Origin of the sequence: Rhodococcus sp. SORGH_AS_0301 (assembly GCF_030818285.1) — a bacterium.
GTDB lineage: Bacteria > Actinomycetota > Actinomycetes > Mycobacteriales > Mycobacteriaceae > Rhodococcoides.
This window is the reverse complement of the sequence record NZ_JAUTAC010000002.1, coordinates 2291227-2347103: the sequence shown is the minus strand read 5'-3', so window position 1 is coordinate 2347103 and position 55877 is coordinate 2291227. Positions and strand designations below refer to the sequence as shown.

Annotated in this window: 54 protein-coding genes (2 of these 54 only partly in view); 20 read left to right on the top strand and 34 right to left on the bottom strand. The window is 68.4% G+C overall.

Annotated features, from left to right (window positions below; translation table 11 throughout):
• The 9 genes from QE397_RS11585 to QE397_RS11545 form a co-directional block, all read right to left on the bottom strand.
• Nucleotides 1–558 carry the 5' portion of an L-ribulose-5-phosphate 4-epimerase gene (locus tag QE397_RS11585; RefSeq protein ID WP_222627238.1) on the bottom strand. It extends 120 nt beyond the left edge of the window, so 558 of the gene's 678 nt are visible here — the first part of the coding sequence; the start codon lies at nucleotides 556–558; its stop codon lies beyond the left edge, outside the window.
• A complete protein-coding gene (gene araB, locus QE397_RS11580) occupies nucleotides 555–2237 on the bottom strand; it encodes a ribulokinase (RefSeq protein ID WP_307093448.1) in 1683 nt (560 codons plus the stop codon). Before araB ends, QE397_RS11585 begins: the two co-directional genes overlap by 4 nt.
• Nucleotides 2234–2500 carry a substrate-binding domain-containing protein gene (locus QE397_RS11575; protein ID WP_307093447.1) on the bottom strand — a complete coding sequence of 89 codons (267 nt, stop codon included), beginning with the start codon at nucleotides 2498–2500 and terminating at the stop codon, nucleotides 2234–2236. Before QE397_RS11575 ends, araB begins: the two co-directional genes overlap by 4 nt.
• Nucleotides 2440–3264, bottom strand: coding sequence for a LacI family DNA-binding transcriptional regulator (locus tag QE397_RS11570; RefSeq protein WP_307093446.1), 825 nt, complete (start codon nucleotides 3262–3264; stop codon nucleotides 2440–2442). The genes QE397_RS11575 and QE397_RS11570 overlap by 61 nt, the downstream gene beginning before the upstream one ends.
• Complete coding sequence (gene yjfF / locus QE397_RS11565) at nucleotides 3261–4304, bottom strand: galactofuranose ABC transporter, permease protein YjfF (RefSeq protein WP_307093445.1); 1044 nt, start codon at nucleotides 4302–4304, stop codon at nucleotides 3261–3263. The genes QE397_RS11570 and yjfF overlap by 4 nt, the downstream gene beginning before the upstream one ends.
• On the bottom strand, nucleotides 4301–5407 hold the full coding sequence (locus QE397_RS11560; protein WP_307093444.1) for an ABC transporter permease: 1107 nt from the start codon (nucleotides 5405–5407) through the stop codon (nucleotides 4301–4303). The genes yjfF and QE397_RS11560 overlap by 4 nt, the downstream gene beginning before the upstream one ends.
• Nucleotides 5404–7029 (bottom strand): sugar ABC transporter ATP-binding protein, encoded by a 1626-nt coding sequence (locus tag QE397_RS11555; protein ID WP_307093443.1) that lies wholly within the window; start codon nucleotides 7027–7029, stop codon nucleotides 5404–5406. Before QE397_RS11555 ends, QE397_RS11560 begins: the two co-directional genes overlap by 4 nt.
• Nucleotide 7030: 1 nt before the next feature.
• Nucleotides 7031–8020: an ABC transporter substrate-binding protein gene (locus QE397_RS11550; RefSeq protein ID WP_056447659.1), complete on the bottom strand. Its 990-nt coding sequence runs from the start codon at nucleotides 8018–8020 to the stop codon at nucleotides 7031–7033.
• Between the two features lie 192 nt (nucleotides 8021–8212).
• Complete coding sequence (locus QE397_RS11545) at nucleotides 8213–9229, bottom strand: aldose epimerase family protein (protein ID WP_307093442.1); 1017 nt, start codon at nucleotides 9227–9229, stop codon at nucleotides 8213–8215.
• 87 nt (nucleotides 9230–9316) lie between these two features.
• Between QE397_RS11545 and trpS the strand changes: the two genes are divergently transcribed.
• Nucleotides 9317–10360 carry a tryptophan--tRNA ligase gene (gene trpS / locus QE397_RS11540; RefSeq protein ID WP_307093441.1) on the top strand — a complete coding sequence of 348 codons (1044 nt, stop codon included), beginning with the start codon at nucleotides 9317–9319 and terminating at the stop codon, nucleotides 10358–10360.
• Between the two features lie 5 nt (nucleotides 10361–10365).
• Nucleotides 10366–11388 carry an inner membrane protein YhjD gene (gene yhjD, locus QE397_RS11535; RefSeq protein WP_307093440.1) on the top strand — a complete coding sequence of 341 codons (1023 nt, stop codon included), beginning with the start codon at nucleotides 10366–10368 and terminating at the stop codon, nucleotides 11386–11388.
• Between the two features lie 18 nt (nucleotides 11389–11406).
• Here yhjD and QE397_RS11530 read toward each other — a convergent pair whose 3' ends face one another.
• From QE397_RS11530 to iolC, 5 genes are all read right to left on the bottom strand, one after another.
• Nucleotides 11407–12789 (bottom strand): D-alanyl-D-alanine carboxypeptidase family protein, encoded by a 1383-nt coding sequence (locus QE397_RS11530; RefSeq protein ID WP_307093439.1) that lies wholly within the window; start codon nucleotides 12787–12789, stop codon nucleotides 11407–11409.
• A gap of 69 nt (nucleotides 12790–12858) precedes the next feature.
• Nucleotides 12859–14811, bottom strand: a complete 1953-nt coding sequence (iolD, locus tag QE397_RS11525) for a 3D-(3,5/4)-trihydroxycyclohexane-1,2-dione acylhydrolase (decyclizing) (protein ID WP_222638737.1) — start codon at nucleotides 14809–14811, stop codon at nucleotides 12859–12861.
• A 2-nt stretch (nucleotides 14812–14813) separates the two neighbouring features.
• Nucleotides 14814–15707, bottom strand: coding sequence for a 5-deoxy-glucuronate isomerase (iolB, locus tag QE397_RS11520; RefSeq protein WP_307093438.1), 894 nt, complete (start codon nucleotides 15705–15707; stop codon nucleotides 14814–14816).
• Nucleotides 15704–16612 carry a hypothetical protein gene (locus QE397_RS11515; protein WP_027503740.1) on the bottom strand — a complete coding sequence of 303 codons (909 nt, stop codon included), beginning with the start codon at nucleotides 16610–16612 and terminating at the stop codon, nucleotides 15704–15706. The genes iolB and QE397_RS11515 overlap by 4 nt, the downstream gene beginning before the upstream one ends.
• A complete protein-coding gene (gene iolC, locus QE397_RS11510; protein ID WP_373425228.1) occupies nucleotides 16605–17639 on the bottom strand; it encodes a 5-dehydro-2-deoxygluconokinase in 1035 nt (344 codons plus the stop codon). Before iolC ends, QE397_RS11515 begins: the two co-directional genes overlap by 8 nt.
• 173 nt (nucleotides 17640–17812) lie before the next feature.
• Between iolC and QE397_RS11505 the strand changes: the two genes are divergently transcribed.
• Entirely contained in the window at nucleotides 17813–18550 is a 738-nt protein-coding gene (locus tag QE397_RS11505; RefSeq protein WP_027503738.1) for a GntR family transcriptional regulator, read from the top strand.
• Between the two features lie 10 nt (nucleotides 18551–18560).
• Here the strand turns inward: QE397_RS11505 and QE397_RS11500 are convergent, their stop codons facing one another.
• Both QE397_RS11500 and QE397_RS11495 read right to left on the bottom strand, forming a co-directional pair.
• A complete protein-coding gene (locus tag QE397_RS11500; protein WP_307093436.1) occupies nucleotides 18561–19559 on the bottom strand; it encodes an ABC transporter substrate-binding protein in 999 nt (332 codons plus the stop codon).
• 82 nt (nucleotides 19560–19641) lie between these two features.
• Nucleotides 19642–20661, bottom strand: coding sequence for a LacI family DNA-binding transcriptional regulator (locus tag QE397_RS11495; protein ID WP_307093435.1), 1020 nt, complete (start codon nucleotides 20659–20661; stop codon nucleotides 19642–19644).
• A 172-nt stretch (nucleotides 20662–20833) separates the two neighbouring features.
• Here QE397_RS11495 and QE397_RS11490 point away from each other — a divergent pair, with 172 nt between their 5' ends.
• The 3 genes from QE397_RS11490 (at nucleotide 20834) to QE397_RS11480 (ending at nucleotide 24064) form a co-directional block, all read left to right on the top strand.
• Entirely contained in the window at nucleotides 20834–22015 is a 1182-nt protein-coding gene (locus QE397_RS11490) for a Gfo/Idh/MocA family protein (protein ID WP_307093434.1), read from the top strand.
• A gap of 169 nt (nucleotides 22016–22184) precedes the next feature.
• A complete protein-coding gene (locus QE397_RS11485; protein ID WP_027503734.1) occupies nucleotides 22185–23243 on the top strand; it encodes an ABC transporter permease in 1059 nt (352 codons plus the stop codon).
• Nucleotides 23244–23251: 8 nt separating this feature from the next.
• The gene (locus tag QE397_RS11480) at nucleotides 23252–24064 is read left to right on the top strand and encodes an ATP-binding cassette domain-containing protein (protein ID WP_027503733.1); all 813 of its coding nucleotides are present in this window, start codon (nucleotides 23252–23254) and stop codon (nucleotides 24062–24064) included.
• Nucleotides 24065–24225: 161 nt separating this feature from the next.
• On the opposite strand, the gene QE397_RS11475 is transcribed toward QE397_RS11480, so the two are convergent.
• The 4 genes from QE397_RS11475 to QE397_RS11460 are packed head-to-tail and all read right to left on the bottom strand — an operon-like array spanning nucleotide 24226 to nucleotide 27918.
• Nucleotides 24226–25209 (bottom strand): Gfo/Idh/MocA family protein, encoded by a 984-nt coding sequence (locus tag QE397_RS11475; protein ID WP_307093433.1) that lies wholly within the window; start codon nucleotides 25207–25209, stop codon nucleotides 24226–24228.
• Entirely contained in the window at nucleotides 25206–26102 is an 897-nt protein-coding gene (locus QE397_RS11470; protein WP_027503731.1) for a sugar phosphate isomerase/epimerase, read from the bottom strand. Before QE397_RS11470 ends, QE397_RS11475 begins: the two co-directional genes overlap by 4 nt.
• On the bottom strand, nucleotides 26099–27139 hold the full coding sequence (locus tag QE397_RS11465) for a Gfo/Idh/MocA family oxidoreductase (RefSeq protein WP_307093430.1): 1041 nt from the start codon (nucleotides 27137–27139) through the stop codon (nucleotides 26099–26101). Before QE397_RS11465 ends, QE397_RS11470 begins: the two co-directional genes overlap by 4 nt.
• A complete protein-coding gene (locus QE397_RS11460) occupies nucleotides 27139–27918 on the bottom strand; it encodes an SDR family oxidoreductase (RefSeq protein ID WP_027503729.1) in 780 nt (259 codons plus the stop codon). The genes QE397_RS11465 and QE397_RS11460 overlap by 1 nt, the downstream gene beginning before the upstream one ends.
• A 76-nt stretch (nucleotides 27919–27994) precedes the next feature.
• Here QE397_RS11460 and QE397_RS11455 point away from each other — a divergent pair, with 76 nt between their 5' ends.
• Nucleotides 27995–29017, top strand: coding sequence for a LacI family DNA-binding transcriptional regulator (locus tag QE397_RS11455; protein ID WP_027503728.1), 1023 nt, complete (start codon nucleotides 27995–27997; stop codon nucleotides 29015–29017).
• Here QE397_RS11455 and QE397_RS11450 read toward each other — a convergent pair.
• On the bottom strand, nucleotides 28976–30217 hold the full coding sequence (locus QE397_RS11450) for an MFS transporter (protein WP_307093427.1): 1242 nt from the start codon (nucleotides 30215–30217) through the stop codon (nucleotides 28976–28978). The genes QE397_RS11455 and QE397_RS11450 overlap by 42 nt on opposite strands.
• A 182-nt stretch (nucleotides 30218–30399) precedes the next feature.
• Between QE397_RS11450 and QE397_RS11445 the strand changes: the two genes are divergently transcribed.
• Entirely contained in the window at nucleotides 30400–31617 is a 1218-nt protein-coding gene (locus tag QE397_RS11445; RefSeq protein WP_307093425.1) for an acyl-CoA dehydrogenase family protein, read from the top strand.
• 64 nt (nucleotides 31618–31681) lie between these two features.
• Here QE397_RS11445 and QE397_RS11440 read toward each other — a convergent pair whose 3' ends face one another.
• Genes QE397_RS11440 through sdhC form a run of 4 tightly spaced genes read right to left on the bottom strand, consistent with a single transcriptional unit; the run spans nucleotide 31682 to nucleotide 35100 of the window.
• Nucleotides 31682–32464, bottom strand: coding sequence for a succinate dehydrogenase iron-sulfur subunit (locus QE397_RS11440; RefSeq protein WP_027503726.1), 783 nt, complete (start codon nucleotides 32462–32464; stop codon nucleotides 31682–31684).
• On the bottom strand, nucleotides 32464–34215 hold the full coding sequence (gene sdhA, locus QE397_RS11435; protein ID WP_027503725.1) for a succinate dehydrogenase flavoprotein subunit: 1752 nt from the start codon (nucleotides 34213–34215) through the stop codon (nucleotides 32464–32466). The genes QE397_RS11440 and sdhA overlap by 1 nt, the downstream gene beginning before the upstream one ends.
• A 12-nt stretch (nucleotides 34216–34227) precedes the next feature.
• Nucleotides 34228–34689, bottom strand: coding sequence for a succinate dehydrogenase hydrophobic membrane anchor subunit (locus QE397_RS11430; RefSeq protein WP_027503724.1), 462 nt, complete (start codon nucleotides 34687–34689; stop codon nucleotides 34228–34230).
• A gap of 3 nt (nucleotides 34690–34692) precedes the next feature.
• Nucleotides 34693–35100, bottom strand: a complete 408-nt coding sequence (gene sdhC / locus QE397_RS11425) for a succinate dehydrogenase, cytochrome b556 subunit (RefSeq protein ID WP_081821085.1) — start codon at nucleotides 35098–35100, stop codon at nucleotides 34693–34695.
• Nucleotides 35101–35352: 252 nt separating this feature from the next.
• Here sdhC and QE397_RS11420 point away from each other — a divergent pair, with 252 nt between their 5' ends.
• The 5 genes from QE397_RS11420 to QE397_RS11400 all read left to right on the top strand — a co-directional run bounded on the left by QE397_RS11420 (nucleotide 35353) and on the right by QE397_RS11400 (nucleotide 40516).
• On the top strand, nucleotides 35353–35787 hold the full coding sequence (locus QE397_RS11420) for a cytidine deaminase (protein WP_056447685.1): 435 nt from the start codon (nucleotides 35353–35355) through the stop codon (nucleotides 35785–35787).
• Nucleotides 35780–37063 (top strand): thymidine phosphorylase, encoded by a 1284-nt coding sequence (locus QE397_RS11415; protein ID WP_307093420.1) that lies wholly within the window; start codon nucleotides 35780–35782, stop codon nucleotides 37061–37063. Before QE397_RS11420 ends, QE397_RS11415 begins: the two co-directional genes overlap by 8 nt.
• Nucleotides 37064–37106: 43 nt before the next feature.
• On the top strand, nucleotides 37107–38564 hold the full coding sequence (locus tag QE397_RS11410; protein WP_307097519.1) for an ABC transporter permease subunit: 1458 nt from the start codon (nucleotides 37107–37109) through the stop codon (nucleotides 38562–38564).
• Entirely contained in the window at nucleotides 38561–39337 is a 777-nt protein-coding gene (locus tag QE397_RS11405) for an amino acid ABC transporter ATP-binding protein (protein WP_056447689.1), read from the top strand. The genes QE397_RS11410 and QE397_RS11405 overlap by 4 nt, the downstream gene beginning before the upstream one ends.
• 108 nt (nucleotides 39338–39445) lie before the next feature.
• Entirely contained in the window at nucleotides 39446–40516 is a 1071-nt protein-coding gene (locus QE397_RS11400; RefSeq protein WP_307097517.1) for an adenosine deaminase, read from the top strand.
• 117 nt (nucleotides 40517–40633) lie between these two features.
• Here the strand turns inward: QE397_RS11400 and QE397_RS11395 are convergent, their stop codons facing one another.
• Entirely contained in the window at nucleotides 40634–41227 is a 594-nt protein-coding gene (locus QE397_RS11395) for a hypothetical protein (RefSeq protein WP_307093418.1), read from the bottom strand.
• A 776-nt stretch (nucleotides 41228–42003) separates the two neighbouring features.
• Between QE397_RS11395 and QE397_RS11390 the strand changes: the two genes are divergently transcribed.
• The 3 genes from QE397_RS11390 to QE397_RS11380 all read left to right on the top strand — a co-directional run bounded on the left by QE397_RS11390 (nucleotide 42004) and on the right by QE397_RS11380 (nucleotide 45009).
• Entirely contained in the window at nucleotides 42004–43272 is a 1269-nt protein-coding gene (locus QE397_RS11390; protein ID WP_307093416.1) for a hypothetical protein, read from the top strand.
• 40 nt (nucleotides 43273–43312) lie between these two features.
• Nucleotides 43313–44536 carry a DUF4041 domain-containing protein gene (locus QE397_RS11385; RefSeq protein ID WP_307093414.1) on the top strand — a complete coding sequence of 408 codons (1224 nt, stop codon included), beginning with the start codon at nucleotides 43313–43315 and terminating at the stop codon, nucleotides 44534–44536.
• 143 nt (nucleotides 44537–44679) lie between these two features.
• Nucleotides 44680–45009 carry a hypothetical protein gene (locus QE397_RS11380; RefSeq protein WP_285188720.1) on the top strand — a complete coding sequence of 110 codons (330 nt, stop codon included), beginning with the start codon at nucleotides 44680–44682 and terminating at the stop codon, nucleotides 45007–45009.
• 280 nt (nucleotides 45010–45289) lie between these two features.
• On the opposite strand, the gene QE397_RS11375 is transcribed toward QE397_RS11380, so the two are convergent.
• Nucleotides 45290–47239, bottom strand: a complete 1950-nt coding sequence (locus QE397_RS11375) for a hypothetical protein (RefSeq protein WP_307093411.1) — start codon at nucleotides 47237–47239, stop codon at nucleotides 45290–45292.
• Nucleotides 47240–47567: 328 nt separating this feature from the next.
• On the opposite strand from QE397_RS11375, the gene QE397_RS11370 reads away from it, so the two are divergent.
• Entirely contained in the window at nucleotides 47568–47909 is a 342-nt protein-coding gene (locus tag QE397_RS11370) for a DUF2200 domain-containing protein (RefSeq protein ID WP_027503713.1), read from the top strand.
• Nucleotides 47910–47924: 15 nt separating this feature from the next.
• On the opposite strand, the gene QE397_RS11365 is transcribed toward QE397_RS11370, so the two are convergent.
• Genes QE397_RS11365 through QE397_RS11350 form a run of 4 tightly spaced genes read right to left on the bottom strand, consistent with a single transcriptional unit; the run spans nucleotide 47925 to nucleotide 51034 of the window.
• Nucleotides 47925–49196 carry a primosomal protein gene (locus QE397_RS11365; RefSeq protein ID WP_307093407.1) on the bottom strand — a complete coding sequence of 424 codons (1272 nt, stop codon included), beginning with the start codon at nucleotides 49194–49196 and terminating at the stop codon, nucleotides 47925–47927.
• A 10-nt stretch (nucleotides 49197–49206) separates the two neighbouring features.
• On the bottom strand, nucleotides 49207–49722 hold the full coding sequence (locus QE397_RS11360; RefSeq protein ID WP_222647906.1) for a hypothetical protein: 516 nt from the start codon (nucleotides 49720–49722) through the stop codon (nucleotides 49207–49209).
• A complete protein-coding gene (locus QE397_RS11355; RefSeq protein WP_307093404.1) occupies nucleotides 49719–50714 on the bottom strand; it encodes a C40 family peptidase in 996 nt (331 codons plus the stop codon). Before QE397_RS11355 ends, QE397_RS11360 begins: the two co-directional genes overlap by 4 nt.
• A complete protein-coding gene (locus tag QE397_RS11350; protein ID WP_307093403.1) occupies nucleotides 50711–51034 on the bottom strand; it encodes a hypothetical protein in 324 nt (107 codons plus the stop codon). Before QE397_RS11350 ends, QE397_RS11355 begins: the two co-directional genes overlap by 4 nt.
• 148 nt (nucleotides 51035–51182) lie before the next feature.
• On the opposite strand from QE397_RS11350, the gene upp reads away from it, so the two are divergent.
• Nucleotides 51183–51806 carry a uracil phosphoribosyltransferase gene (gene upp / locus QE397_RS11345; protein WP_056448013.1) on the top strand — a complete coding sequence of 208 codons (624 nt, stop codon included), beginning with the start codon at nucleotides 51183–51185 and terminating at the stop codon, nucleotides 51804–51806.
• Here upp and QE397_RS11340 read toward each other — a convergent pair.
• From QE397_RS11340 to QE397_RS11330, 3 genes are read right to left on the bottom strand one after another with little or no spacing between them, the layout of a single operon-like run.
• A complete protein-coding gene (locus QE397_RS11340) occupies nucleotides 51803–53407 on the bottom strand; it encodes a phospho-sugar mutase (RefSeq protein ID WP_307093401.1) in 1605 nt (534 codons plus the stop codon). The two genes, upp and QE397_RS11340, sit on opposite strands and share 4 nt — an antisense overlap.
• Nucleotides 53404–54291 (bottom strand): purine-nucleoside phosphorylase, encoded by an 888-nt coding sequence (locus QE397_RS11335; protein WP_373425290.1) that lies wholly within the window; start codon nucleotides 54289–54291, stop codon nucleotides 53404–53406. The genes QE397_RS11340 and QE397_RS11335 overlap by 4 nt, the downstream gene beginning before the upstream one ends.
• A gap of 16 nt (nucleotides 54292–54307) precedes the next feature.
• Nucleotides 54308–54460 (bottom strand): hypothetical protein, encoded by a 153-nt coding sequence (locus QE397_RS11330; protein WP_197027699.1) that lies wholly within the window; start codon nucleotides 54458–54460, stop codon nucleotides 54308–54310.
• Nucleotides 54461–54549: 89 nt separating this feature from the next.
• Between QE397_RS11330 and QE397_RS11325 the strand changes: the two genes are divergently transcribed.
• Together QE397_RS11325 and QE397_RS11320 are read left to right on the top strand one after the other, a co-directional pair.
• Nucleotides 54550–55251: an enoyl-CoA hydratase/isomerase family protein gene (locus QE397_RS11325; protein WP_307093398.1), complete on the top strand. Its 702-nt coding sequence runs from the start codon at nucleotides 54550–54552 to the stop codon at nucleotides 55249–55251.
• A 13-nt stretch (nucleotides 55252–55264) separates the two neighbouring features.
• Nucleotides 55265–55877, top strand: partial view of a M20 family metallopeptidase gene (locus QE397_RS11320; protein ID WP_027503704.1) — the 5' portion only. It continues 560 nt past the right edge of the window; the window shows 613 of its 1173 coding nt (coding positions 1–613); its start codon is at nucleotides 55265–55267; the stop codon falls past the right edge of the window.

Genomic DNA, 55877 nt, shown 5'->3' with positions numbered 1-55877 from the left:
CATCACCGCTGCCTTGACAGCGGACCGCGCCGTCGGGCCCACCGCGAAGACGCCGTGGTTCTGCATCAGCACGGCGGGCGACCTGCTGCCACGCAGCGTGTCGACGATGCCGCGTCCGATCGAGTCGTCACCGATCGCGGCGAACGGTCCGACGGGGATGTCGCCGCCGAACTCGTCGGCGCACATCGTGGTGACCACCGGGATCGGCTCGCCGCGGGCGGCCCACGCCACCGCGTAGGGGGAGTGGGTGTGCACCACGGCGCCGACGTGATCGAGGTGGCGGTAGACGTAGGCCTGGGCCGCGGTGTCGGAGGACGGGGCATGATCGCCCTCGACCACGGTGCCGTGTAAATCGCACAGCACCATGTTCTCGGGGGTGAGGTCGTCGTAGGAGACGCCGCTCGGCTTGATCACGAAGAGGTCGTGGCCGGGGACCCGAGCGGACACGTTGCCGGCGGTCCACACCACCAGTCCGTACCGCACCAGTTCGGCGTGCAGCGCGCACACCTCGGCGCGGACCGCCTCCACGGTGCCGCGAGCGCTGTCGAGAACGGTCATCGTCGAACCGCCTTCCGGTCGAGCACGTCGCCGCGGAGGGCCCGCAGGTCGCGCATGGTGGACACCTGACGTCCGAAGTGGTCGTGAAGATCGGAGTAGATGCGGAACAGAGCGTCGTAGGCCTGCGACCGGCCCTCGTCGGGTTGGTACGCGCCGCGGTGCACGCGGCCCATCGCCTTCGAGGCCACGGGCACGTCGGCGTAGCAGCCGGCCGCGACTGCCGCGTGGATCGCCGACCCCAGCGCCGGACCCTGGTCGGACCCGATGACCGAGAGCGGCATGCGCAGCACGTCGGCGTAGATCTGCATCAGCAGTGGGTTCTTCGCCAGTCCGCCGGCGACGACGAACTCCTCGACCGGAACACCGCTGGCGCGGAAGGTCTCGACGATGACCCGCGTGCCGAAGGCCGTGGCCTCGAGCAGTGCCCGATAGATGTCCTCGGGCCTGGTGGCGAGAGTCGCACCCAGCAACAGTCCCGACAGTCGGTGGTCGACCAGGACGGATCGGTTGCCGCTGTGCCAGTCGAGGGCCACCAACCCGTGTTCGCCGACCTCCTGCTCGGACGCCAGCCGGGTCAGGTACTCGTGGACCGACTCGCCGGCCTCGGCGGCGGCGTCGCGGTAGTCGGCAGGAACCCCGGTGCGCGTGAACCATCCGAAGATGTCGCCGACTCCGGACTGCCCGGCCTCGTACCCGTAGGACCCCGCGACGATGCCGCCTTCGACGACGCCGCACATCCCCGGAACCTCCCGCAGTACGTCGGCGCTCATGACGTGACAGGTGGAGGTGCCCATGATCGCCACCATGCGACCGGGTTCCACGGCGCGGGCCGCCGGCGCCGTGACGTGCGCGTCGACGTTGCCGACGGCCACGGCGATTCCCTGGGGCAGTCCGGTCCACGCGGCGGCCTCGGCGGTCAGAGACCCTGCACGAGAACCCAGTTCGCCGATCGGCTGGTCGAGCTTGTCGGTGACGAACGCGGCGAACCCGGGTGCCAGGGCGGTGAGGAACTCGGCCGACGGGTACTCGCCGTCCTGGAGAATGCCCTTGTAGCCGGCCGTGCAGGCGTTGCGGACGTAGCGTCCGCACAGCTGCCAGACGATCCAGTCCGCCGCCTCGACCCACCGCTCCATGGCGTCGTAGACCTCGGGGTCCTCCTCGTGGATCTGCAACGCCTTGGCGAACTCCCACTCGGACGAGATCAATCCGCCGTAGCGGGGGAGCCACGCCTCGCCGCGCTCCGCGGCGAGGGCGTTGATGCGATCGGCCTGGCCCTGCGCCGCATGGTGTTTCCACAGCTTCACGTAGGCGTGCGGCCGATCGGCGAACTGGGCGACCTCGTCGAGCGGGGTGCCGTCGGCGAGCGTGGGCACCATCGTGCACGCCGTGAAGTCGGTCCCGATGCCGACCACCCGGTCGGGCGGGACACCGGCATCGCGCAGGGCTGCGGGAACGGCGGTGCGGAGCACGTCGCGGTAGTCGTCGGGAACCTGGAGGGCCCAGGCGTCGCCGAGTCGCACGGAGCCGCCGGGCAGCGTCGACTCCAGGACTCCGTGTCGGTACTCGTGCACGGCCGTACCCAGCTCGGCACCGTCGGAGACCCGCACGACGACGGCCCGTCCGGACAGCGTGCCGAAATCGACTCCGATGGTGTAGGTCTCGTGATCGGGCGTCGTCATGGCTGTTCTCCTGTGGCTCGGGTGGTGCTCGCGCGCACGACGAGTTCCGGAGCGATCTGCGTCTCGGGACCGCCGGTCCCGTCGATCGCCGCTCGCAGGATCTCGATGGCGCGTCGGCCCACCTCGGTGAAATTCTGTCGGATCGTCGTCAGCGGAGGGATGAGATAGGCGGCTTCGGGGATGTCGTCGAAGCCCACGACGCTCACGTCCTCCGGCACCCGACGGCCGTGCTCGTGGAACGCACGCAGCAGGCCCAGCGCCATCTGATCGTTGGCGCAGAACACCGCCGTGACGTCGGGATCGGCCGCCAACCGGGAGCCGCGCTCGAACCCACACCGCGCGCGGACCAGTCACCACGGAGCGGAGGGGTCCACGGCAGCCCGGCCTCGTCGAGGACCTCCCGCCACCCCTGTTCGCGCGCGCGAGCCTCGGCCCAACCCAGCGGACCCGCGAGGTGGGCGATGCGTCGATGTCCGGAATCGACGAGGTGACGGGTGGCCAGGCGGGCGCCGCCGACCTGGTCGATGCCGACCGTCCAGCGCGATGTCAGCGGATCGCCCTCCACGACGACGACGGGCACCACCGCCTCCTCGGAGCGCGCCGCGGCCACCGCGTCGTCGGTCGCGGCGATGAGGACGATGCCCTCGACGCCCTGGTCGTGCAGGTGGTGCATCGCGTCGACGAGCTCGTCGCGCGAGAGGGTCGTGAGACTGACCGCGCTGACCGAGAAACCGGCCTCGCGGGCGGCGCTCTGGACGGTGCGGTGGGTGGTGCTCGGGCCCCAGAACCCGAGCTTGGAGCCGATGATGCCGATGGTGGCCGACCGCTTCGTCACCAGGGCGCGGGCGGCCCGGTTGGGCCGGTACCCGAGCTGGTCGATGGCACGCTGGACCCGTTCCCGAGTCTCCGGGCGAAGGTTGTTCTGTCCGTTGATGACTCGGGAGACCGTCTGATGGGACACGCCGGCGAGCCGGGCGACGTCGGCCATGACGGGAGGTCGACCGTCCGTGCCGGTCGTGGTGGTCATGCTCGCCTCGGACGGAAGCGGGCCCGCGGCACCGTGGTCAGACGCTGAGCGACGACGAAGACGAGCAGCAGTGTTCCGACCGTGATCCGGGTCCACCACGAACTCAGGGTCCCGTCGAACGCGATGAACGTCTGGATGGCACCGAGGATGAGGACACCGACGACCGAGCCGAGAACGTAGCCTCGGCCACCCGTGAGCAGCGTCCCACCGATGACGACGGCGGCGATCGCGTCGAGCTCCATGCCGACCGCGTGGAGGCTGTAACCCGACAGGGCGTAGAACGCGAACAGGAGTCCGCCGAGCGCGGCGCAGAAACCGCTGATCGAGTAGACACCCACCTTCACCGCCGCCACACGCAGTCCCATCAGCACGGCCGACGCCTCGTTGCCGCCGATGCCGTAGACCGACCGGCCGAAACGGGTGCATGCGAGGACGTAGGCCGCCACCGCGACGGTCACGAGTGCGATGACGACGCTCCACGTGATGGTGTAGCCGCCCGGGAGCTCGATCACGGCGAACGCGATGGAGCTGAACGTCTCGTCGGTGATGGGGATGGACTCGACGCCGATCATGTAGCAGAGACCACGGGCGAGAAACATGCCGGCGAGCGTGGCGACGAACGGCTGGATCTGGAGGTAGTGCACCAACACGCCCATCGTGGTGCCGAGCAGCGTGCCGCACAGCAGCACGGTGGCGATGACGAGGACGGGGGACCAGCCGAGTTGCAGTGTGCGCGCCGCGATCATGGTCGACAGCGCCACGACGGAGCCGACGGAGAGATCGATGCCGCCGGTCAGGATGACGAAGGTCATGCCCACCGCGAGGACGATCAGGAACGCGTTGTCGACGAACAGGGAGAGGAACAGCTGCGGGTCGGCGAAGCCGGGGTAGCGCATCTCGCCGACGCCGAACAGGCCGACGAGCAAGGCGAAGGTGGCGATGACCGGCAGGAACCTGCTCGGCGGCGAATAGCGCCGGATGCGGTCCCAGCGGGACGGCGCGGTGGAGGTGGCCGGGGGGCGTGTCAGCAGATCGGTCATGACCGGGCCGCCTTTCGAGTCGTCGGTCTCCTGTGTCGAAGGCCCAGCAGTGACGCTCGGGCACGCGATGACTGCAGGAGGCAGACGACGATGACGACCAGAGCCTTGAAGAGGTAGTTGGCCTCGGAGGGGATGCCGAGATTCGGGATGGTGCGGGTCAGGGTGCCGATGAGCAGCGCACCGACCACGGTGCCGGCGAGCGAGAAGCGTCCGCCCGTGAGTGCCGTGCCGCCGATCACCACGGCGAGGATCGCGTCGAGCTCGATCCACAGACCGAGGCTGTTGGCGTTCACCGAGTTGGTGTTGGCGGCGATGATGAGACCGGCGATGCCGGAGCATGTCGCCGCGAAGACGTAGACGGTCCACACGATCGTGCGGGCGCTCACTCCCGCGAGACGACTGGCCTCGGGATTGATGCCGACCGCTTCGACGAGCATGCCGAGGGCGGTACGGCGGGTCAGCAGGGCGGTCACCACGACGACGGCGAGCGCGATCAGCAGCGCCACGGGGAGTCCGAGGACGATCCCCGAGGCGAGCGAGCTGAAGGCCCCGTCCTGCACGGTGGTGATCTGACCGTCCGTGATGAGCATGGCCAGGCCGCGGCCGGCCACCATGAGGACCAGGGTCGCGATGATCGGCTGAATCCCGAACACCGACACCAGCAGTCCGTTCCACAGGCCCAGCAGCACGCTGGCTCCCAGTGCCCACACGACGGCCATGACGACGGTGGTGACGGCGCCCTCGTCCGGGGCGGCCGCGATACGGGTGCAGGCCACGGCCGCCGCGATGACGGCGACGGCGCCGACCGACAGGTCGATGCCGCGGGTCGCGACCACGAGCGTCATGCCCACCGCGACGAGGATGAGCGGTGCGGAGTTCCGCGCGATGTCGACGACGTTGCCGAACAGGCCACCGTTCTCGATCCTGATGTCGAGGAAGTCCGGTGTCGCGACGACGTTGACGACGATCAGCGCGATCAGGGCGAGCAGCGGCCAGACGACCGGGTGCGACATCCATCCCGGGGTCCGGCGACCGGCCGGGGCGTCGGACGCCGGCCGTGGCGGGGGAGTCGACGTCGGTCGTACTCCCAGAGTGTCGGTCATGCCTCGGAACTCCTGTCGTCTGCGCGGGTTCCCGCCGCGATGGTCGCGAGGACGTCGTCGACGGAGACTCCTCGGTTGACGCGCTCGTCGATCAGGTGGTGATCGCGCATCACGACGACGCGGTCGCTGAGGCGCAGGATCTCCTCGAGCTCGGCCGAGATGAACACGACCGACATCCCGCGTTCGGCGAGATCGGCCACGAGAGCCTGGATCTGCGCCTTGGCGCCGATGTCGATTCCGCGGGTGGGCTCGTCCAGGATCAGGATCTCCGGTTCCGTGACGAGCCAGCGCGCGAGCAGCACTTTCTGTTGGTTGCCGCCGGAGAGGTTGCGCATCAACGCGTTCGGGTCCGCGGGGCGGATGTCGAGTGCAGTGATGTACTTCTCCACCAGGGCGGTGCGGGTGGCGCGGGGGATCGGGCGCATCCACCCACGAGTGGCCTGGAGCGCGAGCATCATGTTGTCGGCCACCGTCAGGTCGCCCACGACGCCGTCCGCCTTGCGGTCCTCGCTGGTGAGCGCGACCCGTCGATCGACCGCGTTGCGTGGTGTGCGGAAACGTCGACGGGTGGAGTGGATCTCGATGGTGCCGGAATCTGCGCGGTCCGCCCCGCCGAGCAACCTCGCCAGTTCGGTGCGGCCCGATCCCAGCAGCCCCGCGACGCCGACGACCTGCCCGGCGTACAGCCGGAGATCCGTAGCCTCGAGGGCGCCCTTGCGGCCGAGGCCGAGCACCTCCATGACGGGTTCGGTGATGGGATCGACCACCGTGGGCTCGCGGTCGTCCAACTCGCGCAGGGTGTCGAGCTCCCGGCCGATCATCAGTTCCACCAGGGTCAGTTGCGGGGTGTCCGCCACCGACCGCTCCTCCACCAGGCGTCCGTTACGCAGGATCGTCATGCGATCCGAGATGCGATAGACCTGGTCGAGGAAGTGGGAGACGAAGACGACGGCCGTACCCGCGTCCCGCAGCCGCTCGATGACCCCGTACAGGGTCTCCACCTCGTCCTTGTCGAGGCTGGAGGTGGGCTCGTCGAGGATGAGCACGCGGGCGTCGACGTCCACCGCACGAGCGATCGCGATCAACTGCTGCACGGCGATGGGGTGATCGCCGAGCACCGACGCGGGATCGACCGCGAGGCCCAGTCGATCGAGCGTCGCACGTGCGCGGCGGTTCATCGCCCGGGTGTCGATACCGCCCACGGCGTCGAGAACGGTGCGCACCGCGCCGCCGGTGCTGCCGAGCAGTCGGTCGAGCCGCCGCGGCTCGCGCCCGAGCAGCATGTTCTCGGCCACGGTGAGGTTGGGCAGGAGGTTGACCTCCTGGTACACCGTGCTGATGCCGGCGGCCTGAGCGGCCGCCGGACTCGCGAACTCGTGCACGGTCCCGTCGACGGTGACGGTGCCGCTGTCGATCGGGTAGACGCCGGTGAGCGCCTTGATCAACGTCGACTTGCCGGCACCGTTCTCGCCCATCAGCGAGTGGACCTCGCCCGGGTAGAGCCGCAGGGAGACGCTGTCGAGGGCACGGACGGCGCCGAAGGTGATGGAGATGTCCGTCATCTCCACGATCGGTTCCGTCGCCGTCGTGGTCGGCGGGGGGACGATCATCTCGGTGCTCATGTCAGTACTGGCGGTCGGCGAGCACGGAGGCGGCCTGCTCGCGGGTGAAGGTGGTCTCCTCGGTGACCACGCGCTTGGGTACCTCTTCGCCGGCGACGACCTTCTTCGTCAGGTCCATCAGTTGCGGTCCGAGCAGCGGGTTGCACTCGACGATGTAGTCGATCTTGCCGTCGGCCAGCGCCTGCATGCCGTCCTTGACCGCGTCGACGGTGATGATCTTGATGTCCTTGCCGGGGACGAGGCCGGCCGCCTCGATGGCCTCGATGGCGCCGAGGCCCATGTCGTCGTTGTGGGCGTAGACCACGTCGATGGCCTTGTCGGAGTTCAGGAACGACTCCATGACCTGCTTGCCGCCGTCGCGGGTGAAGTCACCGGTCTGGGACTTGGAGATGGCGATGGTCGGTTGTGCGGCGATGGCCTCGCGGAAGCCCTCGGCACGATCGATGGCCGGTGCGGCACCCGTCGTGCCCTCGAGCTCGACCACGTTGATGCGTCCGTCGGCGTTGACGTCCGACGTCGCGCTGTTCTCGACGAGCCAGTCGCCGGCCTTGACGCCCTCGGCGACGAAGTCGGATCCGAGGAACGTGGCGTACAGCGACTCGTCCGTCGTGTCGACCGAGCGGTCGGTGAGGATCACGGGGATGTTCGCGCGCTTCGCTTCCTGCAGCACCGGCTCCCAGCCCGTCTCGACGACCGGGCTGAAGGCGATCACGTCCACCTTCTGCTGGATGTAGGTGCGGATGGCCTTGATCTGGTTCTCCTGCTTCTGCTGTGCGTCGGAGAACTTGAGATCGATTCCGGCCTCGCTCGCCGCGCCCTGGATCGACGTGGTGTTGGCGGTGCGCCAGCCGCTCTCGGCTCCGACCTGCGAGAACCCCAGAACGGTCCCGCCTCCGCCGCTCGCGGAGTCGCCTCCGCCGCCGCAGGCACTCAGGATCAGCGCACTGCTCACCAGGAACGTGCTCGCTGCAACGACTCTCTTCGACGTCATCGTGGTCTCCTCTGTAGGCATCACGCCGTGTGACGCGTGACACAGAGTGTGAGCGTTAACATTCCTCCGCGTCAAGAGGTTCGCGAACATTGCCGAAACGTGATGTGAACGCTCACATCAGTGGCATCATGGGCCGGTCCTGAGGCGGCAGGGCCGGACGACCACACCGCGGGAAGGCTGGAGGTGGGCCGACTATCGCGCGGCGAACCTGTACTCGATCACGCAGCGAGACGTCTCGCCCGGGCGCAGGACGGCCGACGGGAACGCCGGCCGGTTCGGGCTGTCGGGGAAGAACTGGGGCTCGAGCGCGAGTCCGTCGCCCTGACGCAGCGCGGTACCGCGTCGGGACACGGTGCTGCCGTCGAGGAAGTTGCCGGTGTAGACCTGCAGCCCGGGCCGATTCGTCCACACCTCGAGCGTCGTGTCGCTGCGATGCGACGTGACACGCGCGGCGCGGCGCAACTCCCCGCCGTCCTCGGGTCCGTCGAGGACGAAGTTGTGGTCCACCCCTCGCGTGGCCGCCACATGAGGATCGTCGGACCGGACGACGTCGCCGATGCGGCGCGGGAGCCGCAGGTCGAGTGCCGTGCCGTCGACCGGGACGACACCGTTCGTGGGAATTCCCGCGGAGTCCACGGGCACGAACGAGGCCGCGTCCACCTGCAGTTCGAGGTCGTCGACACCGTGTCCGTCGAGATCGATGTAGGCATGGCTGGTCAGGTTCACCACTGTCGTACGTGAGGTCTGCGCGAGGTACTCGATGCGCATCGTGTCTCCCCGGACCGAGTAGACGGCGCGTGCCCGCACCTCGCCGGGGTAGCCCTGGTCGCCGTCGGGACTCACCAGGGACAGTTCCACCTCGTCAGCGGTGACCCGCTCCACCGTCCAGGTGCGGGAGTCGAAGCCGTCGACTCCGCCGTGCAGGTGGTTGTCGCCGTCGTTGCGCGACACCTCCACCCGCTCACCGTCGAGGTCGAATCGCCCGTGCGCGATGCGATTGGCGTAGCGCCCCACGGTCGCCCCGAGGTAGTCCGTGCCCGCGCGCAACTCGGCTTCGCCGGCGACGCCGACCGACACGTCGCGGCGCACACCGTCCCCGCCCGTGACGGTCAGGCGCAGCAGGGTCGCACCGTACGGCAGCACCTCCACCTCGATCCCCGGCGCCGAGCCGATGGTTACGGCGGTGTCGGACGTCCTGTCAGTGGTCATGGCGCAGACCCTACGACGGTCATGGCGCAGACCCTGCGACGGTCATGGCGCAGACCCTGCGACCAGAGGTGATTGAATCTGTAGATCATGACGACCGACACCGCGACCGACAGCGCAGGAGTCGCACCTCGGCACCGAGTGCTCTCCGGCATCCAGCCCACGGCGGATTCCTTCCACCTGGGCAACTACCTGGGCGCGGTGCGGCAATGGGTCGAACTGCAGGACGAGTACGACGCCTTCTACTTCATTCCGGACCTGCACGCCATCACGGTGCCGCAGGATCCGAAGGAGTTGCGCGCCCGGACTCGCCGCGCCGCAGCGCAGTTGCTGGCCGTCGGCATCGACCCCGCGCGCTCCACGCTGTTCGTGCAGTCCCATGTACCCGAACACGCCCAACTCGCATGGGTTCTCAACTGCATCACCGGATTCGGCGAGGCCGGCCGCATGACGCAGTTCAAGGACAAATCGGCACGCCAGGGCAGCGATCAGGCGAGTGTGGGCCTGTTCACCTACCCCGTGCTGCAGGCCGCGGACATCCTGCTCTACCGCCCGCAGCGAGTGCCCGTGGGGGAGGACCAGCGCCAGCACCTCGAGCTGACCCGCGATCTCGCCCAACGCTTCAACTCGCGCTACAAGAAGACGTTCGTCGTGCCGGAGGCGCACATCGTCACCGGTATCGCGAAGATCTACGACCTGCAGGAGCCGACGGCGAAGATGAGCAAGTCCGGCTCCGGCGTGTCGGGCCGGATCGACATCCTGGACGACCCCGCCGTGTCGGCCAGGAAGATTCGCTCGGCGGTCACCGACAACGAGCGTGAGATCCGCTACGACACGGCGGAGAAGCCCGGTGTCAGCAATCTGCTCACCATCCAGTCCGCCCTCACCGGCACGCCCGTCGCGACGCTCGTCGAGGGATACGTCGGAAAGGGATACGGTGATCTCAAGAGCGACACCGCAGATGCGGTGTCGGCGTTCTCCGCCCCGGTGCGCACGGCGTTCACGGAGTACATGAACGACCCGGCCGAACTCGACCGGATTCTTCGGGACGGGGCCGAGCACGCACGCTCGATCGCGTCCAGGACGCTGGCACAGGTGTACGACAGGGTCGGATTCCTTCCACCGAAAGGCTGAGCGCCATGCCGGACTTCGCGGCGATCATCGAGGAACGTCGACGGCGGCGGCCGTGGTTCGATCACCTCGCGCGGGCCGGCTCGGTGTACCAGCAGCAGAAGGGCGACTACTACGCCGCGGGTATCACCTACTTCAGCGTTCTGGCCCTCTTCCCGCTGCTGATGGTCGCGTTCGCCGTGGTGGGCTTCGTTCTGGCCTCCCGGCCGGACCTGTTGACGGAACTGCAGTCCCAGATCGCCGAGAACGTTCCCGGGAGTTTCGCGGGCACCATCAACGAACTGGTCTCGAGTGCCATCGAGTCGCGCACCAGCGTGGGCATCATCGGTCTCCTGGGTGCGCTCTACGCAGGCCTCGGATGGACGGCCAATCTGCGGGAGGCGCTCACCGCGATGTGGGAGACGCCGCACGAGGCGGGCAGCTTCCTGGCCACCAAGGCCAAGGATCTCGGAGCGCTGCTCGGTCTGGGTCTGGCCCTGGTGATCTCGCTCGGCCTGTCGGCGGTGGCCAGCGGGTCGGTGGTCCCCGCACTCCTGAAGGCCGTCAATCTGGACGATGTTCCCGGTGTCGGCGTCGCCGTGCAGATCGCGTCGTTCGCCCTGGCGATCGCCGCGACGTGGGCACTGTTCGTGTGGGTCATCGCCCGGCTGCCCCGTGAGCCCGTGACCGTGCGCAGCGCGGCACGCGCCGCGCTGTTGGCGGCCGTGGTGTTCGAGATCTTCAAGCAGGTCGGCGCCGTCTACCTCGAGAGCGTCACGTCCGGTCCGGCCGGTGCCACGTTCGGACCGATCATCGGCATCCTCGTGTTCGCCTTCACGACGTCACGCTTCCTCTTGTTCTCGACGGCGTGGGCGGCGACGGCCACGGAGAACCTGTCCCTCGCGGCACCCGCCGTGCCCGACAGTGCGGTGATCGCACCGCAGGTGGTGGTCCGCGAAGGGGTCTCACCCGTCGGTGCGGCAGCTCTCGTCGGCGCCGGCGTGCTCACCGTGCTCGGCCTGGGCGGATGGCGCGGCCGGCGCCGACGCTGACGCTGACGTGCAGTGTGGTCAGGACCGTCTGCGGTGCAGCGTGCGCGCCCACAGGAGGAGCCCGATCACGACGATCAGACCCAGAACTCCCGCACCGACCCTGATCGCCACCTCGCTCTCGTCGTCCACTCCCGCATAGGCGCCGCCACTGCTCGCCTCGGTCCGCCGATCGGTCGGCGCGGTCGAGGCGGGGGTCGACGAGGTCGTCGGCGCCGCCGACGCGTCCGGGCTCCCGGTCACCAGGGCGCCCACCACCGTGTCGGCAGGCTGCGTGAAGCCGTAGTCGAGCAGGCGGGCGGCCTGCTCCCAGGGCCGGATGGGCAGCACGTCGGCATTCATGAGCGACACGGCCAACCGGCGGCCACCGCGTTCGGCCGCGCCGACGAAGGTCTGGCGTGCGTCGTCGGTGTAGCCGTTCTTGCCGCCCAGTGCATCCGGGTAGTTGAACAGCAGCGCATTGTCGCTGGCGAGGGTGAAGCCCGGCCGGTCCTCGTTGAGCGGCAGATCGGGGTTCACCGGCACGCCGGGCATGTCGGGCCGTGAGGGGTTGTCCGGCTTCGACGCGTCCTTGGGATAGCCCGGGAACCGAACCGATTCGGTGGCAACGAGTTCCGCGAAGGTCGGATCGTCCATCGCGGCCCGGAAGATGAGCGCCAGATCGTAGGGTGAGCATGCCATGCCCGGTCCGTCGAGACCCGACGGCGACGCCGTGCGCGTGTCCAGGGCACCGAGCTCGCGGGCCTTCGCGTTCATCTTCTCCACGGCGGTGTCGACGCCGCCGAGCTGGACGGCGAGAGCGTGCGCGGCATCGTTCCCCGACGCCATCACCAGCCCCTGCATCAGCTGGCGCACCGAGTACACGCCGCCGGTACCGATGCCCACCGCGCTGCCCTCGGCGGCCGCGTCCTCCGCGGTGGCCACCACGGTGCGATCGAGATCGAGCTCGTCGAGCGCGACGAGCGCCAGCAGGACCTTGATCGTGCTCGCCGGCCGGTACCGGCCGTGCGGATCCTTCGCCGCGATCACCGCGCCGGAGTCGAGATCGGCGAGCACCCATCCCGCCGCCGAGATGTCCGCGGGAAGAGCGGGCGCACCGGCCGCGGTGATCACACCGCACGCCGCCAGTTCCTCGCCGCCGACCGTCTCGGCCGGGACGGGTACGGGCTGCGGTTCCGCGTCGCCGGGAGCGGGGACCTCGGACGCATCGATGGCCGGTGGTGGCACGTCACGGTGGGGACAGGCGTCGGTGTCGGGCGTCCGGAACGGGGTGGACGTCGGAGGCGGTGCGGGCTGCGCCCCGGCGAGACTCGGAAGGAGTGCCGGCGTACCCACGAGCACGACCGCCGTCGTGATCGCCGCGGCTGTCCGTCGGCCGCGTCCGGTGCGGTCGTGAATGTTCATCACCGGTCACCCTAGGCGGCGCGCTCGCGCACGCCGCCCCGGGTGACCGGGTGTGTCCGGATCGAGAAGTCAGTCGGCGGACGGCCGGAGGTACGGCCGCTGGACCTTCTTCCACGCCTCGTACGTCTCGTACGCCGTCTGCGTGCTCTCGAGCGTCGAGGTGGCGCTGACCGGGACGTCCCACCAGGACTCGCTGTCCGGAGCGGCGATCAGCGGATCGGTCTCGACGTGGATGACCGTGCAGCGGTCCGCCGCCTTGGCCACCTTGACGGCGTCGGCGAACTCGCCGGCGGTGTTCACGCGGATGACGTCGGCGCCGAGACTCTGGGCGTTGGCCGCCAGATCGACGGGCAGCACACCGCCGTCGAGTCGACCGGACTCGGACCGGTAGCGGTACGCGGTGCCGAAGCGCTGGGAGCCGAGCGACTCCGACAGTGATCCGATGGAGGCGAAGCCGTGGTTCTGCACCAGCACCAGGATGACCTTCACGCCCTCCTGGACCGCGGTGACCAGCTCGGTGGCCATCATGAGGTAGCTGCCGTCGCCGACCATGACGAAGACGTCGCGATCCGGTGCCGCCATCTTGACGCCGATGCCGCCGGCCACCTCGTAGCCCATGCAGGAGAACCCGTACTCGACGTGGTAGCCCTTGGCATCGCGTGTGCGCCAGAGCTTGTGGAGGTCTCCGGGCATCGAGCCGGCGGCGCACACGACGATGTCGCGTGGGTCGGACAGCGAGTTGGTGAGACCGATGACCTGGTTCTGGTTCATGCCGAGGTTGTCGTCGTCCACGGCGTAGACCGAGGCGACCGTGCGATCCCACTCGGCGGCGAGTTCGGTGGCGCGCGCACGGTACTCGGCGCTCACCTCGTGGTCCGCGAGCGCGTCGGTCAGTGCCTCGAGCGCCTCGCGGGCGTCGGCGACCACGGAGAGACCGCCCTGCTTGACCGAGTCGATGGACGCGACGTTGATGTTGACGAACCGCACGTCGGGGTTGGAGAAGGCCGTGCGCGACGCGCTGGTGAAATCGCTGTAGCGCGTGCCGATCCCGATGACCACGTCGGCCTCGGTCGCGAGGGCGTTGGCGGCCGTGGTGCCGGTGGACCCGATCGCTCCGACCGACTGCGGGTGGTCGTACACGAGGGAGCCCTTGCCTGCCTGGCTCTGGCCGACGGGGATTCCGGTCTTCTCCGCGAACGACGCGAGCGCCTCGGTGGCACCGGAGTAGATGACGCCGCCGCCGGCGACGATCAGCGGCGCCTTCGCCGAGCGGATGATCTCGGCGGCGCGGGCGACGACGGACCGCTCGGGCAGCGGGCGGGCGACGTGCCAGGTGCGCGGCGCGAAGAACGACTCGGGCCAGTCGTGTGCCTCGGCCTGGACGTCCTGCGGGACGGCGACCGTGGCGGCGCCGGTCTCCACCGGGTCGGTGAGGACGCGCATGGCGCCGAGCAGAGCCGCGGGCAGTTGCTCGGCGCGCCACACTCGATCGAAGTAGCGCGAGAGCGGCTTGAACGCGTCGTTGACGGTGACGTCGCCGCTGGACGGGAGCTCGAGCTCCTGCAGCACCGGTGAGGAGGCGCGGGTGGCGAAGGTGTCCGCCGGGAGCAGCAGGACGGGCAACCGGTTGATGGTGGCCAGCGCCGCGCCGGTGAGCATGTTGGTCGAGCCCGGTCCGACACTGGCGCTGACGGCCCAGGTCTGGAGACGGTCCTTCTGGCGGGCGAAGCCGACGGCGCTGTGCACCATGGCCTGCTCGTTGCGGCCGAGGACGTAGGGAAGCTCCGGCTCGGTGCCCGCCTCGACGGCGTCGATCTCGGCCTGCAGCAACGCCTGTCCGAGACCGGCGACGTTGCCGTGGCCGAAGATGCCGAAGCAGCCCGCGAAGAACTTGGTCCGGACCCCGTCACGCTCGACGTACTGGTTGGCGAGGAAGCGGACGATGGCCTGGGACACCGTGAGGTGCACCATCGGCTCGGCGTTCTCGGTCTTGCTCTGTGACATCGGTGCGGTGGACACCATCGTCAGGCTCCTTTTCCACGGTGCGCTGAGTCCAGCGGAGGTCGGGGGGTGAGGGGGAGGCGTGGATCGACGTCCTGGCCGTCCCACGTGCTGCGGATCCAGGTGTGGTCGGGATCGTCGACGATCTTCCAGGCGCGCTCGCTGCCCGGTCCGGCCATGACGTTGAGGTAGTACATGTGGTAGCCGGGCGCCGCGACGGACGGCCCGTGATACCCGTGCGGGACGAGGACGACGTCACCCGTGCGCACCTCTTCGAGCACCTCGATGGGACGCTCGGGTGTGCCGTACACGCGGTGGTATCCGAAACCGGCGGAACCGTCACGGCCACTGTCGATCTCGAAGTAGTAGATCTCCTCGAGTGCCGATTCGGTCTCGGTCTCCTCGTCGTGCTTGTGGCCGGGGTAGGACGACCAGTTGCCGCCGGGGGTGATGACCTCGCACGCGATGAGCGAGTCGGCCTCGAACGTGTCGGCGGTGCCGAAGTTGTGCACCTGCCGGCTGCAGTTGCCCGCGCCGCGCAGTTCGACGGTGACGTCGGCGGCGGGAACGTAGCGGAACGGCAGGGCCCGCGAGGCGCGTGCGCCGCACAACGCGAAACGTCCACCCTGCTCGCTGCGGAGGGTGTAGCTGCTGTCACGGCCGACGTACGCGAAGTCGGAGGGCCCGTCGAAGACCGACGCGCGCCCCGTCAGTGCGAACGACTCCTCGCCGCACGTGACGGTCGCGGATCCCTGCAGAGGGACCACCATGATCTCGTCGTCGTCGGAGGAGAGATCGACGGACTTGCCGGGTGCGAGAAGCACTGTGCGCAGACTGGACTCGGTCCATCCCGCGCTCTCCGGGGTGACGGTGACTCCGGCACCGGGGACGGCGGGAATGTAGAACTCGCTGTTCACTCGTCCGCCCCGCCCCGCACCATGTCGACTGCGGTCGCCACCGCGGTGGCGACGTCGCCGTCCTTCGGGTAGAGCAGTGTGCGGCCCACGATGAGGCCGCGGACGGCGGGGATCTTCAGTGCGCGTGCCCAACTGGCGAAGGTCTCGTCGGGCGCGGTCTGCGGGTCGCCGCCGAGGAGCAGCGTCGGGAGCGTGGTGGCGTCCATGACGCGCTCCATCTCGTCGACCACGGGCAGCTTCATCCAGGTGTACGCCGACGAGGCGCCGAGGCCCTGGGCGATGTGGATGGACTTGATGACGGCGTCGGCACGCAGATCGTTGACCACCTTGCCGTCGCGGCGCGACGACAGGAACGGCTCGACCATGGCCATGAGGCCCTCGGCCGCGAGTTCGTCGATGGCCTGCGCGCAGGCGGTGAGGGTGCCGAGCGTGCCGGGATCGTCGAGGTCGATGCGGGTCAGCATCTTGGCGCCGTTCATCCGCGCCTTCGCGGTGGACGCCGCGGTCGCGCCGGTCATCCGGTCGTCGAGCTCGAACGACGCGCCGGCGAGTCCGCCGCGGTTCATCGAGGAGATGACGACCTTGTCGTCGAGGGCGCCGAGCAGGACGAGGTCGTCGAGAATCTCGGACGTCGCGAGGACACCGTCGACTCCCGGGTCGGCCAGCGCGGTACGCAGGCGGTCGAGCAGTTCGGTGCGACTGTTCATGGCCGTCGGGTTCGAGCCGACCGACAGGGCACCGCGGGCGGGGTGATCGGCGGCCACGATCATGAGCCGCCCGTCTCCGCGCACCGTCTCACGGGTGACGCGAGAGGCCCAGGCGCGGTCGATCGCGCCCGGGTCGTGCGCCCGGATCTCGGTGACGTCGGCGTACGTGGTGCAGGTCGCGGTGATGGTCTCAGACATGTGCTTCCTCGGAATCGGCGAGATCGGAACCCGGTGCGGTGACCGCGGACTCGGCGAGGGCGGCGACCTCGTCGGCGGTGGGCATGGCGGTGGAGCATTCGAGGCGCGACGCGACAATGGCGCCGGCCGCGTTGGCGTGGCGGAGGATCTTCTCGAGTGGCCAGCCGGACAGCAGTCCGTGGCACAGCGATCCACCGAAGCTGTCGCCGGCACCGAGTCCGTTGACGACGTCGACGAAGTTCGGTGGCACCTCCACGCGCTCGGTGCGCGTCTTGCCCAGTACGCCCTTGGGACCCTGCTTGACGATCGCCAGTTCCACCCCCATGTCGAGCAGCGCGTCGGCGGCCCGGTCCGGCTCGGTCTCGCCGACGGCGATCTCGCACTCCTCGCGGTTGCCGACGGCCACCGTGACGTGTCGCAGTGCGCGCTGGACCTGCTCGGTCGCGGCGGCGGGGCTCTCCCAGAACATGGGCCGGTAGTCGAGGTCGAGCACCGTCAGCGGAGCGCGTCCACGCGCCTCCCAGGCGGTGAAGTGTGCACTGCGCGAGGGCTCCTCGGACAGACCGGTGACCGTCGACCAGTACAGAGCGGCGCTCCGGACGGCCTCGGTGTCGATGTCCTCGGGGCGCACCTGCAGGTCCGGCGCGGTGGGCTTGCGGTAGAAGTACAGCGGGAAGTCGTCCGGCGGGAAGATCTCGCAGAACGTGACCGGGGTGGCGTACTGGCCGTCGACCACGACGTAGCGGTTGTCGACGCCGAGGCGGGCGAGCTCGGCGCGCACGAAGCGGCCGAACGGATCGTCGCCGGCGCCGGAGATCAGTGCGGTGCGGCGCCCGAGTCGCGCGGCGGCGACGGTGACGTTGGCGGCGCTGCCACCGAGGAACTTGCCGAACGTCTCGACGTCCTCGAGGCCCACACCGACCTGCAGGGGATAGATGTCGACTCCGCTGCGTCCGATGGCGAGCACGTCGAAACGTGCATCACCGGTGGGGCCGGTGTTGTTCACTGTGGTCAAGGTCTGCTCCATCGATACTCGGGGCGTGTGCGTGGGGGCCGGTATCACTGTGCTCCGCGCCACACCAACCTGTCAATAGTTTGTCCTGACATTCTAACTTGCCGTCATATTGCGCACGGTCACTTACACTCTGTTCTCGGGCAGCCCGCCCGCACACCCGCCTAGTTTCGGATCGGAGCTGGTACGTGAGTCAACCGCTCGCCGTGGAGCTCGACAGGTCGAGTCCCGTTCCGCTCTACTACCAACTCGCGCAGGCCATCGAGGGCGCGATCCTCGGCGGCAGTCTGGCCCCGGGTGACCGCTTCGAGAACGAGCTCGCCCTCGCGAAGCGCCTGAACCTGTCGAGGCCGACCACGCGTCGGGCCATCCAGGAACTGGTGGACAAGGGCCTGCTGGTGCGCAAGCGTGGCGTCGGCACACAGGTGGTGCAGAGCCCGGTGCATCGACCGGTGGAGCTCACCAGCCTCTTCGACGACCTGGCGCGCGCCGGCCAGGACCCGACGACGAAGTTGCTCGAGTACTCGGTCGGGCTGCCCACCGAGGACGTGGCGCGCGAGCTCAACATCGGGCCGGAGTCCGAGGTGGTCACCGTGCGGCGTCTGCGACTGACCAAGGGTGAACCGCTCGCGCTGATGATCAACTACATGCCCGTCGACGTGGCGCCGGAGCCCGCCGAGCTCGAGGCGCACGGCTTGTACCAGTCGCTTCGCACCAAAGGAGTCCACATCCGCCTCGCTCGCCAGCGCATCGGCGCGAAGGCGGCCGATCGCGACGAGGCGCACCTGCTGGACGAGAAGCCGAAGGCGCCGCTGCTCACCATGCACCGCACGGCGTTCGACGACTCCGGCAAGGTGGTCGAGTACGGGTCGCACGTGTACCGCGCGTCGCGGTACTACTTCGACACGACCCTCGTCGACCGCTGACCCGGAGGCGTCAGCCTGCGATCGACCGGAGCGTCGGCCGAACCTTCTCCAGCGCGTACGTCAGCGACGCCGGTGACGGTGTGTTCAGCGCGATGATGGTCGCGTAGTCCGTGATCAGCATGCCGCCCGATCGCACCGAGGGCAGATCGGCCCAGCCGGGCAGTGCCTCGAGATCGGCCGCGGTACCGCCGTTCACGAGGATGATCACCAGGTCGGAGTTCAGGACGTCGACGCGTTCGGGCCCGACGACGAGCCGGTTGCCGGCCGTGGCGGGCAGGTCGACGGCCGGCAGCGTCATCCCCAGTTCCTGGTAGAACGCCGAGGCGCCGTCGTCGGGATCGGCGACCACGACGAGCTGCTGGGTGGCCGGGATGTACTGCGACAGCAGCGCTGTCCTCCCCGCCAGTCCGGGCAGCTCCGCGGCGGCGTCGGCGAGGGCGGTCCGCGTCCGCGCGATCACCGCGTCGGCGTCGTCCTCGCGGCCGAGCGCCGTGCCCAGCGCGCGCGTCAGCGCGTCGTAGGGCGAGACCGTGTCGCCGATGACGGGAATGGTCGGGGCCAGTGCGGTCAACTGCTCGTACTGGGTCGGTGTCGACGCGGCGAAGTCGGCGAGGATGAGATCCGGTGCGTACGAGGCGATCTCCTCGATGGGGAGGGTGCCCTCGACGGGGACGGGAATGAGCGGTACGTCCACCGCCAGCTCCGACTGCCAGGGATAGCGGCCGTCCGGTGCCCCGGTCGTGTCCGAGGCGAAGGCCACCGGCTGCACCCCCAGGGCGAGCGCTGCGTCCACGGCCGGAGCGGTGAGGGCGACGATGCGGGGGTCGGACCCGAGTTCGGCGCGGTCGATCGCGGTGGAGCCCAGTGCGTGCTCGATGGTCACTGTGCCCGTCGGGGCGTCGCTGTCGGGCACCGCGTCGGACGCCTGATCACTGCTGCACCCGGCCGCGGTGAGGAGTGTCAGAACGGCGACGGCCGTGGCGAATCGTCGTGATGTCGTGCTGCGCATGCGGTACCCCTGCTGCTCGCGATGCCTCCGGAGACCGCGGAGGTAGGGGTACCCTAAGTCACCCGGGAGGCCGCGTGGGGAGCTACGTGTCGGCCGGCGGTGCCGTGCTTCCGCGCACCTGCAGTGTCGGCGCGATGAGGTCGAGGGTGCCGGCTGCCGTCGGACGAGCGATCCGGTCGATCACCGCCGCTGCGGCCCGGCGACCGACCGACGCGCTGGCGTTGTCCACCGACGTCAGGGAGACGTGGCGCAGTTGTGCGATGGAGGTGTTGTCGTATCCGACGATCGAGATGTCCTGCGGCACGGCCAGTCCCGCTTCCTGACAGGCCGTCATGACACCGACCGCGGCGATGTCGTTCACCGCGTACACGGCGGTCGGGCGGGGGGTGCGGGCGAGGAGTCTCCGGGCGGCGTCGTATCCGCCGTCCTCGGTGAGGTCGCACGCTTCGACGAGGCCGTCGGTGTCCAGACCGCGCGACGCCATCGCGGCGCGGTAGCTGTCGGCGCGCAGAGCGGACACGGCGCCGAACGACCCGGCCACGTGGGCGATCCGGCGGTGACCCAGTTCCGCGAGATGCGCCACCGCCAGCGCGGATCCCGCGGTGTCGTCGTTGGCCACGACGTCCGCGCGGGGGAGTTCGAGGTCGCGGCTCGCGACGATCACCGTCGGCATGGACGTCGCGGCATCGGCGACCAGGGGAGTGGGTGACCGGGTGCCGACCAGGACGAGCGCGTCGAGTCGCAGTTCGGTGAACTTGCGGACGACGGTGTCGTCTCCGCTCCGGTCGGCTCGACCGTCGCCGAGCATCATGGTCAGCCCGTGTGCCTCGAGCACCGGGGCCATGCCCTCGAGGCAGTCCACGAACCACGGGTTGCGGAGGTCGTTGATGAGGACCCCGACGATGTCCGTCCGTTGCCGGGACAGGTTGCGGGCCGACAGGTTCGGCCGGTAGCCCAGCTCGTCGATGGCGGCGTGCACGGCCGCGCGCTTCTCGTCGCTGACGTTGGGGGAGTCGTGCAGGACCAGGGAGACGAGCGACTTGGACACGCCGGCGCGTTCGGCCACGGTGCGGATCGTGGGTGGCCGCTCGATGTTCGTCACGGCTCGCTCCGTCCGGTGAGGCGGCCCCGCCGAGTTGGACTGTGCCAAACGCAGCCTAGCGGGACGGACGCGGTGAACGGAAGAGCGTTGACAGCGCGATCGAGCGACGGGCAGACTGCGGACAGTCTACCGTTTGGAACGGTCCAACAACCCCCTTGTCTGGAGTGCACCCATGTCCGACCCTCGCCTCACCACTCTGCCTGTCGCCGTCGTCGGCTTCGGCTGGATGGGCCGCGTCCACACGCAGGCCTACAGCCGCGTGCGCCACCACTACCCCGCGCTCCGACCCCTGCCCGTTCTCGCGACCGTGGCCGACGAGGTGCCCGGCCGCGCCGCCGAGGCTGCCGAGCAGTTCGCATTCGGCTCGTCCACCGAGTCGTGGCGCGACGTCGTGGCCGACCCGTCCATCGGTGCCGTGTCGGTGACGTCGCCGAACTTCCTGCACCGGGAGATGGGCGTCGCGGTCGCCGAGGCCGGGAAGCACCTCTGGATCGAGAAGCCCGTGGGACTGTCGGCGGACGATGCCCGTGCAGTGGCGATCGCCGCGGAGAAGGCAGGCGTGCAGACGGCAGTGGGCTTCAACTACCGCAATGCACCGGCCGTGGAGCAGGCGCGCGGCATCATCGCGTCCGGCGAACTGGGCGACGTGACACATGCACGCTTCCGGTTCTTCAGTGACTACGCGGCCCACCCGGACGGCGCACTGAGCTGGCGTTTCGAGCGTGAGCGTGGCGGTAGCGGCGTGCTCGGCGATCTGGCGTCCCACGGCGCGGATCTGATCTGGTACCTGCTCGGCGACATCGCCTCACTGGTGGCGGACACCGCCGTCTTCATCCCGCAGCGTGCCAAGCCGACGGGGGTGACCAGCGGCCACATGCGCGCCTCGGGCGGTGAGCAGGGCCCGGTGGAGAACGAGGACTTCGTGTCCGCGCAGCTGCGCATGGCGACCGGCGCCCGGTGTGTCCTCGAGGCCAGCCGCGTGGCGGTGGGTGACCAGAACTCCTACGGGTTCGAGATCCACGGGACCAAGGGCTCGGTCTCGTGGGACTTCCGTCGGATGGGGGAGCTGCAGCTGGGCCTGCGGGCGGCCGGCGAGGATCAGCCGCTGTATCAGGACCAGCCGCAGTCGACGCTCTTCGTCGGTCCGGGAGCGGGCGAGTACGGCGTCTTCCAGCCGGGGTCCGCGTCCGCGATGGGGTACGACGACCTGAAGGTGGTCGAGGCGGCGCGCTTCCTGCAGTCGATCGCCGAGAACGCCTCCGTCGGCGCGACCGTGCGGGATGCTGTCCGCAGCGCCTCGGTGCTGGACGCGATGACGGAGTCGGTGGAGTCGGGAAGGTGGGTCACGCTCTAGCGGGTATGTCCGGCTGCAGTCCTAATGTCCGAACAAAGTATTGACTTATGGCTGTGATGCGTATTACATCGACATCACACGGAACGTTCGCCGCTCGCCTCCCTCACGGGGTGTCATCCGAACGAATGCTCCGCCAGCGCAGAGAATCCCCCGTCAGGTAAGGAAGTCCATGTCCACTCAGGCAGATCTCGATCTCGCCACGCATACCGTCGTGACCGACGAGCGGGTGAAGAAGCAGAAGCCGTTCCAGCGTCTGCTGGTCCGTCCGGAGATCGGTGCCCTCTTCGGCGCCGTCATCATCTTCGTGTTCTTCGCCATCGTCGCCCCGCCGTTCCGGAGCCCCGAGGCCCTGGCCACCGTGCTGTACGCCTCGTCGACCATCGGCATCATGGCGTGCGGCGTGTCGGTCCTCATGATCGGCGGCGAGTTCGACCTGTCGACCGGTGTGGCGGTGACGTTCTCCTCGATCGCCGCGTCCATGCTGGCCTACAACCTCCACCTCAACGTGTGGATCGGCTCGGTCCTCGCCCTGGTGCTGGCACTGGGGGTGGGATTCCTCAACGGGTACCTGGTGATGAAGACGAAGATCCCGTCGTTCCTCATCACCCTGTCCTCGTTCCTGATGTTGACGGGCATCAACCTCGCGGTGACCAAGCTCGTCACCGGCCAGGTCGCGACGCAGTCCATCTCCGACATGGACGGGTTCGAGTCCGCCAAGAAGGTCTTCGCCTCGTCGTTCTCGGTCTTCGGTGTCTCGGTCCGCATCACCGTCCTGTGGTGGCTCGTCTTCACGCTCATCACCACCTACGTGCTGATGAAGACGCGCGTCGGCAACTGGATCTTCGCGGTCGGCGGCAACCAGGACTCGGCTCGCGCCATCGGTGTGCCGGTGACCAAGGTCAAGATCGGCATGTTCATGTTCGTCGGCTTCTGCGCCTGGTTCGTCGGCATGCACCTGCTCTTCGCCTTCAACACCGTCCAGTCCGGCCAGGGTGTCGGCAACGAGTTCCTCTACATCATCGCCGCGGTCATCGGTGGCTGCCTGCTCACCGGAGGTTTCGGTACCGCCATCGGTGCGGCCATCGGCGCCTTCATCTTCGGTATGACCAACCAGGGCATCGTCTACGCCGGCTGGAACCCGGATTGGTTCAAGTTCTTCCTCGGTGCGATGCTGCTCTTCGCCGTCATCGCCAACAACAGCTTCCGTTCCTACGCTGCGAAAAGGTGACACCTGACATGAGTGCAACCATCGAGACTCCCCTCGAATCGAACAGTGGCGGCAAGACCCCGCTGATCGAGCTGAAGAACGTCGGCAAGAGCTACGGCAACATCATCGCCCTCGGCGGGATCAACCTGCGCGTCGGCGCCGGCGAGGTCACCGGTGTTCTCGGCGACAACGGTGCCGGCAAGTCGACCCTCATCAAGATCATGGCCGGCCTGCACCAGCAGACCGAGGGCCAGCTGCTCGTCGACGGCGAGGAGGTCAAGTTCTCCTCACCCAAGGACGCGCTCGACAAGGGCATCGCGACGGTCTACCAGGACCTCGCCGTCGTGTCCCTGATGCCCGTGTGGCGCAACTTCTTCCTGGGCCAGGAGCTCCGGAAGAAGGGTGTCTTCCGCACCCTCGACGCCGCCGCGATGCGCGCGACGACCAAGGAGGAACTCCACAAGATGGGCATCGACCTGCCCGACGTGGACGCCCCCATCGGCTCGCTCTCCGGCGGTCAGCGCCAGTGTGTGGCCATCGCCCGCGCCATCTTCTTCGGCGCCCGTGTCCTCATCCTCGACGAGCCGACCGCCGCGCTGGGCGTCAAGCAGTCCGGCATGGTGCTGCGCTACATCTCGGCAGCCAAGGAGCAGGGCTTCGGCGTCGTGTTCATCACGCACAACCCGCACCACGCGTACATGGTCGGTGACCACTTCGTGCTGCTCAACCGTGGCCGCCAGAAGCTCGACTGCTCCTACGACGAGATCAGCCTCGACGATCTCACCAAGGAGATGGCCGGCGGCGACGAGCTCGAGACGCTCACCCACGAACTGCGCCGCTGACGCTCGACTCCCGGGCCCCGCACCTCACACGAGGTGCGGGGCCCGTGTCGTGTCGGCACCCGGACCGCGCGCGCGAGTGCTCGTGAGCAGAACTGCACCGACGACGACGGCCCCGCACCCCGGGTTTTCGCTCAGGGGTGCGGGGCCGTCGTTCTCGGGGGCTAGCGGAGAGGGAGACCTGCCGCCGTGTACGCGGCATCGACGAGCTCCATGGTGGCCACCGCGTCGTCGGCGTCGAGGGGGATCGGAGCGCCGCTCTGCACGTGCGCCGCGAAGGCCTCGAGCTGGTACTCGTACGACGGGCGGGTGCCGAGGTGCTCCACCGTCGTCCCCGACGCATCCGTGACGGAGACGCGGTCGTCGGTGTTCGGCTTGATGTGGTTGTGCGCGAACGCCGTTCCCTCGGAGAAGCTCAGCAGCACCGTGAACTCGTGCTCGGCGTGCTCCATCGAGTTCGTCACGGTGCCGGTGGCGCCGTCGGGGAACGCGAGTTCGATGGTCGACGTCGCGTCGACGCCGGGGTCACGTTCGGTGGCGACGGCGGAGACCACGCGGGGAGGCCCGCCGGCGACGTCGGCGAGCAGGCGGTGCACGTGGAGCCCGTAGCAGCCCAGGTCCATGACGGAACCGCCCGCGAGGTCGAGCGACCATCGCGGATCGTCGTCGGCGGGTGCGGGCATGGCCATGACGACCTCGACCCGCGTGAGGCGACCGAGGGTGCCGTTCGCGGCGATGTCCAGCAGCCGCCGCGTCACCGGGTGGAAGAGGTAGTGGAACCCCTCGACGATCACTGCGCCCGTCTCGCGAGCCACATCGCGCACTGCCCGCGCCTCGGCGGCGTTGCGCGCGAACGGCTTCTCCGTCAGGACGGCCTTGCCGGCGCGCAGCGCGCGCATGTTCCACTCGGCGTGCAGGGCGTTGGCGAGCGGGTTGTAGACGGCGTCCACCTCGGGATCGTCGATCACCGCGTCGTAGTCGTCGGCGACGCGCTCGACGCCGTACCGCTGTGCGAAGGCCTCGGCGCGGCCGCGATCGCGTGCCGCGACGACCACCAGTCGATGACCGAGCGCGTGAGCCGGTCCGATGATCGCCTGCTCCGCGATGCGCGACGCGCCGAGGACCCCGATGCGCAGAGGTGCCGTCACACCGCGGCCGTTCGGGCGGCGACGATGTCGTGGAGGTGCTGCACGCTGGCGACGACGTCCGTCACCGGGCCGCCCACCTCGCCCGGCTCCTCGGACAGGATGGTGTCCTGCTCGAGCACGAACCAGCCGGTGTATCCGGCGTCGAGGAGCGAGTCGACGACGCCGCCGATGCCCACGTCCCCGGTTCCGAGCGGCGTGTACATGCCGGCGCGGACCGCGTCGGTGTAGGTGAGCTCGCCGGCCTGGACCCGTGCTGCGAGGGCGGCGTCGACGTCCTTGAGGTGAGCGTGCGCGATGCGATCGGCTGCCGCGGTGGCCAGTTCGGCCGGATCGGTGCCGCCGATCATGAGGTGCCCGGTGTCCAGGCACAGCGGGATGGAGGAGCCGTCGAGCACGCGGTGCACCTCGTCGCGCTGCTCGATCATGGTGCCGACGTGGGGATGCACGACGGCGAGGATTCCCCGCTCGGCGGAGGCGGCGGCGAGACGATCGAGGTTGCGCAGCAACACGGTCCACTGATCGGCGGTGAGCGTCGGACGGGCGTCGTAGCCCTCCTGGCCGGTGGACGCGGCGAGGACGATGACGTCGGCGTTCGCGGCCACGAAGCCGTCGAGCAGCGAGGCGATGGTCGGCACTGGATCGTGCGACTCCTCGTGCAGCAGAACGGGAGCGAAGCCCCCGACGGAGGTGAGGTCGTGACCGGCGAGCACTGCGGCCAGGGATGCCGGATCGGCCGGGAGAAAGCCCTCGGGACCGTTCTCCGTCGCGGTGAGTCCGGCGCCGCGCATCTCTCGGAGCACGCGGTCGTTGTCCATCTGGTATCCCCAGCCGGGGACCTCGCAGACGCCCCACGAGATGGGTGCTCCGGCGATACGTACGGGTGCGGCGGTCATGAGCGGACCTCTTCCAGGGTGACGGGTGCGCCGCGGCGCAGGGATTCGGTGGCGGCCTCGGCGATCCAGGCGACCTCGAGGGCGTCCTGCGCGGTGCAGGGGGACGGGCGGGTGCCGGCGCAGACCTCCAGGAACGCGGACAGCTCGGCGCGGTAGGAGGCGGCGAACCGGTCCATGAAGAACCCGTGGGGCGTGTCCGACGGGAACAGCTCGCCGTTCGGGAAGAGCTGGGGCGCTTCCATGTTCCGGACCGGGGTGTGGGGATCCCAGCCGGCGACGACCGTGTCGTCCCGGCCGTGGACCTCGAGCCGGCAGTCGTAGCCGCGGCCGTTGTAGCGGGAGTTCGACACGACACCGACGGCGCCACCCTCGAACGTCAGGAGCACGGTGGCGGAGTCGACGTCGCCGGCGGCGGCGAACGCGGGATCGCCCTGGTTCGAGCCGGTGGCGAACACGGACACGACCTCGCGGCCGACGATCCAGCGCACGACGTCGAAGTCGTGGACGCTGCAGTCGCGGAAGATGCCGCCGGACTCCGCGATGTACGCCATCGGCGGGGGAGCGGGGTCGAGAGTGGTGGACCGCACGGTGTGCAGGAACCCGAGATCCCCACTGCGCACGGCACGTTCGGCGGCCGCGACGGCCGGATCGAACCGCCGGTTGAACCCGATCTGGACGGGCACGTCGGAGGTCGCGATGCCGTCGACCACGGCCTTGCTCTCGGTGGCGGTGAAGGCCAACGGCTTCTCGCAGAAGACGGGGATCCCGGCGTCCACCGCGGCCAGCAGCAGCGAGGCGTGCGCGGGCGTGGCCGTCGCGACGACGATGCCGTCCACGCCGGCGGTGAGCATCGCGTCGACCCCGTCGACCTTCTCCGCGCCGTACTTCGCGGCGACGGCGTCGGTGACCTCCGGTCGTCCGTCGGTGACCACGAGGCTCGAGACCCCGTCGAGTCCGGCGAGAGTCTCGGTGTGGAACGCACCGATGCGTCCTAGTCCGACGACTCCGATTCGCTGGTTCCGAACGTCGTTGCCCATCAGTCCTGCCCTCCTACTACCTGTTGATCCCATTCGATGACCGAGCCGGTGACGACGCCGCTGCGCGGCGACAGCAGGAACACCACCATGTCGGCGATCTCGTCGGGCTGTCCGAGCTTGCCCATCGGCATGCGCGCGGCCGCGTCGGCGGCCCAGTCGTCCGGCGCGTCGTGGAACGTCCTCTGCGTCACGGCTTCGCCCTCGGTCTCGGTCCAGCCGATGTCGAGTGCGTTGATGCGGATCCGGTCGAACCGGTGAGCGTGTGCCGCGTTCTTGGTCAGCCCCGACAGGCCGGCCTTCGCCGCCACGTACGGGGCGAGGTAGGACTGCCCGCCGCGGCCGCTCACGGAGCCGATGTTCACGATGGTGCCGGGAGCCGAGCGCGAGAGCATGTCTCGGACGGCGGCCTGCATGACGAAGAACGGTCCCCGCAGGTTGACGGCCATGTGCTGGTCGAACAGCTCGGGGGTGGTGTCGAGCAGTGACCCTCGGGAGGTGAGTCCGGCCGCGTTGCACACGGCATCGACGCGGCCGTAGTGCTCGACGGTGCGCTCGACGCTCGCGATCGCCTCGATGGGGTCGCCGATGTCGGCGCGCACGAAGGTCGCGTCGTGGCCGTCGGCACGCAGCTCGCGTTCGAACGCGGTGCCCACCTCGTCACGTCGGCCGCTGAAGGCCACGCGTGCGCCCGCGGCGAGGCTCGCTCGCACGACGGCGGCGCCCACACCGGACGTGCCGCCGCTGACGAGAACGACGGTGTCGTCCAGAAGAGTGCCCACACCGGGAAGTCTTGCGGTCCCGGCGCCGGTGATCAACACTCTGAACGCATCAAAAACACCTCGAGAGGACACTGCTGTGGGACATCGCTACAAAGTGCGGGAGATCGCGCAGCAGTCGGGCCTGAGCGAGGCGACCGTGGACCGGGTGCTGCACGAGCGGCCCGGTGTCCGGGAGGACACCCGAGCGGAGGTGCGCCAGGCCATCGCCGACCTCGACAAGCAGCGCACCCAGTTGCGGTTGTCGGGGCGCAAGTTCTTCGTCGACGTGGTCATGCAGGCACCCGAGCGGTTCTGTTCCCAGGTGCGGTCCGCCCTCGAGGCCGAGTTGCCGATGCTGTCACCGGCCGTGGTCCGGTCGCGGTTCCACTTCCGGGAGACGGAGTCGGTGCCCGCGATGCTCGAGACGCTCGACGGCATCCGCGCGCGCGGCTCGCACGGACTGATCGTCAAGGCGCCGGACGATCCGCAGGTGTCCGACGCGCTCGACGCCGTCGTGGCAGCCGGCATCCCGGTGGTGACCTACGTCAGCGACGTGCCGTCGAGCGCGCGCACCGCGTACGTGGGCATCGACGACGGCGCCGCCGGCGCCACCGCGGCGTACCTCGTCGATCAGTGGCTGGGGGAGTCGACGTCGAGCGTGCTGGTCACATTGAGCCACGACACGTTCCGCAACGAGGGTGAACGGGAGATCGGGTTCCGTCGGGCCCTGCGCCGCACGGCGTCCGGGGTGCCGCGGGCCGTGTTCGACATCGCCCGCAGCAGCGGACTCGACGACACGGTCGAGGACCTGGTGGTCGAGGCGTTGACGCAGCACCCCGACATCGAGGCGGTCTACTCCATCGGCGGCGGCAACGTCGCCACCGTGCGGGCCTTCGAGCGGGTGGGTCGTCGGTGCCGGGTGTTCATCGCCCACGACCTCGACGCGGACAACCGTCGGCTGCTGGCCGAGCGCTCCATCTCGGCTGTGCTGCACCATGATCTCCGTGCCGACGCGCGGTCGGCGTGCCGGTTGCTCATGCAGGCCGCCGGTGCCCTGGACGGTGTTCGGGACGAGCCGTCACCCGTGCACGTGGTCACTCCGCACAACACTCCCCGATGACGCGCTCCGGCCGAGGAGCCAGATGGCGAGTGCGGCGAGGGAGATCGCTGCCCCGGTGAGGCACAGCACCGCCCACCCACCGACGGAATAGCTGACGGACGCAGCGACGGAACCGAGGACGCCGCCGCCGAAGTAGCTCACCATGTACGCGGTGTTGAGACGGTTTCGCGCCGGCGGATCCAGGACGAACACGACGTTCTGATTGCTGATGTGCGCGCCCTGGGTGCCCAGGTCGAGAGCCATGATGCCGACGATCAGGACGACGACGGCCCACACGGCGGAGCTGCCCGATCCGAGGAAGAGCAGCGCCCAGCTGGCCAGCAGGATCGTCAGGCACAGCGTCGTCGCGCGCCCTCCGTGTCCCTTGTCGGTCATGCGCCCGGCGATGGGTGCCATCAACGCACCGGCGACCCCGGCGATGCCGAACAGGCCGATGACGGCGTCACCGTAGGAGAACGGCGGAGCCGCGAGCAGGAACGCGAGCCCGGTCCACAGCACCGAGAACGCGGCCATGAGGAGCGCGCCCAGAGCCATGCGCAACCGGAGCTCCCGGAGTTCGCGTACGAGCGTCAGGATGGAGCCGAGAATGCCGCGGTAGGTGTCGGTCACCACCGGGGTCGACACCGGGACGTACTTCCGCAGCACCACCGCGAGCAGGGCGATGGCCACGGCGGCCACCCCGTAGACCAACCGCCAGCCGCCCAGTTCGGACAGGAACCCACTGACGGTGCGGGCGAGCAGGATTCCGGTGAGCAGGCCGCTCATGACGGTGCCCACGGTGCGTCCGCGATCCTCCTCCGCGGCGAGGGCCGAGGCGAGCGGGACGATGACCATGGCGGCGGACGCTCCCACCCCGGCGAGGACGAGGGCGGCGGCGAGCATCGGGAAGCCGGGGGACACCACGGCGATGCCGTCCGCGACGGCGCAGATCAGGGCGGCGGTGACGATGAGGCGCCGCCGTTCGATCAGGTCGCCGAGCGGGACGAGGAACGCCAGACCGATGGCGTAGCCGATCTGCGCGGTGGTGACGAGGATCCCCGCCGTGCCCTCCTCGATGTCGAAGGAGCGGGCGATCGTGTCGAGCAGCGGTTGCGCGTAGTACAGATTCGCGACCAGGACACCGCAGGTGACGGCCAGCAGGAGGACCAGCCCGCGGCCGATGGTGGGTTCGGTCGTCGAGCTGCCCCCGGGTTCTGTCACCGCTCAACTATGGCCCCACCTCGTCGAGACCGCACAGCGGGGACTCCGGAGACCTCGAGAACACCTCGAGATCCGTTCGACGGGTTCGACTGATCTCGGGACAGTCGGGGTATCCGTGCAGCACGGTGACAGACACAGGCGTCACCCGACCACTCGCCGGACGACCGACACAGGAGCCGCACATGAGCAAGCACGAACCGCTGGGACCTCTCTCGAAGGGGTTCCTCGCCGCGGACATGTTCGGCTACCAGGGCATTCTGACGGACGAGGAGTCGGAGACGGTCGGGGTGGTGCGTCGCTTCCTCGAGGACGAGGTCGCCCCGCGCGCGAACGAGTTCTGGGAGAAGGCGGAGTCACCGGTCCATCTGCTCCCGCGCCTGGCCGATCTAGGAATCGTCGGTCTGGAGTACGAGTTCGACGGTCGCGCGCCCGCACGCAAGGTCTTCACCGGGTGGCTGGGCATGGAGTTCTCGCGGGTCGATCCGTCCACGGGCACCATGTTCACCGTCCACAGCGGGCTCGCGATGAGCAGCATCGCCATCCTGGGCTCGGACGAGCAGAAGGAGCTGTGGCTCCCGGCCATGCGCCGCATGGAGAAGATCGGCGCCTTCGGCCTGTCCGAGCCGCACGGCGGTTCCGACGTCGCCGGCGGGTTGGAGACCACGGCGCGGCTCGACGGCGACCACTGGATCCTCAACGGCAGCAAGCGGTGGATCGGCAACGCCACCTTCGCCGACCTGATCATCGTCTACGCGAAGGACGAGGCGGACGGTGAGGTGAAGGGCTTCGTCCTCGAGAAGGGCGACGACGGCTTCCCCGAGGGATTCCGTGCGGAGAAGATCGAGCGCAAGTACTCACTGCGCGCGGTCGAGAACGCGGATCTGTACTTCGAGGACTGCCGGGTGCCCGCCGCTAACAAGCTCGAGCACGCGAACTCGTTCGCCGACACCGCCAAGGTCCTGTCCCTCACCCGCGGCGGCGTCGCGTGGGGCGCGGTCGGAGTGATGATCGGTGCCTTCGAGAAGGCGGTGGCCTATGCACAGGAGCGCGAGCAGTTCGGGGCGCCCATCGCGTCGTTCCAGTTGATTTCGGACCTGATCGCGCGTATGGCCGGCAACATCACCGCGTGCCTCGGGATGGCACTGCGGGTATCGCAGCTGCAGGACTCCGGGGTGCAGCACGACGAGCACGCGGCACTGTCCAAGAGCTACACCACCACGCGACTGCGTGAGGTGGTGGGCTGGGCCCGAGAGATCATGGGCGGCAACGGCATCGTGCTCGACTACGACGTGATCCGTTACTTCACCGATGCCGAGGCGCTGTACTCGTACGAGGGCACGTCGCAGATGAACAACCTCATCGTCGGCAGGGGAGTGACGGGGTACTCGGCGTTCGTCTAGTCCGAAGCGCACGAGAGCCCGCTCCTGCAGTGCAGGAGCGGGCTCTCGTGGTGGTGCGCGAGGATCAGCGTGCGAAGAGCAGTGCGCGCTTGACTTCCTGGATCGCCTTCGTCACCTGGATGCCACGGGGGCACGCGTCGGTGCAGTTGAAGGTGGTGCGGCAGCGCCACACACCCTCGACGTCGTTGAGGATGTCCAGGCGCTCGGGAGCGCCCTCGTCACGGCTGTCGAAGATGAAGCGGTGTGCATTGACGATGGCGGCGGGACCGAAGTAGCTGCCGTCGTTCCAGTACACGGGGCACGAGGTGGTGCAGCACGCGCACAGGATGCACTTGGTGGTGTCGTCGAACCGCGCGCGGTCGGCGGCCGACTGGATGCGCTCACGCGTGGGCTCGTTGCCGGACGTCATCAGGTAGGGCTTGACGGCACGGAACGCGTCGAAGAACGGCTCCATGTTCACGATGAGGTCCTTCTCCACGGGCAGACCGCGGATGGGCTCGATCGTGATGGTGAGGGACTTCGAGGAGTCCTTCGGGAGCATGTCGCGCATCAGGACCTTGCAGGCCAGGCGGTTGACACCGTTGACACGGACCGCGTCGCTGCCGCACACGCCGTGCGCGCACGAGCGGCGGAACGAGAACGTGCCGTCCAGGTAGTTCTTCACGTACAGCATCAGGTTGAGAAGACGGTCGGTCGGCAGGGTGGGGACCTGAAAGCTGTCCCAGTGCGAACCCTTGTCGTCCTCCGGGTTGAAGCGAGCGATCTTCAGTGTGACCATCACTGCTTCGTCCGGAACCGCAGGCAGACCGCCCTTGTCTTCGGACTTGTCGATAGCGGGTGCGCTCATCAGTACTTACGCTCCATCGGCTCGTAGCGGGTCTGCACCACGGGCTTGTAGTCGAGGCGGATATCGGAGAGCAGACCCTCGCCCACCTTGTACGCCATGGTGTGGCGCATGAAGTTGACGTCGTCGCGCTCCGGGTAGTCCTCGCGGGCGTGTCCGCCGCGAGTCTCCTTGCGGTTGAGAGCACCGGCGACGGTGACCTCCGCCATCTCCAGCAGGAAGCCGAGCTCGACGGCCTCGAGCAGGTCGCTGTTGTAGCGCTTGCCCTTGTCCTGCACGGTGATCCGGCCGTAGCGCTCCTTCAGTCCCTGGATGTCGCTCAGGGCCTGCTTGAGGGTGTCCTCGGTACGGAAGACGGACGCGTTGTTGTCCATCGACTGCTGCAGCTCGGTGCGGATGGTCGCGACCTTCTCGTTGCCGTGATCCGAGAGGATGAGTTCGAGCCATTCCTCGACCATCTTCTGCGGAGCCTCGGGCAGCGGGGTGAAGTCGACGCTGTTGGCGTGCTCGGCGGCAGCGATGCCGGCGCGACGGCCGAACACGTTGATGTCGAGCAGCGAGTTGGTGCCGAGACGGTTGGAGCCGTGCACGGACACGCAGGCGCACTCGCCGGCGGCGAAGAGGCCGGGAACGACGTCGTCGTTGTTGCGGAGCACCTCACCGCGGATCTTGGTGGGGATGCCGCCCATGACGTAGTGGCACGTCGGGTACACGGGCACCAGCTCGGTGACCGGGTCGACGCCCAGGTACGTGCGGGAGAACTCCGTGATGTCCGGGAGCTTCTCCTCGAGGACGTCGGCGCCGAGGTGGGTCACGTCGATGTAGACGTAGTCCTTGTTCGGTCCGGCACCGCGACCCTCGAGCACCTCGAGCACCATCGAGCGGGCGACGATGTCGCGCGGCGCGAGGTCCTTGATGGTGGGGGCGTAGCGCTCCATGAAGCGTTCACCGTCCGCGTTGCGGAGGATTCCGCCCTCACCGCGCACGGCCTCGGAGATGAGGATGCCCAGTCCGGCGAGGCCGGTCGGGTGGAACTGGTGGAACTCCATGTCCTCGAGCGGCAGGCCCTTGCGGAAGATGATGCTCATGCCGTCACCGGTGAGGGTGTGGGCGTTCGAGGTGGTCTTGTAGATACGACCCGAACCGCCGGTGGCGAACACGATCGACTTCGCGTGGAACACGTGCAGCTCGCCGGTGGCCAGCTCGTAGGCGATGACGCCGGTGGCCACGGGGCCCTCGTCGGTCTCCGTCAGCGCGATGTCCAGTGCGTAGAACTCGTTGAAGAACTCCACGTCGTGCTTGACGCACTGCTGGTACAGCGTCTGGAGGATCATGTGACCGGTGCGGTCGGCGGCGTAACACGCACGGCGCACGGGCGCCTTGCCGTGGTCACGGGTGTGCCCGCCGAAGCGACGCTGGTCGATCTTGCCCTCGGGCGTGCGGTTGAACGGCAGGCCCATCTTCTCGAGGTCGAGGACCGCGTCGATGGCCTCCTTCGCCATGATCTCGGCAGCGTCCTGGTCGACCAGGTAGTCGCCGCCCTTGATCGTGTCGAAGGTGTGCCACTCCCAGTTGTCCTCCTCGACGTTGGCGAGGGCAGCACACATGCCGCCCTGAGCCGCGCCGGTGTGGCTGCGAGTGGGGTAGAGCTTCGTGAGCACCGCGGTGCGGGCGCGCGGACCGGCCTCGATCGCCGCGCGCATACCTGCACCACCGGCACCGACGATCAGTACGTCGTAACGATGTTCCTGCATGTGCACTCTCCCCTAGCTGGCGGTGATGTTGGGGTCGAACGTGAAGATGACATACGTGCCCAGACCCATGATGAGGATCATCGAGAGCACCAGAAGCGTGGTGAGCCAGAACCGCGTGGAGTCCTTGCGCGAGTAGTCGGCGATGACGGTCCGCAGACCGTTGCCGCCGTGCAGCTGCGCCAACCAGAGCATCGTCAGGTCCCACACCTGCCAGAACGGGCTCGACCAGCGGCCGGCCACGAAGGCGAAGTTGATGCGGTGAACACCGTCGTCGAGCAGCAACATGATGGACATGTGGCCGAGGACGAGGACGACGAGCGCGAGTCCGGAGAAGCGCATGAACAGCCATGCGTAGAGCTCGAAGTTGCCGCGGTTCTTCCGGCGCGGTGAGCGCGGATTGTCGAGGCTGGCGGGACGGTCGTGAGACGTTCCCAGCGTGCGTGCCTGCTTGGCACCTGCGTCGGTGGTCGCCATGGCTCAGTGCCCCCCGGTGAAGGTGTTGTAGAGGATGCGTGCCGCGCCCGGGATCATGACGACGAACCAGATGCCCAGGATGACCCACAGCATGAGGCGCTGGTACTGGGTTCCCTTCGACCAGAAGTCGACGAGCATGACTCGGATGCCGTTGAGTGCGTGGTAGAGCACCGCGGCCACCAGGCCGAGCTCCATCAGGCCGACGATCGGCGTCTTGTACGTGTCGATCACGTCGTTGTACGCCTGGGGATCGACGCGGACGAGCGCCGTGTCCAGGACGTGCACGAACAGGAAGAAGAACGTGACGACACCGGTGATCCGGTGCAGAACCCAGGACCACATGCCAGGGTCTCCGCGGTACAGAGACCGCGTGCGCTCCCGCGTCGGGGCGGCTTCGGTCGTGCTAGCCATCGAGTGCAGTGCCTCCAACATCATTGATGGACGCGACGAGCGAAGACGCCCGGAGAGTTACCGGAGAAATCCAGCTCGATCGTGTGTGTGAAACGACTTCTTCGAACTCTAATCCCATGCTCGGACACGCACTAATTCGCGTTGGGCCTGGCGTTTCCCTGCCGACCGGAAGTTAGGTTTGCCTGTCCAATGACCTGGTGGGTCGCTCGGAGTTGCCTGCAGTGGCAGCTTCGACGTGACAGGATCGCCCTCATGCCGGAAGTCGACTGGAAATCCTTGCGCGACAGTGCTCGTGAGGCTATGACCCACGCCTACGCGCCCTATTCGAACTACCCCGTGGGGGCCGCTGCGACAGTGGACGACGGACGCATCGTCGCCGGATGCAATGTGGAAAATGTCTCATACGGTCTCGGGCTCTGCGCCGAGTGCGGACTGGTGTCTGCGCTGAATGCGAGCGGCGGCGGACGCCTGATCGCGTTCTCGTGCTGCGACAGTCGAGGCTCGATCCTGCTGCCGTGCGGCCGTTGTCGGCAGCTTCTGTTCGAGTTCGGCGGAGGCGATCTGCTGATCGACACGGCGTCGGGTGTGCGTCCACTGAGCGACCTCCTCCCCGAGGCGTTCGGCCCCGACGATCTCGCCGCCGGGCAGGTCTCGAGCACCGCCGAGAAGGCGGTGACCGATGCCTGATGCCGTATCGGTGATAGCCACCAAACGCGATGGCCACACCCTTTCTTCGGACCAGATCTCGTGGATGGTCGACGCGTACACCCGTGGCGACGTGGCGGACGAGCAGATGTCGGCCCTCACGATGGCCATTCTGCTGCGCGGCATGACACGCGTGGAGATCCGTCAGTGGACCGACGCGATGATCGCCTCGGGCAGCCGCATGGACTTCTCGTCCATCTCGCGTCCCACCGTCGACAAGCACTCCACGGGCGGTATCGGGGACAAGATCACGCTCCCGCTCGCACCCCTCGTCGCGGCGTGCGGTGCGGCGGTGCCGCAGCTGTCGGGACGCGGTCTCGGCTACACCGGCGGCACGCTGGACAAGCTGGAGTCCATTCCGGGCTGGCGGGCCGATCTCACGGCCGACGAGATGACCCGACTCCTCGACGATCCTGCTGTCGGCGCCGTCATCTGTGCCGCGGGTGCGGATCTGGCCCCGGCGGACAAGAAGCTCTACGCCCTGCGTGACGTCACCGGCACCGTCGAGTCGATCCCGATGATCGCCGCGTCGATCATGAGCAAGAAGATCGCCGAGGGGACGGGCGCACTGGTCCTGGACGTGAAGTGCGGATCGGGTGCGTTCATGAAGTCGCTGGATCAGGCGCGCGAGCTCGCCGCGACGATGGTCGAGCTCGGCACCGACTCGGGCGTCAAAACGGTCGCCCTGGTCACCGACATGTCCACCCCGCTCGGCCTCACCGCCGGCAACGCTCTCGAGGTGCAGGAATCCCTCGACGTCCTGGCCGGCGGCGGCCCCGCGGACGTCGTCGAGCTGACTCTCGCGCTGGCGCGCGAGATGGTCGCGGCCGCCGGACTCGACGGTGTCGATCCGTCCGACAAACTGCGCGACGGCACGGCCATGGACCGGTGGCGGGCGATGATCGCCGGACAGGGTGGCGATCCCGATGCGCCGCTGCCCGTGGCACGACATACTCACGACGTCGTGGCCGACCGCGACGGCGTGGTCACCCGTGTGGACGCCATGGCGGTGGGTATCGCTGCCTGGCGGCTGGGTGCCGGGCGCGAGCGGCAGGGCCAGCAGGTCCAGGCAGGAGCAGGGGTGCGCATGCATGTCAGACCGGGAGAGCGGGTGTCCGCCGGGAGTGTGGTCTTCACGCTGCACACGGACACCCCGGAACGGTTCGACGGTGCGCTCGAGGCACTGACGGACGGATGGGCCGTCGGCGACGACGCTCCTGCCGTCTCGCCGCTGATCCTGGATCGGATCGGTACGTAGTGTGACGCGCGCTCGGTGGTTCCTCGTCACGCTGGTGGGGGTGATGCTCGCGATCCTGCTGGGCGCGTGCGGGTCGTCCTCGGACGAGCCGTTGATCGACACGGTCACCGACAACGGTGTGCTCGTGGTCGGCACGGAGGGCACGTACAGCCCCTTCAGTTTCCAGGGGTCCGACGGTGACCTGACGGGGTACGACATCGACGTCGTCCGCGCGGTCGGGGAGAAACTCGGCGTACGCGTCGAGTTCGTCCAGACGCCGTTCGACTCGATCTTCGCCGGTCTCGAGTCCGGCCGGTTCGACCTCATCGCCAACCAGGTGACCGTCAACGACGAACGGCAGGCCAAGTACGACCTCTCGCGGCCGTACACCGTCTCCGAGGGCGAGATCGTCGCGCGGGCCGGGGACACGTCGATCACCTCGCTGGCGGATCTGGCCGGCCGGACCACGGCGCAGTCGTCGACGAGCAACTGGGCCGAGGTGGCCACCGACGCAGGCGCTCAGGTGCAGGCCGTCGAGGGATTCGTCCAGGCGGTGACGCTGGTCAAGGACGGCCGTGTCGACGCCACCGTCAACGACTCGCTCGCCATCGCCGAGTACTTCGCGCAGACCGGGGACACGGGTGTCGCCGTCGCCGCCCAGACCGGGGACACCAGCCTGCAGGCCTTCGCCGCCCGCAAGGACAGCGGTCTGATGGAGCAGGTGAACACCGCGCTGGCGGAGCTGCAGGACGACGGCACGCTGGCGGCGGCCTCGCAGCGCTACTTCGGGTCCGACGTCGCGGTGCCGGATCCGCAGACCGCCGCGGCCACCGCCCCCACCGCCGAGGCCGGGGCCACCGAATCGACTCAGGAACTGATCACCCGCAACCTGGTGCCGATGCTGAAGGCCACCGTCACCACGACGTTGCCGCTCACCGCGATCAGCTTCGTCATCGGTCTCGCGATCGCGCTGGCCGTGGCACTGGCCCGGATCTCGTCGATCCGACCCCTGTCGCTGCTCGCGCGCTTCTACGTCTCGATCGTCCGCGGCACGCCGTTGCTGCTGCAGCTGTTCATCGTGTTCTACGCGTTGCCGCAGTTCGGGGTGGTCATCTCGCCGTTCCCGGCGGCGGTGGTGGCGTTCAGCATCAACGTCGGTGGGTACGCGGCCGAGATCGTGCGGGCGGCCATTCTCGGCGTGCCCAAGGGCCAGTGGGAGGCGGCCGAGACCATCGGCATGGGGTACCGCACCACGCTGCAGCGCATCGTCCTGCCGCAGGCGCTGCGCACCGCGGTGCCGCCGTTGTCCAACACGTTGATCTCGTTGGTGAAGGACACATCACTGGCGTCCACGATCCTGGTCACCGAGCTGCTCCGCGTGGCGCAGCTCGCGGCGGCCCCCACCTTCGACTTCTTCGCGCTCTACTCGGTGGCCGCGGTGTACTACTGGATCATCTGCATCGTCCTGTCCTCCGTGCAGGGCAGACTCGAGACCCGACTGGACAGGTACGTGGCGCGATGACCGAGAAGCCCTTGATCGAGGCGACGGGACTGCGGAAGTCGTTTGGCGACAACCACGTCCTGCAGGGAGTCGACTTCACCGCCGACCGCGGCACGGTCACCGTCGTCGTGGGTCCGTCGGGCTCCGGCAAGACCACGCTGCTGCGCGGGCTCAACGCGCTCGACCCGGTGGACTCCGGCACCGTGCGCATCGGCGACGTGTCCGCGGACTTCGGTGAGCTGGCGTCGGCTCCGCGTGGCCGCGTCCGGTCGGCGACGGCAGCGCTGCGTGCACAGAGCGGCATGGTGTTCCAGAGCCACAACCTGTTCCCGCACAAGACGGTGCTGCAGAACGTCGTCGAGGGTCCCGTGATCGTGCAGAAGCACCCGCGGGCGGAGGCCGAGGCGGCGGGCAGGGAACTGCTCGCGCAGGTCGGTCTCACCGGCAAGGAGGACCAGTACCCGTTCCAGCTGTCGGGTGGCCAGCAGCAACGCGTCGGGATCGCCCGTGCACTCGCCCTGGCGCCCGAGCTCATGCTGTTCGACGAGCCCACCTCGGCGCTCGATCCCGAGCTCGTCGGCGAGGTGCTGTCGGTCATGAAGAACCTCGCGAGCGAGGGCTGGACCATGGTCGTGGTCACTCACGAGATCCGGTTCGCGCAGCAGGTGGCCGACCAGGTGCTGTTCGTCGACGGGGGAGTCGTGGTCGAGAGAGGCACCCCCACCGATGTGCTGACGCACCCGGCGCAGGAGAGGACGCAACAGTTCCTCAAACGCATCCTCGACCCGCTGTAGGCGAGGGGCGCGAGGCGCGGCCGCGAACACTACAGTCGGGACATGGATGACGATCTGACGGTTGCTCCGGACAGCGCGGCACGACTGAGCGGTCCGGCACCCCTGGACATGCAGAACATCGCCCGCGCGCCGAAGGCGTTGTTGCACGACCATCTCGACGGCGGGCTCCGGCCGTCGACCGTGCTGGAACTGGCGAGCGAGTGCGGGTACGACGGGCTTCCCGCGTCGGACGCGGAGAGTCTCGGCCGGTGGTTCCGCGACGCCGCCGACAGCGGCTCGCTGGAGCTGTATCTCGAGACGTTCGCGCACACCGTCGCCGTCATGCAGACGGCCGAGGGCCTGCAGCGCGTGGCGCGCGAGTGCGCCGAGGATCTGGCCGCCGACGGTGTCGTCTACGCCGAGGTGCGCTACGCGCCCGAGCAGCACCTGGAGAAGGGGCTGACACTGGACGAGGTGGTCGAGCACACCCTGGAAGGGTTCCGCCAGGGCGAGAGCGCCGCCCGTGCGGCCGGTCGACCCATCGTCATCGGATGCCTCCTCACCGCGATGCGGCACGCCGCCCGTTCCCGCGAGATCGCCGAACTGGCGGTCCGGTACCGCGACCAGGGTGTCGCGGGCTTCGACATCGCAGGCAAGGAAGCGGGCTTCCCCCCGAGCCGGCACCTCGACGCGTTCGAGTACATGCGTACGAACAACGCGCACTTCACCATTCACGCCGGCGAGGCGTTCGGCCTGCCTTCCATCCACGAAGCGATCGCGTTCTGTGGCACGGACCGGTTGGGCCACGGTGTGCGCATCGTCGACGACATCACCACGAACGCCGACGGCGCCCGCGAACTCGGTCAGCTCGCGAACTACGTGCGAGACAAGCGCATTCCGCTGGAACTGTGCCCCAGCTCCAACGTCCAGACGGGCGCCGTGGCCAGCATCGAGGAGCACCCCTTCGACATTCTGGCCCGCTTACGGTTCCGCGTCACCGTGAACACGGACAACCGGTTGATGAGCGACACCTCGATGAGCAAGGAGATGTACCGGCTCGCCACGGCCTTCGGCTACGGGTGGTCCGACCTCGAGCGGTTCATCATCAATGCGCTGAAGTCGTCGTTCCTGCCGTTCGATCAGAGGTTGGCGTTGATCGACGACGTCGTGAAGCCGGGGTATCGGGTGTTGTTGGGGTAGCGGTCGTCCGCGTAGCGCTCCGCTGAGAGGAGCACGCGACGCTCCCCTCGAATGGCATGGTGATTGCCCTCGATCTTCGGGGCGTATCCGCATCGGCGATTGACCGTGAATGGTTTCTCATCCATCGAAGTTCTCGCACAGTGGCCCGGTGATATATCCGTCCTCGCAGCCGTTCCTGGTCTGAATGTCACCGCTGGTGGGTTCTTGTCCGCACGCGATACCGCAGCGTTCATATCCGTTGACCACGCCGTCTCCGTTGCGGTCTTCTTCTGCGATGTAGGGGAACCCGCCACCGGGATTTGGATTGATCGGCTCATCGCTGATACAAGCGGGGTCGGACGATGACGCCGTGCCGTCGGTGTATACGGCTGTCTCGGGGTAATCGCAGTACCAAAGGATCTTCTCGACGGGAGGTACATAGGTGTCGCACGTGCTTTCGTAACCAGTCGTTCCATCCGAATACAGCGCGGTGCCGGATTGATACAGGCTTAGATCACCGCATTCGAAGGTGATCGGTGCCGGCGCAGGATCGGCGGGAGTCTCTGAGCTGATCGGCGCGACTGTTGTCGGCGCAACTGTGGTCGACGGGACGGCGGTCGAGGTCGTGGGTGTCGTGGTGGTCGTCGTGGGTTCTTCGGAGCTGCAGGATGAGAGCCCGGCTGTGCTGAGCAGGGCGACGGCGGCGAGGGCAATAGCGAGTTTCATGGTCACTCTCGAGGTTGAGGCAATGCTGGCTGCGGTGGTTGAGCGGGAAGAAGTATTCGTCGACCTATCGCGTGGACCCTGCGGTATGTTTCATCATGCTCGGAGGGCTTTCGTCTGGACCAGCGGCGACTCGAATGGTCACCGACAGCCCATTCACGCCGAACAGAGGATAGGTCGATTCGTGAGACGCGTACTCGGTGCGATCACCGTGGCAACGATTGCCGTGGTCGTCACCTCATGTGGCAGCGGCCGGACGACCGTCCATTCGGAGATCAGTTCGACCGTGGCGACCACCGCGTTCAGTACGCCTGCACTGACGGCGCTTCCGACCACATCCGGGCCAGCTGTGCCCAGCTCTCCTCCGCCAGTGGCACTCTCGTCCGAGTCGGCCAGCATTGTGGGGTGTCAGGCCGGAGATGACCCAGTCGAGACGACATGGTCGGACGGCTCGGTCACGGGATCCAGCGAATATTGCCAGAAGGTCCGAGGCGAATTCGTGCGCGGCCAAGACGCTCCGGAGTCGGGCCCGACCGAGTTCACGTGCGAGTCCGGGTACGCGTGCGGCATCACGGAGGCAGACGGCGTCGTGTGTGACCTCTACGGATGCCGATCGACACGGACTGGCTGACCCGAGCGGAGAATGCTCATCACGAATCAACGCATAACCGACTCGACTTGTGGCAGCACGTGGTGCCGCCCGCACCACACGTCCACCGGCTCACGCTTCGCGCGGTGCGTCGAGACCGACCTGAAGCACTATCCCGCAACGATGAGGACCTCACATGGCGAAACGACGCGGATTCTTCGCGGAGATTCAACACCAGAACCGACTTCGGGAACAGCGTGAACGGCAGCAGCAGCGCGCCACCGCCCAAGCGCACGCCCGAGCGACGCGCGAAGCGGAACGTTCGAGGAAGGAGTGGGAACGCAATAGAGCAGCGGACGCCCGCCGCGCCGCCGCCCTCACTGCGGCGCAGATCAAGGAGCAGGCGCGCCTGCACGTCCAGGCGCGTCAGGCCGAGGTCGACCTGCTCAACGCCACCCTGGCGCAGCAGCTCGAGGACATCGACGCAATTCTCGCCGCCACGCTCGAGGTGGACGATTACGTGGATCTGGCCTCGCTGCGGCAGCCGGTGCAGCACCCGCCGTTCTCCCGCCCCGACCTGACCCAGCCCGCGCCGCCCCCCTTACCTCCGCCGTTGTCTCCGGAACCGGTCTACGTCGAACCCGCTGCTCCCGCGCGCATCGGGGCCGTGCTGGGTGGCAAGAAGAAGCACGCCGCTGCCATCGAAGCGGCGCAGGCGCAGTACTGGGAACACCGCCGACAGTGGGAGCAGTACGCCAGCGAGCACCACGCTGCGCACCAGCAGGCCGAGACTGCGCACCGGGAACGTGAGACGCAGCGGTTGAACGCTCTGGCCGCCGCCCAGTCACAGTACGAGGCGGAGTGCGCACAACGGCGCACCGAGATCCTGGCAGCCAACGTGCGCCTCGAGAAGCTCATGACAGGCCTGCAGGAGCGCGAGCCTGCGGCGCTGGAGGAGTACGTGTCCATCGTGCTTGCAAACTCCGCCTACCCGGAGTGCTTCGAGGTCGAACTCGACTTCGCGTTCGACGGTGCGGCGGGGGAACTCACTCTCACCGTGCACGTTCCGCACCCGGACGCGCTGCCAACCGAGAAGGCCTTCAAGTACACCAAGGCGAGCGACTCGATCACCAGCACTCCTCTGCCGGTCAAGGCCCGCAAGGACCGCTACGCGACGGCGGTGTGTCAGGTCGCTCTGCGCACCGCGCATGAGATCTTCGAAGCCGACCGGGACGGCATCGTGGCGACATTGTCGATGACCGTCGGTGTGGACGCCGTCGACCCGGCAACGGGGCGGGACCACTTCGTCGAGCTGGTCCAGTTGGCCACTGACAGAGCGAGCTTCGAAGTCCTTGACCTCGGCCGGGTCGACGCGAGGGCGACGCTGGACCACCTCCGGGCTGGTGTCTCCAAGAACCCGCACGACCTGGTCCCGGTCAGCAACTCCCGAGGAGTTCGAGGATGACGAGAGCCTGTATCGACGCTCGGTCCGAGAGGTGCAGGGCATGACCGACGATGCCGGCGCAGATGTCATCCGGGCACTTCGAGGCACACTGGTGGCGAAGGAACGCGAACTGCACTCCCTGCAGGACCAACTCGCGGCGGCCACTCGCGAACGCGACGAGGCCGTGCGGACCGCGTCGACACCGCCCCCGACGCCCATGCCCGCGGCCGTGTCCACGGCATCACCGGGCGTCGTCGAGACCGACGACCGCGTCGTTCTGCAAGAAGTAGGCATCTACACCTACCAACACCCCCTGCAGAACGCCGAGCATTACCGCGAACGGCTGGCCGATGTGCGCGACCGGATCAAGCAGTCCGTGATCTCCACCGCGGCCGTCGAAGCGTCAGACATGTTCTCCTTCAACAACTCCCTCGCCAAGGGTCGCAAAATGACGGCGGATCTGTCGAAGTTGATGCTCCGCGCGTACAACGCCGAGGCGGAGAACTGCGTGCGGACCCTCAAGGCGGGCAACCTCGCCACCGCCGTCAACCGCTTGGAGAAGGCGGCCGCCACGATCGCCAAGCTCGGAGCGATGATGGAGATGCACGTCTCCGACGACTATCACCGGCTCCGGGTGACGGAACTCGAACTCACCGCGGACTATCTGATGAAGGTCCAAGAAGAGAAGCTCGCGCAACGCGAGGAGCGGGAGCGGCTACGGGAGGAACGCAAGGTCGAGCAGGAACTCGCCGCGCAACGGGAGAAGCTCGACAAGGAACGCTCGCACTATCAGAACGTGGCCGATTCAATGGTGGACCGCGACGACGACGAGGCCCGGCGTGTGCGGAAAAGACTGGCGGATCTGGAGTCGGCGATCGAGCAGAACGACTACCGCCGCGCCAACATTCGAGCCGGATACGTCTATGTGATCAGCAACCAGGGTGCATTCGGTCCGGACGTGGTGAAGATCGGCATGACCCGGAGGCTTGAACCGATGGATCGAGTCCGCGAGCTCGGCAGCGCCTCGGTGCCGTTCCCGTTCGACGTGCACGCGCTGTACTTCTCCGACGACGCCGTCGCCCTGGAAGCATCGCTGCACAATGCTTTTTCGGACCGCCGACTGAACCACGCGAATCTGCGACGGGAGTACTTTTTCGCGCGCCCGTCGGAGGTGAGGACCGTTCTCGCGCAACAGGTGGGAAACCTGATGGAGTACACCGATGAGCCGGAATCGACTCAGTATTACCAAAGCCGCGGCCGATGGCCTGCGGTTGACATTCGGTGATCAACGGCAAAATCTACGATCGGCACAAAAGAGCGGACAGCTCGCATAACACCCATCCACGAGAGAGTCGAGATGGCGGTGCGTCAACAGTAGATACGTTGTGCGCACGGTGGCTGTGGATCCGACGGAAGCAGGTAGGTGCGATGAGCGAGAAGATGCGCAGCCGGCTACTTACTTCCGTGATGTTGCTCGTTGCACTGGTCGTTGCCCTGCTCATGGCCCTGTATCCCTTTTACGGGACAGTGACCTGGTTCATCGATCCACCGCCCACGCTCTACATCGCGGGCACCGGGTACGCGTTGGTATCGTCCTCGCCAGCCACCACGAGCCTGCCGCCGACCGTGGCGTGGATCGCTGACCATCACATGTGGCCACTCTGGTACGACATCTTCACCCCACGAGACGGCGCCGGGCCATCAGTCTTTCTGCGCTGGAGGGATGGCCTGTACTACGCGTATACGACGCGCGGATGACCGCTGCGGCAACCGTCGAGACTGCCTCTGACGTGGTTGTTTTGGACTCCGCAACGAGTCGGTGTCAGTTTCCCCGCAAGCTGCTGATCCAGTGCATTCGACTCGTTGATAGATCTCGTTCACCGTCCCGCTTCTGAGGGAACAGCAGGCGCACGAGCGCGGGCACCTCGAAGTCGTGAGGCATCGGACCGGCGCCCCGCGTACGCAGAGACGTCACCGCAACACCTTGGGCTTGGGGTGAAGCTTGTGCCCGAACCCACCGGGGTATCTCGGTGCACAATCAGGGTTCGCCGGGTCCGACAATTCTCAGTCCCTCCTGTGGCACCTCGATGATCAGGAACTCGTCCTGGACATCGGTCACGATGGCTACGTAGAAGACCGGCTGACGGTCGATCTGGACGTGGCTGCCGATCTGTATACCGACTAGGCGAGGGATCCGATTCATCAGCGGCATTCCTCCGGTGATGTCGGCATCGGGGTGCAGCCGTGCAGCTTCTGCGAGGACGGCCCGTTGTACGAGATCGCGGTCGACCAGGTCGTCCTCGTCGGTGAGGATCGGTGATCTCGGCTCGGTGCACACGAACGGCACTTCGTATCTCGGGGTCTGCTGTACGCCTTCCTGCGGCGGCGGGGGAGCGTAGGGAGCGAGTGTGACGCGGTACGCGGCGATCGGGCGGTGAGAGTCGTGATGCACGAGAAATGTCCAGTGCCCGTCGTGTGTCCAGACGGACCCACGCAGAGCGGTGCCGCCTTCGGCTGTCGCGGCCACGAACTCTTCGTACCCCGAGGGTGCGCCCGGTGCCGACACCTTGCTGTCTCCGAACTGGGCGTTCACGTCGCTCAGGTCGACGTCGAACAGCTGGACGGGGTAGCGGTATTTCCACCCGGAGATCTCGGCGTGGAAGTCACGGAGTGCGTCCGTGGTGAGGTCGTCGGCGATCCACTGCGCGACGTCACGTGTGGTCACCTGTTCGACGGGCTGGGGCGGCTGGGGAAACCCGCGGAACACGCCGTCCTCGTCGACGCTGTCGGCGAAGGACTCGAAGTCCATGTTGGAGATCGACAGATTGTTCTCCACCCCCCACATCTCCGTGGGAATGACACGAAACGTTCTGCCGCGCGGGCTTTCCGGGTTGTCGGGACCGGTATGCACCGCAACGATGGGCATCTCGGGATCGTAGACGGTAACGGAGTCGACGAGGAAGACGTAGTGGGTCGGTTCATCCCCGATGATGTCGATCAGTCCGTCGACGGTCAGGCCGTCGTACTGCCGGTTGTCGATGCACGTGAGGTACGCCGCGAACTCCCCTTCGCCGCCACTAGGTACGGGCGCCATCGCCGCTACCGCGACGTCGCGCCATCGTGCGTCGTCGGTGAAATCCGTTCGGATGAGGAGAGACTCGCCGCCGAGATGGTCGGTGATCACGCGCCCGGTCCCGAGGCTCTCGGACACCTCCGCCTCGCGTCGGTCGGACTCCTCGTCGGCGAGCTCGGCCAGGATGTCTGCTGGATCGCGATCGGGTGGAGCGACCGGAACGATGGACTCGATGATGCGAGCGCAGTCGGTTTCCGAGAAGTCGTTGTAGCTGCGGATCTCGTACGTCCAGTCGCCGATGGTCCGCCGGTAGCGTTCCGGCGTGTTCTCGTTCGGCCACGCCAGAGCCGGCTCACCGATCGATGTCACCCACCGCCGCAGCGTGAATTGGGGGGCGTGACCGGTGATGTCCAGGCTCAGCTCGCCTGTACGGGCATCGCCGGACTGTGGATGGACATTCGTCGTCAACGGAAGCCACGTCGGGACTGCCTGCGGGATCAAGGCCAGCGCACGTTGGCGTTCGTCGTATTCGCGCTGCGCCCGCGATACGGCTTCCTCGAACGGTCGTGACGGTCCGGACCACGTGAACAGCTCTCGATCAAAAGCATCGTCGAGGTGAGGGTCGGTCAGTTCCATCCACTCGTCGCCGCGCTGCCACCGAATGGCGACGCCGAGTTCCGCATCGAAGACGTACGTCACGGTCAGGTTCATCTGGCTGTCCTGACCACTCACTTCCCAACCGTCGCGGCCCCGCACTCGGGCTGCCCGCGGCGTGCTCGGCTCGCCGAACAGCTGGTCGTGATAGCCGGGCGTGGGGTTCGGAGGGAAGAGGTCGTACGCGCGAAGTAGCAGCGACGGCGAGCCGGGACCCATGACGACGTACACGGTTCCGGGGTGCTTGACGGTATGAACCATCACCGCGTCTTGATCGCGAGACCACCGATCGGTCGCATTTTCCACGTATGTGGGCTCGCCGAGTTCATTCTCGTAACGCCAGCTGGACTCAGGTGCATGGCGCACGAGTTGCGACGATCCGTCCGGTCGGTGGACGACTCCTCGAACGGACCGGCCCATCGTCCCGTAGTTGGAACCTCGCAACTGCTCCCATCTCGGCGCCATTCCTGGAACGTACCCGACGGTTCGATCGTGAATGGTGATGTGAAGCAGGTGAGTGCGCTCGGGTCGAACCGGTCAGTTGATGGGATCGCACCACGTGGCCGACGAGCCGAATACACTCCCACCCGTGCACCGCATCTTCACCACCCCCGTCTCGTCCGTGTACCCGCACTACGTCACCAAGGTGGAGCGCAAGGGTCGGACGAAGGACGAGCTCGACGAGGTCGTCCGCTGGCTCACGGGCTTCGACGACGCCGAGTTGGCGCAGCACCTCTCGGCGGACACGACGTTCCTCGATTTCTTCGAGGCCGCGCAGCTGAACCCGAACGCGCCGCTCATCACGGGGTCGGTGTGTGGGGTGCGGGTCGAGTCGGTGGAGGATCCGCTGATGCAGAACATCCGTCGCCTCGACAAGCTCGTCGACGAGCTCGCCAAGGGGCGACCGATGGCGAAGATCCTGCGCGCCTGATCGGCGCGCCGACCGTCAGGTGGTCGGACGCAACCGGGTCTCGAACTCGCGCTCCAGGGCGCGCCACGACTCCGCCTCCGCGTCGAACGGGACGCTCGGAGCCATGCGTCCGTCCACCGGCTCGAGGATGTAGGAGATGAGCCAGCCGAGGGGAGTGGCCGGAGCCAGTGCCTCCTCGACGGACGCGTCCTTGGCGTAGTCGGCTGCGTCGGTGAACAGTTCGACGGCGAGATCGAGCTGATCGGCGTCGACGGATTCCGGCCCGCGGGCCAGGTCGTCGGCGAGCCCGGGCAGCACGTACACGTTCTCGTCGGTCACCTGCACGTCGAGAGAACCGTCGACGGCCGCGGTGCGCACGTCGTCGTACGTGCTGACCGTCGTGAGGTCGTGGTCGTGATCGTCGGCCAGGTAGCGGGCGAGCGCGCGCTCGCTGCCGAACACGAAGATCGCGCCCGAACGTCCCAGGAACAGCGGCTCGTCGTCGAGGTAGCAGCGCAGTGTGTAGTACGTGTCCTCGGAGGTGATGATGCGCACCGGATCGATACCCACCGAGCCCCAGAAGGTCTCGTCCTCGTCCTCGTCATCGGTGTCGACGGGGACCACGACTACGTCGGAGTCGTCCGAGGAGGTGTCGTCGTCCGTGTCGATGTCCTCGTCGTCCAGATCCTCTGCGTCCACGATGTTCTCGGCTGCGGCCGTGATCTCCGCATCGGCCACGGCGGTCGCCTCGGCATCGACGTCGGGAGTGGTCAGGACGGTGTCGATGGCGTCGAGGACGGCGTCCCACCCCTTCGCCACGACGGCACCGATGCGGTTCCACAGCTGCGAGCCCTCACGCCCGACGAACGCGTCGGCGCCGCGGGACAGCACGCCGAGAAGCGCATTGGCAGAGAAGAAGCGAGTGACGGCATCCAGTTCGCAGACCTCGCCGAGGGTGCGTGCCATCTCGAGGGAGCGGGCCAGCTCGATGATGGAGTCCTCGTCCGGATCCCCCGCGGCGAGCTCCGGAACGCCCACGAGGTCGTAGACGTGGTCGTCGTCCGGCTCGATGTGCGCTGCGGAGAGCGCGACGACGGTGCGCCACTGCGGATGGTCGACGAGGTCGTTGTCGGTGTCGGTGCGGATGAACGCCGCCATCTCGGCCACCGACGGGAACGCGTAGAGATCGTCCTCGCGACCGAGGAAGGCCTCCCACTCCTCGCCGTCCTCACGCCACTCGGGCGCCCACAGGGTGACGAGGTCGCCGGCAGTCACACCGAGTTCGATCGGGACGATGTCTCCAGCCATGGCCGCGAGCCTATCCCAGCCGCCGGGCGTCCTCACTGGACGCCGTGTCCAGCCCCAGACGCAGGGCGGCGTGGATGTCGGCACGCTCGAGAACGACGGCCAGAACGGCTGTGTTCACCGCGTGGACGATCGCCGCCTCGACCCGATGACAGCGCATCTCTCGGACGTCGTCCTCGACGGTGAGGCCGACCAGACGTCCGTGCGCGTCCACCTCGGCCCGGACGAGCGCGTCGTCCCTGTCGTTGCGACCGCGCACGCGGGCCAGGTCGTCGAGAGTCCGGTGCAGCAGGGCGGACACGCGTCGTGCCGAACCGGACGAGTCGATCTCGACGAGCTCGTCGTCGGCAGGGCCCGCCGTGGGCACCGGCGCCACCGGATGCGCGAGCCCGTGCAGCATCCGCACCGCGGCAGCCACCGCGGAACCCCCGAAGGCGAGCTCCCTACGTTCGAGCTCCAGGTCCACGATCTCGCCGGACGGCAGCACCACGATGCGTCCGGCGCGCGAGGTGGCGTGTCCGCCGGTCATGCGGTCGGCCGGTAGAAGCCGTGGAAGCTCATGCCGACGTTCGACGTCCGGACGGCACTGACGCTGACCGGGTCGCCCGCCTCCACCATCTGACCGTTCCCCACCACCATCGCGACGTGACCGTCCCACACGGCGAGGTCGCCCGGCATCAGGTCCTCGGCGCTCACCGGGCTGCCCACCGCCTGGTCGGCCGCGAGCCGCGGCAGGTCCACTCCGGCGGTGCCGTACGCGCTCTGCGTGAGTCCGCTGCAGTCCAGGCCCTGCCCGGGGGTGGTGCCGCCCCACACGTACGGCGTGCCCTGCTGGGCGAGCGCGAAGCGGACGGCTCCGGCCGCGCGCTCGTTCGGCGCCATGGCGGTGCTGCCGTCGGGAAGCGTCACGAGCGTGCCGGTCCCGTCGGCGCCGGGCGACGCCGGATCGGCCGGCTGCTCCGGAGCCGTCGGCGCGAACAGCCCGCGGAGAGCCGCGTCCGGCGACGAGGGCAGAGACGGAAGCGTGGGAACTTCCGGCACGACGAGTGTGCCGACGCGGGCGGCCAGGGCATCGAGCTCTGCTCGCACCCGAGCGTGGACGGCGAGAGCATTGTCGAGGTGGTGTGTCGCGTGGGCGATGAGCGCCGTCTGTCCCGGGGGAGTGAGGGCCGCGGGCGCGAGTGCCGCTGCGCCCGTGAGGAAAGCGGCCATGATGGTCTGCAGCTCGGCGACCCCACGCGCGACGCTCGCCTGCGCCTCGGCGGCGAGTGACTGCAGCGCGCCGGCGTGCTCGATCATCGACCCGGCCGCGGCGGCGCCGCGCACGGTGTGGTCGAGAGCGGCCTCGGACGCGGGTCCGGACCACGCGTCCGAGAGAGCGGTGACTCCGTCGGTCATCTGTCGCGAGGCGTCGGACAGTGACGCGATGCCCGAGTCGAGGGAATCGGTGTCCGGGGACGGACAGCCGGTGCCGAGAGAGCGGAGCAGCGTCTCGAGGGGCGCGGCCAACAGATCGATCATCGCGGTGCACCGGTGCCGATCAGCACGTCGGACAGCGCGGTGTCGCCGTCGCCGTAGGACCGCGCTGCGGACTGCACGGACGACCCGAGGTGCTCGAACAGGTCGGACAGCGCGCCGAGGCCGTCGGCGTAGCGCGCCGCGGCACCGGCGAACGCGACTCCGAAGTCGGCTCCGACGAGGCCGAGCATCGCCGCAGAGCCCGTTGCCGCCCGCGCCGCCGCGGACGCGTCCCGCACGAGGAGTGCGGCATCGGTCAGACGACCGGCACCGTCGTGCAGACCGTCCACTCGGACGTCGAATGTCGTACCGCTCTCGGCCACTGCAGTCCACCGTTCACTCGCGTGCTCGCACCGTCTCGAAGTCAGACGGTGCGGAGCGGCTCGCGGTTCCCCGATCACGCGGATCCGTTCGACCGGGAGCGGGCGCCGATCGCCGACTAGGGTGATCCCGGTGAACACCACGCCCGACATGGACACCCGCGTACTCGACCACCCCCTCGCGTCCGCGCTGCTGACCCAGATGCGCGACCAGTCGACGGACAACCCCGCGTTCCGATCCGCACTGCGCCAGCTGACGCAGATGCTGGTCTACGAGGCGCTGCGCGACGCGCCCGTGGTCGAGTTCGACGTCACGACGCCGGTCGCGGTGACCACCGGGACGCGCCTGAAGTCGCCGCCGCTGCTGGTGCCGGTGTTGCGCGCGGGCCTGGGCATGGTGGAGAAGGCCAGTTCGCTGATCCCGCAGTCGCGGATGGGCTTCGTCGGCATCGCGCGCGACGAGAAGACACATCAGCCGGTGCCGTACATGGAATCGCTGCCCGACGACCTGGCCGGTTACCCGGTGTACGTCCTCGACCCGATGCTCGCCACGGGCGGGTCGATGGTCCACACCATCGAGCTGCTGGTGCAGCGCGGCGCGGACGACGTCACGTGCATCTGCGTCGTGGCCGCCCCCGAGGGAGTGCAGGCACTCGCGTCGTCGGGACTGCCCGTGCGCCTCGTCACCGCCAGCATCGACGAGGGTCTGAACGAGAACGCGTACATCGTGCCGGGCCTCGGTGACGCCGGGGACCGCCAGTTCGGTCCCCGCTAGAGCGAGCGGGCGAAGTCGGCCAGGGACTCGAGCGTGTCGGCCGCGCGTGACCTGGCCGGCGCCAGATCCTCCGCCGTCGCCACCGGTTCGACCACTTCCAGGTAGGCCTTCAGCTTCGGTTCGGTTCCCGACGGCCGAACGATGACGCGGAACCGTTCGCTGGTCAGTTCCACTGCATCGGTGCGGAGTTCGGCGTCGGGGGTGTTCAGGTCGCGTACGGTCACCGTCGCACCCGCCAACGTCGTCGGTGGGGCGGAACGCAGGCGCGTCATCATGTCGCCGATCTCCGAGAGGTCGGTGACGCGCCGCGACACCTGGGTGCCCACGCGTGCTCCGAACTCGCGGTCGAGATCGTCGAGGACGTCGAGGATCGTGCGTCCTTCCTCGGCCAGCTCGGCCGCGATGTGTGCGAGCAGCACGGCCGCCGAGACGCCGTCCTTGTCTCGCACCGCGTCCGGGTCGACGCAGTGTCCGATCGCCTCCTCGTAGGCGTACACCAGGCCGTCGCCGGCGCGCACGAGCCACTTGAAGCCGGTGAGCGTGCGCCGGTAGCGGGCACCGCGGGCCGGCGCGAGCGCCGAGAGCAGGCTCGACGACACGATGGTGCTGGCCACGAGTGATCCCGGCGGCGCCGACCGCAGGATGTGGTCTGCGATCACCGCTCCCGTCTCGTCGCCGGTGAGCATGCGGACACCGTTCGGTCCGCGCACGCCGATCGCGCACCGGTCCGCGTCCGGGTCCAGAGCGATGGCCAGTGCCGCGTCGACCTCGGCGGCGAGCGCCAGCACCTGGTCCGCCGCGCCCGGCTCCTCGGGGTTGGGAAAGGTCACGGTGGGAAAGTCCGGGTCGGCGTCGAACTGCGACGTCACGATGTGGACGTCGGTGACACCGCTGCGGCGCAACGCCTCCACGGCCACGGGCCCGCCGACCCCGTGCATCGGAGTGAGTGCCACACGGAGGGTGGAGTGCGACGGCCGCTCGGGAACGCGCTGTGCCACCCGGTCGAGGTACTGCTCGATCACGGGGTCCGCGGTGGGCGTGACGGCGGTGCGTGCGATCGAGGACGCACCCGGCGCCTGCCGGATGAACTCCTCGATCTCCCGGTCGGCGGGCGACACCAACTGGGCGCCGCCGTCGAGGTAGACCTTGTAGCCGTTGTCTGCCGCGGGATTGTGCGAAGCGGTGATCTGAATGCCGGCGACGGCGCCGCGTGACCTCGTGGCGAACGCGAGCACCGGGGTCGGCGCCGGGTCCGGGAGCAGGGTGACGCGGAAGCCCGCCGCGGCCAGGACCTCGGCCGCGGCGACGGCGAACTCCGCGGAGCCGTGCCGGGCGTCCCGGCCCACCACCACCTCGGAGCCTGTCGCGTGATGACGCGAGAGATACTGCGCCACACCGTGTGTGGCCCTCGTGACGACGGCGACGTTCATGCCACCGGGCCCGGCCTGCACGGGTCCGCGCAGACCCGCGGTGCCGAACGTGAGCGCACCGGCGAACCGCGAGGCCAGATCACTCGCGTCGAGATCGCGCAGTTCCGCCTGCGTCGCGGGGTCCGGATCGTCCTCGATCCACTGCCGGACGACGGCGTCGAGTTCTGTCACAGTTGCGGGACCAGCCGTCGCAGCAGAGTTCCCATCCGCTCGGCCGAGGCGGCGCCGGCGGCGATCACCTCGTCGCCGTCCAGATGCTCTCCGGTCATCCCGGCCGCGAGGTTGGTCACCAGCGAGATACCGAGGACACGGGCACCCGCACCCCGAGCCGCGATGGTCTCGTGCACCGTGGACATGCCGACGAGGTCGGCGCCCAGCGTGCGGAGCATGCGGATCTCGGCGGGCGTCTCGTAGTGCGGGCCGGGCAGTCCGGCGTAGACGCCGTCGGTCAGGCTCGGGTCGATTCCTCGGGCCACCTCGCGCAGGTCGGCCGAGTACGCGTCGACCAGATCGACGAACTGGGCGCCGATCAGCGGTGACCGTGCCGTCAGGTTGAGGTGGTCGGAGATCAGCACGGGATCGCCGACAGCCATGCCCTCACGGATGCCGCCCGCCGCGTTGGTCAGGACGATGGTGCGAGCGCCGGCGGCGGCCGCCGTGCGGACGGGATGGACCACGCGGCCGAGATGATGTCCCTCGTACGCGTGGGTGCGCCCGAGCAGGATCAGGACCTGTGTGCCCTCGACGTCCACGGACCACATGGCGTTGGAGTGGCCCAGCGCCTTCGGTGCGGCGAAGCCGGGCAGCGAGGACATGGGAACGATGTGCTGGGGTGTGCCGAACTGCTCCGCGGCCTTTTGCCACCCGGATCCGAGGACCACTGCCACGGGATGCTCGGCGATGCCGGTGATCCGGGCCAGGGCGGCGGCGGCCGCCTCCGCGGCTCCGGTGGGATCGGTCTCGGGATCGACGAGTGCGTTCTCCGAGTCGGCCGGTACGGGGGGAGTGCTCACACGTCCGACCCTATCGCCGCGGGCGGGTGTTCGCTGCGGCAGGCGAGACGGCGGAGTGTCAGGTGTGGGCTCGGTAGAGACGCCAGAACCACACAGACGCGGCCGAGGCGATCACGGCGCCCGATCCGAACGCGCCGACGAACAACAGCATCGCGGAGAGGGCTGCGAGCAGCACGATCACACCGAGCTGGAGGATCGCCGCGAGAGCCATGACTGCACGGTCCTCCGGAAATCGGTCCCGCGCAACCGAGCGTCGCCGGCGTCGATCGGGGTCTGGTTACCGACGAGTACCATCCGTCCATGCCTTCACTCGATCGCCACGGAGACGTCTTCGTCCTCAGCCTCGCCCACGCCGACGGCGTCAACCCGGAGAACCGCTTCCACCCGGAGTGGATCGAGCAGGTGCACACGCTCCTCGACGAGGCCGAGGCGTCGGAGGGTCCGGCCGCGTTGGTGACCGTCGGCGGCGGCAAGTTCTACTCGAACGGCCTGGACACCGACTACCTGTTCAGCCACGCGGACTCCATTCCGGAGTACCTCGACCTGGTGCACACCGTCTACATCCGGCTGCTGCGCTTCCCGATGGCCACGGTCGCCGCCGTACAGGGCCATGCCTTCGGCGCCGGCGCGATGCTCGCCCTGTGCCACGACACGTCCGTCATGCGCGCGGACCGGGGCTTCTTCTGCCTTCCCGAGGTGAACCTCGGCATGCCGTTCACCGAGGGCATGTCGACGCTGCTGGCCGAGCGCCTGCCGAGTCGGACCATGATCGACGCGATGACCACCGGCCGTCGCTACGGCGGCGCGGACGCTCTCGAGTTCGGCATCGTGCAGGCCGTCGCCGGCGAGGACGAGCTGCTGACCACCGCGGTGGCGCAGGCGGCCGAACGGGTGTCCACCCGCGGCGCCAACCTCACGTCCATCAAGGACAGCATCCACGTGCGCACCCTCGCCGCGCTGTCCGTCCCCACGGCGGAGAGCACCTTCTCACTGGGGCAGTGACACACTGAGTCCCGTGTCCTCGACCCTCGATTCCGTTCTCGACGCCGCGACCGGCGATCTCGTCGCCCTGTCGCACGCCGTACACGCGCGTCCGGAACTGGCCTTCGAGGAGCACTTCGCGTCGGCGGCGACGGCCGATCTGCTCGCAGGTGGCGGATTCGAGGTGCGGCGGGGCGTCGCGGGCCTGCCGACGGCATTCGACGCGACCTACGGTTCGGGCGAGCTGGTGGTCGCCGTGTGCGCCGAGTACGACGCACTGCCGGAGATCGGCCACGCCTGTGGACACAACATCATCGCGGCGTCGGCGGTCGGTGCGGGGCTGGCCCTCGCGTCGGTCGCCGACGAGCTGGGGCTGACCGTCCGGGTGCTCGGCACCCCGGCCGAGGAGTCCGGCGGCGGCAAGGTCCTCATGCTCGACGCCGGGGTGTTCGACGACGTCTCGCTGGCGATGATGGTGCACCCCGGTCCGCTCGACATCGCCGCCGCGCGCTCACTCGCGCTGTCGGACATCGCCGTTCGATACGCAGGGCGTGAAGCGCACGCCTCCGCGGCGCCCGAGTGGGGCATCAACGCGGGCGACGCCGTCACCGTCGCGCAGGTCGGTGTCGGCCTGCTGCGCCAGCATC

Excerpts from the sequence above, each read along its gene's own strand:
- araB (WP_307093448.1), bottom strand. The coding sequence starts at position 2,237 with ATGACGACGCCCGATCACGAGACCTACACCATCGGAGTCGATTTCGGC.
- QE397_RS11575 (WP_307093447.1), bottom strand. The coding sequence starts at position 2,500 with ATGGCGCTGGGCCTGCTGCGTGCGTTCCACGAGCACGGCCGTCGGGTG.
- QE397_RS11570 (WP_307093446.1), bottom strand. The coding sequence starts at position 3,264 with ATGACCACCACGACCGGCACGGACGGTCGACCTCCCGTCATGGCCGAC.
- yjfF (WP_307093445.1), bottom strand. The coding sequence starts at position 4,304 with ATGACCGATCTGCTGACACGCCCCCCGGCCACCTCCACCGCGCCGTCC.
- QE397_RS11560 (WP_307093444.1), bottom strand. The coding sequence starts at position 5,407 with ATGACCGACACTCTGGGAGTACGACCGACGTCGACTCCCCCGCCACGG.
- QE397_RS11555 (WP_307093443.1), bottom strand. The coding sequence starts at position 7,029 with ATGAGCACCGAGATGATCGTCCCCCCGCCGACCACGACGGCGACGGAA.
- QE397_RS11550 (WP_056447659.1), bottom strand. The coding sequence starts at position 8,020 with ATGACGTCGAAGAGAGTCGTTGCAGCGAGCACGTTCCTGGTGAGCAGT.
- QE397_RS11545 (WP_307093442.1), bottom strand. The coding sequence starts at position 9,229 with ATGACCACTGACAGGACGTCCGACACCGCCGTAACCATCGGCTCGGCG.
- trpS (WP_307093441.1), top strand. The coding sequence starts at position 9,317 with ATGACGACCGACACCGCGACCGACAGCGCAGGAGTCGCACCTCGGCAC.
- yhjD (WP_307093440.1), top strand. The coding sequence starts at position 10,366 with ATGCCGGACTTCGCGGCGATCATCGAGGAACGTCGACGGCGGCGGCCG.
- QE397_RS11530 (WP_307093439.1), bottom strand. The coding sequence starts at position 12,789 with ATGAACATTCACGACCGCACCGGACGCGGCCGACGGACAGCCGCGGCG.
- iolD (WP_222638737.1), bottom strand. The coding sequence starts at position 14,811 with ATGGTGTCCACCGCACCGATGTCACAGAGCAAGACCGAGAACGCCGAG.
- QE397_RS11515 (WP_027503740.1), bottom strand. The coding sequence starts at position 16,612 with ATGTCTGAGACCATCACCGCGACCTGCACCACGTACGCCGACGTCACC.
- iolC (WP_373425228.1), bottom strand. The coding sequence starts at position 17,639 with ATGGAGCAGACCTTGACCACAGTGAACAACACCGGCCCCACCGGTGAT.
- QE397_RS11500 (WP_307093436.1), bottom strand. The coding sequence starts at position 19,559 with ATGCGCAGCACGACATCACGACGATTCGCCACGGCCGTCGCCGTTCTG.
- QE397_RS11490 (WP_307093434.1), top strand. The coding sequence starts at position 20,834 with ATGTCCGACCCTCGCCTCACCACTCTGCCTGTCGCCGTCGTCGGCTTC.
- QE397_RS11485 (WP_027503734.1), top strand. The coding sequence starts at position 22,185 with ATGTCCACTCAGGCAGATCTCGATCTCGCCACGCATACCGTCGTGACC.
- QE397_RS11480 (WP_027503733.1), top strand. The coding sequence starts at position 23,252 with ATGAGTGCAACCATCGAGACTCCCCTCGAATCGAACAGTGGCGGCAAG.
- QE397_RS11470 (WP_027503731.1), bottom strand. The coding sequence starts at position 26,102 with ATGACCGCCGCACCCGTACGTATCGCCGGAGCACCCATCTCGTGGGGC.
- QE397_RS11465 (WP_307093430.1), bottom strand. The coding sequence starts at position 27,139 with ATGGGCAACGACGTTCGGAACCAGCGAATCGGAGTCGTCGGACTAGGA.
- QE397_RS11445 (WP_307093425.1), top strand. The coding sequence starts at position 30,400 with ATGAGCAAGCACGAACCGCTGGGACCTCTCTCGAAGGGGTTCCTCGCC.
- QE397_RS11440 (WP_027503726.1), bottom strand. The coding sequence starts at position 32,464 with ATGAGCGCACCCGCTATCGACAAGTCCGAAGACAAGGGCGGTCTGCCT.
- sdhA (WP_027503725.1), bottom strand. The coding sequence starts at position 34,215 with ATGCAGGAACATCGTTACGACGTACTGATCGTCGGTGCCGGTGGTGCA.
- QE397_RS11430 (WP_027503724.1), bottom strand. The coding sequence starts at position 34,689 with ATGGCGACCACCGACGCAGGTGCCAAGCAGGCACGCACGCTGGGAACG.
- sdhC (WP_081821085.1), bottom strand. The coding sequence starts at position 35,100 with ATGGCTAGCACGACCGAAGCCGCCCCGACGCGGGAGCGCACGCGGTCT.
- QE397_RS11420 (WP_056447685.1), top strand. The coding sequence starts at position 35,353 with ATGCCGGAAGTCGACTGGAAATCCTTGCGCGACAGTGCTCGTGAGGCT.
- QE397_RS11415 (WP_307093420.1), top strand. The coding sequence starts at position 35,780 with ATGCCTGATGCCGTATCGGTGATAGCCACCAAACGCGATGGCCACACC.
- QE397_RS11410 (WP_307097519.1), top strand. The coding sequence starts at position 37,107 with ATGCTCGCGATCCTGCTGGGCGCGTGCGGGTCGTCCTCGGACGAGCCG.
- QE397_RS11405 (WP_056447689.1), top strand. The coding sequence starts at position 38,561 with ATGACCGAGAAGCCCTTGATCGAGGCGACGGGACTGCGGAAGTCGTTT.
- QE397_RS11400 (WP_307097517.1), top strand. The coding sequence starts at position 39,446 with ATGCAGAACATCGCCCGCGCGCCGAAGGCGTTGTTGCACGACCATCTC.
- QE397_RS11390 (WP_307093416.1), top strand. The coding sequence starts at position 42,004 with ATGGCGAAACGACGCGGATTCTTCGCGGAGATTCAACACCAGAACCGA.
- QE397_RS11385 (WP_307093414.1), top strand. The coding sequence starts at position 43,313 with ATGACCGACGATGCCGGCGCAGATGTCATCCGGGCACTTCGAGGCACA.
- QE397_RS11380 (WP_285188720.1), top strand. The coding sequence starts at position 44,680 with ATGAGCGAGAAGATGCGCAGCCGGCTACTTACTTCCGTGATGTTGCTC.
- QE397_RS11375 (WP_307093411.1), bottom strand. The coding sequence starts at position 47,239 with ATGGTTCATACCGTCAAGCACCCCGGAACCGTGTACGTCGTCATGGGT.
- QE397_RS11365 (WP_307093407.1), bottom strand. The coding sequence starts at position 49,196 with ATGGCTGGAGACATCGTCCCGATCGAACTCGGTGTGACTGCCGGCGAC.
- QE397_RS11360 (WP_222647906.1), bottom strand. The coding sequence starts at position 49,722 with ATGACCGGCGGACACGCCACCTCGCGCGCCGGACGCATCGTGGTGCTG.
- QE397_RS11355 (WP_307093404.1), bottom strand. The coding sequence starts at position 50,714 with ATGATCGATCTGTTGGCCGCGCCCCTCGAGACGCTGCTCCGCTCTCTC.
- upp (WP_056448013.1), top strand. The coding sequence starts at position 51,183 with ATGGACACCCGCGTACTCGACCACCCCCTCGCGTCCGCGCTGCTGACC.
- QE397_RS11330 (WP_197027699.1), bottom strand. The coding sequence starts at position 54,460 with ATGGCTCTCGCGGCGATCCTCCAGCTCGGTGTGATCGTGCTGCTCGCA.
- QE397_RS11325 (WP_307093398.1), top strand. The coding sequence starts at position 54,550 with ATGCCTTCACTCGATCGCCACGGAGACGTCTTCGTCCTCAGCCTCGCC.